General features: G+C 59.3%; 48 protein-coding genes and 1 pseudogene (1 of these 49 only partly in view). 40 read left to right on the top strand and 9 right to left on the bottom strand.

Features of this window, described 5'->3' with window-relative positions; all coding sequences use genetic code 11:
- From ACESWY_RS02415 to ACESWY_RS02365, 11 genes are all read left to right on the top strand, one after another.
- Nucleotide 1, top strand: a 1-nt sliver of a protein-coding gene (locus ACESWY_RS02415; protein WP_006235822.1) for a hypothetical protein. It extends 965 nt beyond the left edge of the window; just 1 of its 966 coding nucleotides falls inside the window; its start codon lies beyond the left edge, outside the window; only part of the stop codon is in view: it crosses the left edge, with 1 base visible at nt 1.
- A gap of 207 nt (nt 2–208) precedes the next feature.
- Complete coding sequence (gene carA / locus ACESWY_RS02410; protein WP_373092661.1) at nt 209–1,648, top strand: glutamine-hydrolyzing carbamoyl-phosphate synthase small subunit; 1,440 nt, start codon at nt 209–211, stop codon at nt 1,646–1,648.
- Nucleotide 1,649: 1 nt separating this feature from the next.
- Nucleotides 1,650–4,964: a carbamoyl-phosphate synthase large subunit gene (gene carB / locus ACESWY_RS02405; RefSeq protein ID WP_373092664.1), complete on the top strand. Its 3,315-nt coding sequence runs from the start codon at nt 1,650–1,652 to the stop codon at nt 4,962–4,964.
- Between the two features lie 125 nt (nt 4,965–5,089).
- Complete coding sequence (locus ACESWY_RS02400; RefSeq protein WP_373092666.1) at nt 5,090–5,344, top strand: LPXTG cell wall anchor domain-containing protein; 255 nt, start codon at nt 5,090–5,092, stop codon at nt 5,342–5,344.
- Between the two features lie 294 nt (nt 5,345–5,638).
- Nucleotides 5,639–6,823 (top strand): ATP-binding protein, encoded by a 1,185-nt coding sequence (locus ACESWY_RS02395; RefSeq protein ID WP_347494078.1) that lies wholly within the window; start codon nt 5,639–5,641, stop codon nt 6,821–6,823.
- Between the two features lie 234 nt (nt 6,824–7,057).
- Nucleotides 7,058–7,378 (top strand): type II toxin-antitoxin system prevent-host-death family antitoxin, encoded by a 321-nt coding sequence (locus ACESWY_RS02390; RefSeq protein ID WP_138374289.1) that lies wholly within the window; start codon nt 7,058–7,060, stop codon nt 7,376–7,378.
- A complete protein-coding gene (locus ACESWY_RS02385; protein WP_138374290.1) occupies nt 7,375–7,725 on the top strand; it encodes a type II toxin-antitoxin system RelE family toxin in 351 nt (116 codons plus the stop codon). The genes ACESWY_RS02390 and ACESWY_RS02385 overlap by 4 nt, the downstream gene beginning before the upstream one ends.
- Nucleotides 7,726–8,496: 771 nt before the next feature.
- Nucleotides 8,497–14,928 (top strand): discoidin domain-containing protein, encoded by a 6,432-nt coding sequence (locus ACESWY_RS02380; protein WP_373092669.1) that lies wholly within the window; start codon nt 8,497–8,499, stop codon nt 14,926–14,928.
- Nucleotides 14,929–15,217: 289 nt separating this feature from the next.
- Complete coding sequence (gene purE / locus ACESWY_RS02375) at nt 15,218–15,682, top strand: 5-(carboxyamino)imidazole ribonucleotide mutase (RefSeq protein ID WP_006235810.1); 465 nt, start codon at nt 15,218–15,220, stop codon at nt 15,680–15,682.
- Between the two features lie 36 nt (nt 15,683–15,718).
- Nucleotides 15,719–16,717 carry a class B sortase gene (locus ACESWY_RS02370; protein ID WP_373092672.1) on the top strand — a complete coding sequence of 333 codons (999 nt, stop codon included), beginning with the start codon at nt 15,719–15,721 and terminating at the stop codon, nt 16,715–16,717.
- 55 nt (nt 16,718–16,772) lie between these two features.
- On the top strand, nt 16,773–17,189 hold the full coding sequence (locus ACESWY_RS02365) for a molybdenum cofactor biosynthesis protein MoaE (protein WP_373202137.1): 417 nt from the start codon (nt 16,773–16,775) through the stop codon (nt 17,187–17,189).
- 106 nt (nt 17,190–17,295) lie between these two features.
- On the opposite strand, the gene ACESWY_RS02360 is transcribed toward ACESWY_RS02365, so the two are convergent.
- A complete protein-coding gene (locus ACESWY_RS02360) occupies nt 17,296–18,525 on the bottom strand; it encodes a putative ABC transporter permease (RefSeq protein WP_148331752.1) in 1,230 nt (409 codons plus the stop codon).
- Between the two features lie 296 nt (nt 18,526–18,821).
- Between ACESWY_RS02360 and ACESWY_RS02355 the strand changes: the two genes are divergently transcribed.
- The 6 genes and pseudogenes from ACESWY_RS02355 to ACESWY_RS02330 all read left to right on the top strand — a co-directional run bounded on the left by ACESWY_RS02355 (nt 18,822) and on the right by ACESWY_RS02330 (nt 25,731).
- Nucleotides 18,822–20,492, top strand: a complete 1,671-nt coding sequence (locus tag ACESWY_RS02355; protein ID WP_373092677.1) for an amidophosphoribosyltransferase — start codon at nt 18,822–18,824, stop codon at nt 20,490–20,492.
- Nucleotides 20,493–20,649: 157 nt separating this feature from the next.
- Nucleotides 20,650–21,753, top strand: coding sequence for a phosphoribosylformylglycinamidine cyclo-ligase (gene purM / locus ACESWY_RS02350; RefSeq protein ID WP_117655823.1), 1,104 nt, complete (start codon nt 20,650–20,652; stop codon nt 21,751–21,753).
- Nucleotides 21,743–22,441, top strand: coding sequence for a phosphoribosylglycinamide formyltransferase (purN, locus tag ACESWY_RS02345; RefSeq protein WP_373092680.1), 699 nt, complete (start codon nt 21,743–21,745; stop codon nt 22,439–22,441). The genes purM and purN overlap by 11 nt, the downstream gene beginning before the upstream one ends.
- 451 nt (nt 22,442–22,892) lie before the next feature.
- Nucleotides 22,893–22,958, top strand: a pseudogene (locus ACESWY_RS02340) (zinc-ribbon domain-containing protein); the annotation flags it as partial.
- Between the two features lie 204 nt (nt 22,959–23,162).
- Entirely contained in the window at nt 23,163–24,110 is a 948-nt protein-coding gene (locus tag ACESWY_RS02335; RefSeq protein WP_373092785.1) for a polysaccharide deacetylase family protein, read from the top strand.
- Between the two features lies 1 nt (nt 24,111).
- Complete coding sequence (locus ACESWY_RS02330) at nt 24,112–25,731, top strand: hypothetical protein (RefSeq protein ID WP_373092682.1); 1,620 nt, start codon at nt 24,112–24,114, stop codon at nt 25,729–25,731.
- 41 nt (nt 25,732–25,772) lie between these two features.
- Here ACESWY_RS02330 and ACESWY_RS02325 read toward each other — a convergent pair whose 3' ends face one another.
- Both ACESWY_RS02325 and ACESWY_RS02320 read right to left on the bottom strand, forming a co-directional pair.
- Nucleotides 25,773–27,155 carry an ATP-binding protein gene (locus ACESWY_RS02325; protein ID WP_373092684.1) on the bottom strand — a complete coding sequence of 461 codons (1,383 nt, stop codon included), beginning with the start codon at nt 27,153–27,155 and terminating at the stop codon, nt 25,773–25,775.
- 102 nt (nt 27,156–27,257) lie between these two features.
- Nucleotides 27,258–28,616, bottom strand: a complete 1,359-nt coding sequence (locus ACESWY_RS02320) for a hypothetical protein (RefSeq protein WP_373092686.1) — start codon at nt 28,614–28,616, stop codon at nt 27,258–27,260.
- Between the two features lie 139 nt (nt 28,617–28,755).
- On the opposite strand from ACESWY_RS02320, the gene ACESWY_RS02315 reads away from it, so the two are divergent.
- From ACESWY_RS02315 to ACESWY_RS02235, 17 genes are all read left to right on the top strand, one after another.
- On the top strand, nt 28,756–29,373 hold the full coding sequence (locus ACESWY_RS02315; RefSeq protein ID WP_373092687.1) for a zinc ribbon domain-containing protein: 618 nt from the start codon (nt 28,756–28,758) through the stop codon (nt 29,371–29,373).
- A gap of 149 nt (nt 29,374–29,522) precedes the next feature.
- On the top strand, nt 29,523–31,016 hold the full coding sequence (locus ACESWY_RS02310) for a zinc ribbon domain-containing protein (RefSeq protein ID WP_373092689.1): 1,494 nt from the start codon (nt 29,523–29,525) through the stop codon (nt 31,014–31,016).
- A gap of 383 nt (nt 31,017–31,399) precedes the next feature.
- A complete protein-coding gene (locus tag ACESWY_RS02305; RefSeq protein ID WP_373092691.1) occupies nt 31,400–32,776 on the top strand; it encodes an SPFH domain-containing protein in 1,377 nt (458 codons plus the stop codon).
- A gap of 12 nt (nt 32,777–32,788) precedes the next feature.
- Nucleotides 32,789–33,490 carry a hypothetical protein gene (locus tag ACESWY_RS02300; RefSeq protein WP_373092693.1) on the top strand — a complete coding sequence of 234 codons (702 nt, stop codon included), beginning with the start codon at nt 32,789–32,791 and terminating at the stop codon, nt 33,488–33,490.
- Between the two features lie 54 nt (nt 33,491–33,544).
- Nucleotides 33,545–34,351 carry a hypothetical protein gene (locus ACESWY_RS02295; RefSeq protein ID WP_373092695.1) on the top strand — a complete coding sequence of 269 codons (807 nt, stop codon included), beginning with the start codon at nt 33,545–33,547 and terminating at the stop codon, nt 34,349–34,351.
- A 72-nt stretch (nt 34,352–34,423) separates the two neighbouring features.
- Nucleotides 34,424–36,079: a hypothetical protein gene (locus ACESWY_RS02290; RefSeq protein ID WP_373092697.1), complete on the top strand. Its 1,656-nt coding sequence runs from the start codon at nt 34,424–34,426 to the stop codon at nt 36,077–36,079.
- 41 nt (nt 36,080–36,120) lie between these two features.
- Complete coding sequence (locus ACESWY_RS02285; RefSeq protein WP_373092699.1) at nt 36,121–36,312, top strand: hypothetical protein; 192 nt, start codon at nt 36,121–36,123, stop codon at nt 36,310–36,312.
- A gap of 285 nt (nt 36,313–36,597) precedes the next feature.
- Nucleotides 36,598–36,942, top strand: coding sequence for a type II toxin-antitoxin system RelB/DinJ family antitoxin (locus tag ACESWY_RS02280; RefSeq protein ID WP_373092701.1), 345 nt, complete (start codon nt 36,598–36,600; stop codon nt 36,940–36,942).
- Nucleotides 36,939–37,406: a PIN domain-containing protein gene (locus ACESWY_RS02275; protein ID WP_373092703.1), complete on the top strand. Its 468-nt coding sequence runs from the start codon at nt 36,939–36,941 to the stop codon at nt 37,404–37,406. Before ACESWY_RS02280 ends, ACESWY_RS02275 begins: the two co-directional genes overlap by 4 nt.
- Nucleotides 37,407–37,471: 65 nt before the next feature.
- Nucleotides 37,472–37,936: a PTS sugar transporter subunit IIA gene (locus ACESWY_RS02270; protein WP_373092705.1), complete on the top strand. Its 465-nt coding sequence runs from the start codon at nt 37,472–37,474 to the stop codon at nt 37,934–37,936.
- Nucleotides 37,937–38,068: 132 nt separating this feature from the next.
- Nucleotides 38,069–39,292 (top strand): peptidylprolyl isomerase, encoded by a 1,224-nt coding sequence (locus ACESWY_RS02265; RefSeq protein ID WP_271746726.1) that lies wholly within the window; start codon nt 38,069–38,071, stop codon nt 39,290–39,292.
- A gap of 54 nt (nt 39,293–39,346) precedes the next feature.
- Complete coding sequence (locus tag ACESWY_RS02260; protein WP_006235801.1) at nt 39,347–39,790, top strand: GatB/YqeY domain-containing protein; 444 nt, start codon at nt 39,347–39,349, stop codon at nt 39,788–39,790.
- A gap of 246 nt (nt 39,791–40,036) precedes the next feature.
- Complete coding sequence (locus tag ACESWY_RS02255; protein WP_022094215.1) at nt 40,037–40,768, top strand: amino acid ABC transporter ATP-binding protein; 732 nt, start codon at nt 40,037–40,039, stop codon at nt 40,766–40,768.
- 8 nt (nt 40,769–40,776) lie between these two features.
- The gene (locus tag ACESWY_RS02250) at nt 40,777–41,652 is read left to right on the top strand and encodes a transporter substrate-binding domain-containing protein (RefSeq protein ID WP_373092709.1); all 876 of its coding nucleotides are present in this window, start codon (nt 40,777–40,779) and stop codon (nt 41,650–41,652) included.
- A 25-nt stretch (nt 41,653–41,677) separates the two neighbouring features.
- Complete coding sequence (locus tag ACESWY_RS02245) at nt 41,678–42,424, top strand: amino acid ABC transporter permease (protein WP_035136546.1); 747 nt, start codon at nt 41,678–41,680, stop codon at nt 42,422–42,424.
- 3 nt (nt 42,425–42,427) lie between these two features.
- Nucleotides 42,428–43,066, top strand: coding sequence for an amino acid ABC transporter permease (locus ACESWY_RS02240; protein ID WP_373092711.1), 639 nt, complete (start codon nt 42,428–42,430; stop codon nt 43,064–43,066).
- A gap of 48 nt (nt 43,067–43,114) precedes the next feature.
- Nucleotides 43,115–43,738 carry a cytidylate kinase-like family protein gene (locus tag ACESWY_RS02235; RefSeq protein WP_148331746.1) on the top strand — a complete coding sequence of 208 codons (624 nt, stop codon included), beginning with the start codon at nt 43,115–43,117 and terminating at the stop codon, nt 43,736–43,738.
- 126 nt (nt 43,739–43,864) lie between these two features.
- Here ACESWY_RS02235 and gltA read toward each other — a convergent pair whose 3' ends face one another.
- The 5 genes from gltA to glmU all read right to left on the bottom strand — a co-directional run bounded on the left by gltA (nt 43,865) and on the right by glmU (nt 49,925).
- Nucleotides 43,865–45,274, bottom strand: coding sequence for an NADPH-dependent glutamate synthase (gene gltA, locus ACESWY_RS02230; RefSeq protein WP_006235794.1), 1,410 nt, complete (start codon nt 45,272–45,274; stop codon nt 43,865–43,867).
- Nucleotides 45,265–46,104, bottom strand: a complete 840-nt coding sequence (locus ACESWY_RS02225) for a sulfide/dihydroorotate dehydrogenase-like FAD/NAD-binding protein (protein ID WP_006235793.1) — start codon at nt 46,102–46,104, stop codon at nt 45,265–45,267. The genes gltA and ACESWY_RS02225 overlap by 10 nt, the downstream gene beginning before the upstream one ends.
- 374 nt (nt 46,105–46,478) lie before the next feature.
- Entirely contained in the window at nt 46,479–47,108 is a 630-nt protein-coding gene (pth, locus tag ACESWY_RS02220) for an aminoacyl-tRNA hydrolase (protein WP_373092715.1), read from the bottom strand.
- A 224-nt stretch (nt 47,109–47,332) separates the two neighbouring features.
- Entirely contained in the window at nt 47,333–48,319 is a 987-nt protein-coding gene (locus ACESWY_RS02215; RefSeq protein ID WP_022094252.1) for a ribose-phosphate diphosphokinase, read from the bottom strand.
- A 193-nt stretch (nt 48,320–48,512) separates the two neighbouring features.
- Nucleotides 48,513–49,925, bottom strand: coding sequence for a bifunctional UDP-N-acetylglucosamine diphosphorylase/glucosamine-1-phosphate N-acetyltransferase GlmU (glmU, locus tag ACESWY_RS02210; RefSeq protein ID WP_148331745.1), 1,413 nt, complete (start codon nt 49,923–49,925; stop codon nt 48,513–48,515).
- Between the two features lie 205 nt (nt 49,926–50,130).
- Here glmU and ACESWY_RS02205 point away from each other — a divergent pair, with 205 nt between their 5' ends.
- From ACESWY_RS02205 to ACESWY_RS02195, 3 genes are read left to right on the top strand one after another with little or no spacing between them, the layout of a single operon-like run.
- Nucleotides 50,131–51,009 carry an energy-coupling factor transporter transmembrane component T gene (locus tag ACESWY_RS02205; protein WP_373092782.1) on the top strand — a complete coding sequence of 293 codons (879 nt, stop codon included), beginning with the start codon at nt 50,131–50,133 and terminating at the stop codon, nt 51,007–51,009.
- Complete coding sequence (locus tag ACESWY_RS02200; protein WP_148331744.1) at nt 51,009–52,463, top strand: ABC transporter ATP-binding protein; 1,455 nt, start codon at nt 51,009–51,011, stop codon at nt 52,461–52,463. Before ACESWY_RS02205 ends, ACESWY_RS02200 begins: the two co-directional genes overlap by 1 nt.
- A gap of 4 nt (nt 52,464–52,467) precedes the next feature.
- On the top strand, nt 52,468–53,181 hold the full coding sequence (locus ACESWY_RS02195) for a DUF6580 family putative transport protein (RefSeq protein WP_373092718.1): 714 nt from the start codon (nt 52,468–52,470) through the stop codon (nt 53,179–53,181).
- 150 nt (nt 53,182–53,331) lie between these two features.
- Here ACESWY_RS02195 and ACESWY_RS02190 read toward each other — a convergent pair whose 3' ends face one another.
- On the bottom strand, nt 53,332–54,150 hold the full coding sequence (locus ACESWY_RS02190; protein ID WP_148331742.1) for an exodeoxyribonuclease III: 819 nt from the start codon (nt 54,148–54,150) through the stop codon (nt 53,332–53,334).
- Between the two features lie 113 nt (nt 54,151–54,263).
- On the opposite strand from ACESWY_RS02190, the gene ACESWY_RS02185 reads away from it, so the two are divergent.
- The 3 genes from ACESWY_RS02185 (at nt 54,264) to ACESWY_RS02175 (ending at nt 57,543) form a co-directional block, all read left to right on the top strand.
- A complete protein-coding gene (locus ACESWY_RS02185; protein ID WP_148331741.1) occupies nt 54,264–55,016 on the top strand; it encodes an NAD-dependent protein deacylase in 753 nt (250 codons plus the stop codon).
- Nucleotides 55,017–55,110: 94 nt separating this feature from the next.
- Nucleotides 55,111–56,841, top strand: coding sequence for a dihydropteroate synthase (gene folP / locus ACESWY_RS02180; RefSeq protein ID WP_148331740.1), 1,731 nt, complete (start codon nt 55,111–55,113; stop codon nt 56,839–56,841).
- Nucleotides 56,842–57,543: a hypothetical protein gene (locus ACESWY_RS02175; protein ID WP_148331739.1), complete on the top strand. Its 702-nt coding sequence runs from the start codon at nt 56,842–56,844 to the stop codon at nt 57,541–57,543.
- Nucleotides 57,544–57,671: the final 128 nt, after the last annotated feature.

Below are 57,671 nucleotides of genomic sequence, written 5' to 3'. Positions count from 1 at the left end.
AGAGGCCATCATCCCGCGTGAGCCACAAGCCCCGCGGGATGATTTTTTAATCCCCGTCCCAGAGAAATCATTATGCATAGAAAGTCATAATTATCATTTCGTAAACATTTCGATGAAATTAACGCCATGAGGCATGCTTGCGGTTACAATACCGCGAGGCCTAACTACACACCTTTAAGCCGGTCCTGTGAGACCGGGAAGGAGAATTATGGCGAACAACCATACCGCGGGCGCTGCCGCCCGCACCTTCGCGCCCAGCGAGCTTTGCCAGCGCATGCTGGCCAAAACCAGCAAGGGCACCTGCGGTCCCTGCATCCTGTATCTTGAGGATGGGACCATTTTTTATGGACGTGCATGCGGCGCCGAGGGCACCGCGACCGGCGAAGTCTGCTTCAACACCTCGCTCGAGGGCTACTTTGAGGTCATGACCGACCCGAGTTATGCCGGCCAAATCGTAACCATGACCTATCCGCAGATCGGCAACTACGGTATCGACGAGACCGACGTCCAGTCGGCCTTCCCCGGCGACGCCGTGCGCCCTGCGAGCGCTCCGGCCATGCGCGGCATGATCGTTCGCGACATGTGCGCCACGCCTTCTAACTGGCGCTCGGCCGTCAGCGTGCCGGAGTACCTGCGCGCACACGGCATCGTTGCTATCGAGGGCGTCGACACCCGCGCTCTGGTGCGCCATCTGCGCGACAATGGTTCCAAGATGGGCATTATCTCGACCGAGATCTTCGACGTCGACGAGCTTGCCGAGCGTCTGGCCGCAGCGCCTACGCTGGTAGGCGAGAACCTGGTCAAGACCGTAAGTTGCCCCGCGCCTCATGAGTTTGTGGCCGCCGACCTGCCTGCCACGCATGGCTTTGCGCTTTCGGCTGCCGCTCCTGCCCGTCACAAAGTGGTCGCCTACGACTGCGGTGTGAAGCGCGGCATTCTGGAAGGGCTGGTCCGCGCCGGCTGCGACCTTACCGTCGTGCCGTGGAACACGCCCGCGAGCGAGGTGCTCGACATGAATCCCGACGGCGTCTTTTTGTCCAATGGCCCCGGCGACCCCGACGCCGTGGTGGAGACCTACGAGCAGGTGCAGCAGCTGATCGGCAAGGTGCCGGTCTTTGGCATTTGCCTGGGCCATCAGATGATCAGCCTGGCCTGCGGCGCCCAGATGGAAAAGCTTAAGTTCGGTCACCGCGGTGGCAACCAGCCGGTCATGAACCTGGTAAGCCGTCGCGTGGAGATCACCGCACAAAACCATGGCTTTGGCCTGCTGTTCCCCAGCTTGGGCAAGCTTGTCCCCGAGCTTTCCGGCGGCGAGACCGAGCATGCGGCCGATGGAGATCTGCGCGTCTGGGTGCGCCGCGGAATCGCGCCGGTCGTGATGAACGAGCGCTTTGGCCGCATTCGCCTGACGCACGTGAACCTCAACGACGGCACCGCCGAGGGCATCCAGCTGCTCGACGCCCCGTGCTTCTCGGTCCAGTACCACCCCGAGGCCTCGCCTGGCCCCACCGATGCCCACTATCTCTTTACCGCCTTTACGCGACTCATGGACGGCGAGGAGAACTACCTGGACATCGACACCGCGAAGGACCGCCTTGCCGGCTGGAACTTTGCCGAGACCGCCGCGACTGAGACCGAGGAGAACTAACATGCCTAAACGTACTGACATCAAGCGCATCCTCGTCATTGGCTCGGGCCCCATCGTTATCGGCCAGGCCTGCGAGTTTGACTACTCCGGCGCCCAGGCCTGCAAGGTGCTCAAGGAGGATGGCTTTGAGGTCATCCTGGTCAACTCCAACCCGGCGACCATCATGACCGACCCGGGTCTTGCCGACCGCACCTATGTCGAGCCCATCACCGCCGAATTTATCGAGCGCGTAATCAAGAAAGAGCACCCGGACGCGCTGCTGCCCACGCTGGGCGGCCAGACCGGTCTGAACGCCGCCGTCGAGCTGGCAAAGGACGGTACGCTCGACAAGTACGGCGTCGAGATGATCGGCTGCGACCTGGCCGCCATCGAGCGCGGCGAGGACCGCAAGCTCTTTAACGAGGCCATGGCCGAGATCGGCCTGGAGGTCGCGCGCTCGGGCTATGCCTACAGCGTGGCAGACGCCGAGGCCATCGCCGAGCGCGTGGGATATCCCTGCGTGCTGCGTCCGAGCTTTACCCTCGGCGGCGCCGGTGGTGGCATCGCGCATACTCACGAGGAGCTCGTCTCCATCGTGAGCCAGGGCCTGGAGCTCTCACCTGCCCACGAGGTGCTGGTTGAGGAGTCCATCGAGGGCTGGAAAGAGTATGAGATGGAGGTCATGCGTGACCACGCCGGCAACGGCATCATCGTGTGCTCCATCGAGAACCTCGACCCCATGGGTGTGCATACCGGCGACTCCATCACCGTGGCGCCGGCGCAAACCCTCTCCGACCTGGAGTATCAGCGCATGCGCGTGGCCTCGCTCGCCATTCTGGAGAAGATCGGCGTCGAGACCGGTGGCTCCAACGTGCAGTTTGCCGTGAACCCCAGCACCGGTCGCTTGATCGTCATCGAGATGAACCCGCGCGTGAGCCGTTCGTCCGCGCTGGCCTCCAAGGCCACGGGTTTCCCCATCGCTAAGGCCGCCGCGCGCCTGGCTGTGGGCTACACGCTCGACGAGATCGTCAACGACATTACCAAGGCAACGCCTGCCTGCTTTGAGCCCACGATTGACTACTGCGTTGTCAAGGTGCCGCGCTTTGCCTTCGAGAAGTTCAAGGGTACCGACCCCACGCTCACCACGCGCATGAAGGCCGTGGGCGAGATCATGGCGATCGGCCGCACCTTTGAGGAGGCCTTTGGCAAGGCCATGCGCTCGCTGGAGGACGGCCACCAGGGCATTTGCGCCGGTGGCAAAGAGGGTGCCGATAAGATGAGCGACGACGAGCTTGCTCAGGCCGTGGCAACCCCGACCGAGCATCGCATCTTCTTTGTGGTCGAGGCCCTGCGCCGTGGCTGGGACATCGTTCGCATCCATGCCATCTGCGGTATCGATCCGTGGTACCTCAACCGTATCAACGATATGGTGCAGGTCCAGGAGAGCATCCGCGGCCTGCGTGTGGAGGATATCGACGCCGACGCGATGCGCCTGCTCAAGCAGTACGGTACGAGCGACGCCGAGATCGCCGCGCTGACCGGCTCGGACGAGCGCTTTGTGCGCGCCTATCGCAAGGGTCTGGGCGTGGTTCCCAGCATGAAGACGGTCGATACCTGCGCTGCGGAGTTCTCGAGTGCCACGGAGTACCATTACAAGACGTACGAGAACATCTACCGCACGAGCCCGGATGCCAAGAAGTGCGTGGCTCCCGACGAGACCACGCCGGCGGACAAGCCCAAGGCGATGATCCTAGGCGCCGGCCCCAACCGAATTGGCCAGGGTATCGAGTTCGATTACTGCTGCGTGCACGCGAGCTACGCGCTGGCGGCCCGCGGCTTCGAGACCATCATGGTCAACTGCAACCCCGAGACCGTTTCGACCGACTACGACACGTCCGACCGCCTTTACTTTGAGCCGCTCACCTACGAGGACGTCATGGACGTTATCGATGTTGAGCGCCCCGACGGCGTCGTGGTGACGCTCGGCGGCCAGACCCCGCTTAAGCTGGCGCGCATGCTCGAGGAAAGCGGCGTGAACATCATGGGCACCAAGCCCGATGCCATCGACTTTGCCGAGGACCGCGAGCGCTTTGCCGCCCTGCTCGACAAGCTGGGCATTATGTATCCGCCGGCGGGCCAGGCAACCTCGTTTGAGGAGGCCGAGGCCGTGGCCGCGCATATCGGCTACCCGCTGCTGGTGCGTCCGAGCTACGTGCTGGGCGGCCGCGGCATGATGATCGCCTACGATGCCGAGCATCTGCGCGATTACATGGCCGAGGCCGCGCGCATTAGCCCCGACTACCCGGTGTATCTGGACCGCTTCTTGGAGGGTGCGATTGAGTCCGATGTCGACGCCCTGTGCGATGGCGAAGAGGTCTACATCGGCGGCATTCTGGAGCATATCGAGGAGGCCGGTATTCACTCCGGCGACTCTGCGACCTGCATCCCGCCGTTCAGCTTTAGCGAGAGCCTGCAGGCAAAGCTTCGCGAGACCACGCGCCGCATCGCGATGGCGCTGGGCGTACGCGGCCTGGTCAATGTGCAGTATGCCATCAAGGGCGAGACCGTCTACGTGATCGAGGCAAACCCGCGCGCGAGCCGCACCGTGCCGTTTATCTCCAAGGCCACCGGCGTGCCGCTGGCCAAGTGCGCGGCGCGTATCATGGCAGGCGATTCCATCGCGAGCCTGGGCCTGCCGAGCGACGAGCGCCAGCTGGACTGGTTCTGCATGAAGGAAGCCGTTATGCCCTGGGGTCGTTTCCCGGGCGCTGACGTTATCCTGGGGCCCGAGATGAAGTCGACGGGCGAGGTCATGGGTATCGCTAAGAGCTATCCCGAGGCATACGCCAAGACGCAGCTGGCGATTGACTACAAGCTGCCCGACCCGAGCGCCGGCAAGGTGTTCATCAGCGTGTGCGACCGTGACAAGCGCCACATCCTTTCGGTCGCGCGTATCCTGCGCTACCTGGGCTTTGATATCTGCTCCACCGAGGGCACGGCGCGCGTGCTGCGCGGCGGCAACGTGACCTGCGAGGTCGTGGAGAAGATTAGCGGCCCGCACGACGGCGAGCGTCCCAACATCGGTGACCTGATCGCCGATGGCAAGATCGCGGTGATCGTCAATACGCCGTACGGTCCGGGCTCGCGTGGCGATGGCTACCTGCTACGTACCGAGGCCGTGCGTCGCGGCGTGACCTGCGTGACGGCGATGTCCGCGGCCAACACGTATGTGAGTGCCATCGAGGCCGTGCGCGAGGACCAGCAGGGTCACGGCAGTGCCAACGACATGGGCATGGACGTCATCGCCCTGCAGGACCTGCCGCAGCACACGGTGTAGTGTGACCTGTCCGGCCGGGGCGGGAGGGGCCGAGATTTCCCCCTTTCGCTCCGGCTGCAAGCAGAGTCGCTCAGGAGGAAACTCGGCCCCTCCCGCCCCGGCCTGCGGTGACTTAGCTGCACCGTGTGCTGCCGAAGGGGCTTTGTGCGTCCGGTGGCAATCAGGGTTCCGGCAACGGTGGGCAGACATCCGGCGGTTCGAACGATGGCGCCCAGGCGGGAAAGCCCGCTGGTGACAAGGCTCAGGGTGGCAAGTCCGCTAACTCACTTGCGAGCACCGGTGATCAAACGGTGGCGACCGTCGCCGCGATCGGCGGCCTGGGTGCCGCGATCGCCGCAATCGGAGTCTTCCTTGCTCGTTTCCGCCGCAAGGAAGACTAGCGCGAGCGATTGACAATCGCACACGTTTCCCAAGAGGGCCGCGGTAACCGTCGCGGCCCTCACTTTACCGGAGCGGTCTGAGGACTCGCGTCTTTCGCTTCGGACTGCTGCGCAGGGTCAATCAGGCGGAGATCTCACCCGTGTCGGGTTTGCGATAGCTTGGCGAATATAATTACGCGAAATCTAGGATTTCTCAAAAACGCGAAGTAGATGATATATTGTACTTCGCGTTTTTCAGTTAATCTTAATTTTGCGAAGTGGATTGCCATGAGACTTATTAATCGACCGTTCTATATGGATAAGCTCTCCAAGGTGGCGGGTTCGCCAGACATCAAGGTGATTACCGGAATCAGGCGATGCGGAAAATCGAAATTGCTTGAGGCGTTTGCCAGCCAACTTCGTTCAAACGACCCCTCGGCCAACGTCATACACGTCAACTTCAATCTACTTGAGTTCGAGCCGTTGGCGGAATACCATGCGCTGCATACATATGTGGAAAAGCATTATATCGAGGGTTGCCGGAATATCGTCATGATCGACGAGGTCCAGATGTGTGAAGGGTTCGAGCGGGCTATCAACAGTCTTCATGCGTCAGAGAAATATGACATTTACATCACGGGGTCGAATGCCTTTCTTCTCTCAAGCGACCTCTCGACGTTGTTCACGGGAAGAACGGTGGAGATCGAGGTCTTTCCGTTTTCACTTGCGGAGTTCTCGGCGTATCACGAGATCACTTCTCCAGCCGAGGCCCTTGCTCGCTATGTCCGCGAGGGAGGAATGCCGGGTTCCTATATCTACCAGGACGAAAGGATGCGTTTCTCATACATCTCGGATGTGCTTGAAACTCTTATCCTGCGCGACATCAGACAAAAATATCGTATACGTAATGCGGAGCAGCTTAAACGTTCCTGCGAGTTCCTGATGGATAACGTCGGAAACATCTCTTCTCTCAAGGGGATGGCGGCTGAGCTGTCACGAGCGAACCTTAAGATAAGCGACAAGACGCTGGCTGTGTATATCGACTACCTGTGTGATGCGTTTGCGTTCTACCGGTTTCGTCGCTTTGACGTCTCAGGAAAGAAATACCTGTCGACGGGAGATAAATACTACCTGGCCGACCACTCGTTTCGCTACGCCGCGCTTGGTACGAAAAAGCTCGATTTTGGCCATGTTTACGAGAATATGGTGGCAATCGAGCTTATGCGCCGCGGATGGGAAGTCTACGTGGGCGTTCTCTACCAAAAGGAAGTAGACTTTGTCGCCATCAGGCGTGACCGCCGTGTCTATATCCAGGTGAGTGACGACATTTCCCAAGAAGCGACGCTTGAGCGTGAGCTTGATCCGCTGCGACGGATTCGAGACGCCTATCCCAAGTGCGTCATCGCCCGAACAGGGCACGAAACGACTGATTGGGATGGCATCAAGGTCGTCGACCTGGCACGATGGCTTATGGGTGAATCAGGCGAGCTGGCCGTCTAGCACGCGATGACGCGGGCTGGAACGAACGAGCGAGGATTCCGTCCCGCGAGGAGGCCAATACGGCCCTCTTCGAGGGACGGAATCCTCGCTCGATCTCTTGGCGGGACATTTTGCTCGGTCGATGATCAACGGTTGGTGGAAAGCGATGCCTCGTCCGTGCCACTATTCCGTGATTGCTGGTATTTTCTGCATGCTAAAATGAATGCATAAAAGACTTTATATTTGGAGGTCTCGATGCCTGCTTTAAAGATGCTCGACAATCTTGTTCCCATCAGCGATTTCAGTCACGGTAAGGGTCCCGCTGCGTTTTCGAGAGTGAGCAACGACAACCCGGTTGTAGTTTTGAAACACAACAAGCCGGCGTTCGTTATCGTGACGCCCGATGAATACCGAGAGGCTAAGCAGGCGGAGGAGGACCTCGCCTTGTTGACGTTGGCCCTTAAGAGGACGGCTGCGACAAGCGATGATGAACTCGTTTCCCTATCTGATGTTATGGCAGAGTTGGGTGTGGGCCAGGACGAACTCGATCAGATGGATGAGGTCGAGTTTGAATGAGCGGGTACGAAGTCGCTTTCTACCCGGATACTCTCAAGGATCTCAAGCGTCTCGATGGTTCCCAGCGAAAACACGTGTTTAAGGCTATAGAAAGAATCAGAACGAACCCATTGCCGCAGAACGAAGGCGGATTCGGCAAGCCTCTTGGAAACAAGGCAGGCACGGATTTGACGGGCTTCATGAAAATCAAGCTCAGGGGAAGTGGCATTCGGATTGTGTACCGCCTCATTAAAATCAAAGGAAAAATGGCCATCGTAGTGGTAGGCGCTCGTGAAGACATGGAAGCGTACCGAACCGCCCAAAGGCGTGCGATTGATTTCGAGAAGTGGGCGGAAGAGGCTCTCTAACTTCATGGGCGAAAACAGGAATGCAGCGATGTGCTTCAGGTGTGCGAGTTTTGAAAGGCTCTGGTGATTCGGAGGTCCGCCAGAGCCTTTTTCTATCTGTGGACATTCCTCTTGGACAGTTAGTTCAGATACGTATTTTTCAGAGGACGTGTGGAGGCCAATTTGGGCACAATTGAGCTATTTTTGATAGTCTGGACCGACAAGGCCGCGCGGGCAATAGCGAGAAAGACCTATTATTAGATCTAAAGCGACTTAAAACCAGTTTGTTAGCGCCAATTAGCACCGCCAAAATATACGTATCTGAACTAACTGTCCACCCTCCAACAACCTCCTATTTCAAATCAAATCAGCCACCGTGCGTCATGGATATTCCCGGTGGGTCGCGGGGTGGCGGCTACGACTTTCCCTCAGGATAATTCGCGAAGCCCGTTTTCCGAGGAAAGGTATTGGTTATGTAATACCAGTTAAACAGTAAAACTATGCTTAAGTGGTATCTGGCTGGAGAACCAATTGGTATGGTTGATTAGACCCACTTCGCCATCTACGTTCATTTTTATACCGCTGGGAGAATTCCAAACTTAATTTGCGCAACTGCTCACGTATGCTGGTTCAACCTTATAGGTGGCTATCTGGTTACTACCAGTTGACCCCTTGGTAACGGGTGGGCCAATTGTACGGAATGTACCGAACACCCCCCCCGTTTGATGCGTTCGCCCATGCTGCGGGGCGCGCGTCCGCGACACTTCCGCATGTCGGAGGGAAGGAGTCCAGGTGCGTAGGAATTCCATTTTTACGAAACGATGGGTGAAGGGAAGCGCAGTCCTCGTTGCCACGGCAGCGACGCTCGTGTTCGCCAGTCCCCAGCAGGCGGTTGCCACGCCACTCAAGGGCGTCGAATCGGCGACCGTGTCTCAGTCTGCCTCGAACGTCGTTGACATCGATTTCGCCGGCGGCATCAAGGGCCGCATTACGTTCCTCGAGGACGGTATTTTCCGTTACAACGTTGATCCCAAGGGTGAGTTTTCCGAGTACGCAACGCCGCGCAGTAAGTCCCACACGGCTAAGATCCAGGCCCAGCCCGATGCCTCGGACACCTACAGCAAGCCGAGTGCGACGGTTGCCGACAAGGGCAACACTATCGAGATCAGCGGTGGAAAGGCGACCGTGATCCTGGACAAGGCGACTGGCAAGATGAGCATCAAGTCGGGCGACCGTGTCGTGGTCTCCGAGTCCGCGTCCCTCGACCTTGATAAGAAGGGCACCGTACAGACGCTCGCCAAGGAGAAGTCCGAGAACTTCTTTGGCGGCGGTACTCAGAACGGCCGCTTCCTGCACACCAACCAGACTATCGCCATCTCCAACACCAACAACTGGACCGATGGCGGCGTTGCTTCGCCCAACCCGTTCTACTGGACGAGTGACGGTTACGGCGTGCTCCGAAACACGTTTGCAGAGGGTTCCTACGACTTCGGTTCCACGGACGCATCAACAGTCACGACTTCGCACAGCGAGAATGAGTTCGACGCCTACTACTTCGTGGCGACCAATGAGGGCGCCTCGAACGTGGCGACCGAGATGCTGCAGGACTACTACAAGGTGACCGGTAATCCGGTACTGCTGCCCGAGTACGGTTTCTACCTGGGTCATCTGAATGCCTATAACCGTGATGGCTGGTCAACGACCTCGGGTCAGAAGAAGTGGGAGACCAAGGGCAGCAAGTCCTCGAGCAAGGAGGGCGACGTTAAGTACGAGTCTGGCATGGCGACGGGCTACAAGCTCGACGGCACGCTTGCGGCCGAGACGCTCAACGGTGAGGGCCCCACGGTCGATACCGAGAACATGAAGGCGACCGATTTCGACCGCCAATTCTCCGCCCAGCGGGTTATCGATGACTACGAGGACAACGACATGCCGCTCGGCTGGTTCCTGCCGAACGACGGATACGGTGCCGGCTATGGCCAGAACGGTTATTACAAGACCGGCGGCGTCAACTCCGACGGAACGAGTTCAGCCGAGCGCCTCAACGCCGTGCGTGCCAACGTCGACAACCTTAAGAAGTTTACCGAGTATGCTAACTCCAAGGGTGTGAGCACGGGTCTGTGGACCCAGTCTAACCTGGAGCCTGACAGCAACTCCGAGACCCCGTGGCATTTGCTTCGCGATTTCGACGCCGAGGTCAAGACGGGCGGCATTACCACCCTCAAGACCGACGTCGCTTGGGTGGGCTCTGGCTACTCCTTTGGCCTCAACGGCATCAAGACGGCCTACGATACGGTGACGACCGGCGCCAACAAGCGCCCCAACATCATCACGCTTGACGGTTGGGCCGGCACGCAGCGCTTTGGCGGCATCTGGACCGGCGATCAGTACGGCGGCAACTGGGAGTACATCCGCTTCCACATCCCCACGTATATCGGTCAGAGCCTCTCGGGCAACCCCAACATCGGCTCCGATATGGACGGCATCTTTGGTGGCAGCCCCATCATCTCCGCGCGCGACTACCAGTGGAAGACGTTCACGCCCTCTATGCTCGACATGGACGGCTGGGGCACCTACCGCAAGTCGCCCATGACGCACGGCGATCCCTACACGGGCATTTCGCGCTTTTACCTCAAGCTCAAGGCGCAACTCATGCCCTATATCTACACGAGCGCGGCCTCGGCGGCCAACATCGACACGGGCAACGGCGATACCGGCCTGCCCATGATCCGCGCCATGCTGCTCTCCGACAACTCCGAGTACGCCGCAAGCACCTCGACGCAGTATCAGTACATGTTCGGTGAGAACTTCCTGGTGGCACCGGTGTATCAGGATACCCAGGCAGATGAGAACGGCAACGACGTTCGCAATGGTATCTACCTTCCCAACTACGGCACCGACGAGAATCCCACCATCTGGATTGACTACTTCTCGGGTAAGCAGTACCGCGGCGGCCAGGTCCTCAACAACTACGATGCTCCGCTTTGGAAGTTGCCGCTCTTTGTAAAGGCCAACGCCATCGTGCCGATGTATGCCGAGAACAACAACCCCGAGGCCGTGACCGAGACTAACACCAAGGGCACCGATCGCAGCCAGCGTATCGTCGAGTTCTTCGCCACCGAGGGTGACGGCACCTTTACGCAGTACGAGGACGACGGCTCCTCCATCCAGAACAACACGACCGAGGACGATGCCTACGGCACGATCGACAACATCTCCTACGGCGAGCACGTGAGCACCGTCTACAGCTCCAAGGCCACGGGCGGCACCGCCACCTTTACCGCCGAGGCTTCGCAGGGTGGCTACAACGGCTACGACTCCAACCGCACCACGACCTTCGTGGCCAACGTGTCCGCCAAGCCTGCGAGCGTCATCGCCAAGAATGGCGGCACTGCGCTCAACGTGACCGAGGTCGACTCACAGGAGGCTTTCGACGCCGCGACCCCCGAGGCTGGCCAAGCGGTCTACTTCTACAACGAAAGCCCCAACCTCAACCACTACGGCAGCGATGCGGACGGCACCGAGGCCGAGAAGGGCGAGAGCTTCAACGACACTAAGATCACCACGAACCCCAAGGTCTACGTCAAGTTTGCGAAGACCGATGTCGCTGCAGCGGAGCAGACGCTCGAGCTGGGCGGTTTCGTGAACGCCGACGCCACGCTCGCGGCCGACCGCCTCAACGAGAACCTCTCCGCACCCGCGAACCTTGCTGCCCCCGAGGACGCCACGACCCCCACGAGCATTAAGCTCACCTGGGGAAAGGTCGATGGTGCTACCTCCTACGACCTTAAGGTCGATGGCACCGTGTTCGCCGTGGGCGATGCAGCGGAATTCACGCATACCGATCTTGCCTACAATAGCAAGCACACCTACCAGATCCGTTCGCGCAACGCCGAGGGCTACTCCCGTTGGAGCGATGTGCTCGCGGCGAACTCCGCACTCGACCCATGGCGGAACGTGCCCGAGGCCGAGAAGATCACCTGGGAGGGCTCGATCTACGGCAGCCATAAGGCCGATCTCGCCTTCGACCATGAGTTCCAGACGAGCGACGGCGGCTTCCACTCCGGCGGCAACGACCTGGGCAAGGCGCTCACCGTCGACTACGGCCGCGCCTACAAGCTCGACAAGCTCGAGTACTATCCGCGTACCGACGCCGGCAACGGCACTGTGACCAAGATGCGCATCGAGACGAGTCTCGACGGTGTCCATTGGACGAGCCAGGAGGTCGATTGGGAGCGCTCCGCCGCCTGCAAAACGGTGACGTTCGACGGCGCCGTGGCCGCACGCTACGTGCGTATGACGCCGCTCGCTTCGGTTGGTAACTTCTTCTCCGCGTCCGAGATCGCCATCTACAAGGCCGATGGTACGGATGGCTTTGCTGTGGGTTCCAACCTCAACAAGGCAACGATCTCCGATGGCGACTATTCCAACATGAAGAATTATCTGGGTCTCGAGAACCGCGAGCCCGATACCTCGACGTTCGACTCGCAGATTCGCGACCACTTTGCCGATCTCAACGGCAACGGGGTCTATGATGTCTACGACTACTCGTTTACCATGGCGGGGCTTGATGGCGGCACCAAGCAGAAAGGCAAGGTCGCCGGCAAGCTCGCGGTGATTCCGAGCAAGACCGAGGTCGATGCCGGCGATGAGATCACCGTCGATGTCTATGCGGCCGACGCCAAGAACGTCAACGCCCTGGGCGCGCTCGTCAACTTTAAGAGTGACCAGTTTGAGTTTGTGTCCGAGAGCATCTCGCAGGATGGTTCGACCGCCGGCATGGAGAACCTGTCGCGCGAGAAGGTCCAGTTCGCGGACGGCACACAGACCATCAATCTCGCCTTTGCCAACCGCGGTGACGGCAAGCTCTACAACGGCACTGGCGCGGTGGCGAGCTTCAAACTCAAGGCCAGGACGGCCGGCAAGGTTGAACTGCCCTCGACGTCTTGGCTCATCGGTCCGGCGTGCGATGCGCTCGAGTTTACGAGTGACGGTACCGTGACGATGCCGGACGTTCCGCAGCCCACGGTTGCCGAGTACGGTCAGGATGCCTTCAACATCACGATGACCAACGACGAGCTCACGACCGACGACGGTTCCAACGTCGAGAAGCTTATTCAGCAGAAGAGCTATAACGCGCTGTTCGATAACGATGAGGGCGACAACGGCTTTGAGTTCCTGTGGAACTGGAGCGGCAACTGGGACAGCGAGGGCAAGCTTCCGAGTTACGTGAAGCTTCCCGCCACGATGACATTTGCCTTTAAGACACCATCGAAGCTCGATGCCGTTGAGGTCATCAACCGCGACGGCGGTAACGGCACCGTGCAGAAGATCAAGGCCGTCGTGACGTTCGAGGATGGCTCGACCCAGGAGTTCGCGGGTGGGGAGTACGATTCCTTCCAGGCTCGCTACGCCTTTGGCCTCTCTGCCGAGAACAAGGGCAAGAAGGCGACTAAGGTCGAGATCACGCCGCTTGAGGCATCGGGTGACCAGATGCTCACACTGCGCGAGATCAACTTCAACTACACGCAGGGTGTCGAGGCCATCGAGGGTATCGAGCTGGGCAAGAACCAGACCGAGTTCTTTGAGGGCGACGTTACGCTCGTCGACGCTAAGGCCACGCCCGAGAGCGCCGGCTACCCCTATGTGACGGTCGAGAGCTCCGACTCCTCTGTGGTGAGCGTCTCCGCTGTTCAGGCCGGCGATAGCGTGAACTACTACTTGCGTGCCAACAAGGCCGGCAAGGCAACGATCACGGTGGCGTCAGTGCTCGACCCCTCCAAGACCGCATCCTATGAGGTCGAGGTCAAGGCTGGTGTCGACACCTCTGCGCTCATGGCGGCGCTTTCCAAGGCCGCGGGCTACAGCGAGTCCGTCTACACCAAGGATTCTTATGCAGCTCTCACCGCTGCGGTCGAGGCGGCTCAGAAGCTTCTCGACGGCGGCCAGGGCAGCTATAGCAAGAAGGATGTCGCAGACGCTACGACCAAGATCGAAAAGGCAATCGACGGCCTCAAGATGCGCCCCGTTGATGAGAAGAAGCTCATCAACACGCCCGAGAACCGCGAGAACGTCAAGGTGACCGGCTTCTCGAGCGAGGCCGACTATGAGGGCAGCAACGCCGTCAACGCTCTTGACGGCGATGAGCAGACGCTCTGGCACAGCGACTATGCTTATAAGGCCGGTATGCCCCAGCACCTGACCGTCGACCTGGGCCGCGACTACGATCTCACCGACGTCACGTTCCTGCCGCGCCAGGACGGCGGCACGAACGGCGATATCTTTGAGGCCGAGGTGCTGGTCTCCGACACCGCCGACGGTTATGAGATGGGCACCGCCGCGTCGATGGGTACGTTTACCTTCGACAACGACGGCCGCGTGCTCACCGACCGTGGCGACTGGAAGCAGATGAGCTTTGGTGCCGCGCGCGGTCGCTACGTGACCGTCAAGGTGCTCCACGCCGGCGGTGGCAGCGTTGACGCCTACTGCAGCATGGCGGAACTCAAGTTCTACGGTGCGGCCGTTCCCGATCCGGTGGCGAAGGACGACCTCACTGCCGCGATTGAAAAGGTTGATGCCGAGGTTGCAGCCGGCGACCTTAAGGCCAGTGACTACACCGAGGCTTCCTGGACCGCGTTCCAGAACGCCTTGGCGAGCGCCCGCGCCATCCTGAGCGACGAGAACGCCACGCAGGACGAGGTCGACCAGGCACTCAAGGCGCTCGAGGATGCCCGTGACGCGCTCGAGAAGACCCCGGTGACCCCGGTCGAGAACCCGACCAAGAAGCAACTCAAGGCCCTGGTCAAGCAGGCGAAGGAGACTGACACCAAGGGAAAGACGGCCGAGTCTGTCAAGGCCCTGACGGATGCCATTACCTACGCCGAGGATGTCTTGGGTGATGAGAATGCTTCCGACGCCCAGCTCCAGGCGGCCTATGACCAGCTCAAACTGGCCATTGAGGGCCTTAAGGATGCCGACTCCGGCAACCAGGGCGGCTCGGGCAACACCGGCGGCTCGGGCAACCAGGGTTCCGGCAACGGCTCGAACGGCGGCGGCCAGGCGGGCAAGCCCGCAGGCGACAAGGCCCAGGGCGGCAAGAAGAACGGTTCGGCGATCCCCGTTACTGGCGATCAAACGGCGGCAACTGTCGCGACTGTCGGTGGCCTTGGAGCCATCATCGCTGCGATCGGTGCCTTCTTCCACCGTCGCAATAAGGCTGAGTAGTCCCAGCGACAACTAAGCAAACGTGCCCGCCGTCCCACCCAAGGACGGTGGGCACGCTTTTTTATTTCAGCTAACGTACGTCATGGCAATCCCCGGTAGGTCGAGGGGTGCTTTGCGGGCGGGCCAGGCTTTATCTGAACGACTTTGCGAAGCAACCGGAGTGAAGATAAAGCCTGCCCCGTCCGCAAAGCACCACGCAGACCGCAGGGACGGGAGCGGCTATACTACTCTCAGTAGTTAAGGGTCGCGGATCCGCCGCGTCACCGCTCTCAACAGGAGGTCTTTGTTTATGGCAGATCAGAAGCCGGTTGTCGGGATCATCATGGGCTCCAAGTCCGATCTGGGCGTTATGGAAGGTTGCACCGCCGAGCTCGAGGCGCTGGGCGTGCCCTATGAGCTCGTCATTGCAAGCGCGCACCGCACGCCGGCGAAGGTCCATGAGTGGGCCTCGACTGCTGCCGACCGCGGTATCAAGGTGATTATCGCTGCCGCTGGCAAGGCTGCTCACCTGGGCGGTGTCGTGGCTGCGTTTACGCCGCTGCCGGTTATCGGCGTGCCTATGAAGACGAGCGATCTGGGTGGTATGGACTCACTGCTGTCGATGGTTCAGATGCCTTCGGGCGTGCCCGTTGCCTGTGTGGCCATCAACGGTGCCAAGAACGCTGCCATTTACGCCACGCAGATTCTGGGCGCATGCGACCCCGAGTACCGCAAGGTTATCGAGAAGATGAAGCAGGAGATGGCTGACGCCTAAGCGCTCTGCCAGTCCATTTGCAGCATAAGGAGAGCCATGTCCGACTATCAGGGAAAGCGTTTTTCGGCTTCTCGGATTCCCGATCCAGCCAAGTCGGGAGCAGCCCGCGCGCCGCAGCAGGGTCGGACATCCTCTCCTCAGCAGTCACGTGCGCCGCGCCCCGTGACGCCGGCGAAGCATCGCCGTCAGGATACACCTGCTGCATATCGCCCTTCGTCATACAGTACGGCCAAGAAGTCACCTCGCTCTTCGGCGCATGCCGCGCCATCGAGCTATACCGAGCCGCCGCGCAAAAATCGCCGCTCCGTCATTCCCATTCTGCTCATCATCATCGGTATTGGCCTGATCGTTGCTGCGGCCGCTATCTTTATCAACGCGCAGATTGGCTACAAGCAGGCGAGCGAGTCGTATCAAAAGATCGAAAAACAATATGTGAGCGACAAGGACGCCAGCGGCGTGCCGATTATCGACTTTGATGCACTTGCCCAGACGAATCCCGAGGTTGTGGGTTGGATTTATGCGCCCGGCACCAACATCAACTATCCCGTCGTGCAGACCAACAACAACTCCAAATACCTCAACACGCTGTTTGACGGTACGGCCAATGCATCTGGGGCCATTTTCCTGGATAGCGACGACACCGCGCCGGGCATGGTGGATCAGCAGACCACGATCTACGGCCACCATATGAACGATGGGTCGATGTTCAACGTGATTTCGGACACCACCGACCAAGCGACGTTCGATAGCATCGAGTACGTGTATTACATCACACGCGATGCGACGTATAAGCTGCGTCCGCTGGCGACCAAGGTGGTCGAGGACACGTATGCCAAGGCGCGCACGCCCAACTTTGAGGGCGATGACGGACTGAAGAATTACTTGTCCGAGATGCTCGACGGTGCCTCTGCCGTGGCGAGCGATGCCACTGATCGCGCCGCTTCGGCAACCAAGGTCGTAACGCTTGTGACCTGCCGTTCGCTGTCATTTAGCAATACGCGCGCAGTCATGGTGCTCACGCCGGTCGAGGAATAAAGTGTCCGGGAGCCCTGTCCCAAAAAGACTACCCTGGAAATCAAAAGGAGAAATGATGCTTGAAAGCGGCAAATCGATGCCTTCGGTTGATGCTTGGCTGCGCGAAGCCAAGGCCGATGTTTCGGCGGCTGATTGCGGGATGTACCTGACACACAACGGCGTGGTGCGTGCGACGCCTAAGTCCGAGGTGCGTGGGGTCGAGACAGATGGTGTGGCGCCTGGACATAAGGTAGGCGGCATGGTGTTTGGCTTCGATGCCGATAAGGTGCAGGCCGCTATCGAGGCGACGCGCACGATGCCGGGTATCGGCTATGTGCGCGTGTGGCTGGCGAGCGGCGAGCTTACCGTGGGCGACGACATCATGCTCGTGCTCATTGGCGGAGACATTCGCCCGCATGTGGTCGATGCGCTGCAGTCGCTCGTCGGCACCATCAAGAACGAGTGCGTGAGCGAGGTCGAGCGCGAGGCGTAAGGCCTCGTCGGCAATCCGAGTCTGTCTATAGCGAAAGCCCGCCGGCAGTTCATGTAGATCTGCCAGCGGGCTTTGATGTGTTGGAGCTATTTTGCTCTGGCGTTTGCTACACGCGTGTGGCGTCCTTGGGGCTCATGGTCATACTCTGAAAACGGTTCTCCATATATTCGTTATCGAAATGCTTGTCATAGAACTGTGCGACGGGAATATTTCGAACGGTTCCGTTGACGCGCTGATACCAATAGTCGAGCGATTGCAACGTCATGACGCCGTCGATCAACATGACGGCGGTCAGGATGACGGTAGCAGAGTAGCGGCGTTTCCATGGAATCATATTGATGAGCTTAAGCAGGCGCGGCAGCAAGACCTTGATCCAGATGAGGCCACCCAGGCCCCACATGCAGGCAAACGGCGTGCATGTGCGTCCCCCGGTCAATACCGCGATGGGATCGGGCATGCCGAATAGCCTAATGTGTGAATAGCTCCACGACACCACGCCAAATGAGGTCTGCATAAACCAGCCTACAAACACCTCGAAAGCGCCGCCGATCAGGGCACTTACCAGGAAAATGATCAGAGGATTCTTTTTATAGAAGCGGTTGAGCGCCATGGTCATGAGCACCGCGCCAAATCCGTAGATGGGGCTAAAGGGGCCAAATAGCATCCCGGCACGGTCCTGATAGACGCCGGGATCGACGACGACCATATGCCAGACTTCCTCGAGAATGAGACCTAACACGCTGCAGACGAAGAATACCCAGAACAGGTTGAAGTAGTTGAGCTTGATGTAGCCCTCGCCGGTTTCGTCGCGGCCGAGCATCCCCTCGGCGGCGGCATCGCGGTCGAGCATCTCTTGCAGACGGCGCTGCAGTTCGCGCTCCTGGCGTAGCGTGGGGTCGACGGTGGCCGACAGCGCAATGAGGATGACAAGCTGGACGGCGGGGCGCAGCAGGAAGGGTCCGATGCCCTGGAGCATCACGTCAACTAAAAGCTCCACGACGGTAAATGCGATGAGGACGTAAGACAGGCGGGCGGCATTGCGCCGCTGGTCCTTGATGAGGTCCAGGCCAAAGACGATCAAGATGATCGCGCTTGCCGCCGAGAGCATAATGCCGGCGACGATAAGGCCAACCGCGACTAGGGTGTTATCACCGAGCTTAGCGGCGACGTTGCCGTTAATGAGTGCGGTGATGACCTGCCACATAAAGACGGCGACTGACGGGAGCGTGCCCACGCCAGATAGGGTGCACAGGACTGCGTAGACCTTGATGATAAGGGGGATCTTCTTGGCCTCCGTGGTGCTGGGGACACTGGGGTCGAGTTGATTTCGATCCATACGCTACCTTTCTCGTCTTGTAGTAGCCTACAAGGATACGCCGACGACCAGCTAAAAGACAGGACGAACGTCCCAATTGCAACAATGTAGCCCCTAGCGCGGGCGAGACACGGCGCACGGGAAGTCTTCGAGGCCGTTGCCCCTGAGAGTGGACTACCCAATAAAATGTTTGGTCGCAAAACGGATAATAAGCTCGGTGGGCTTTTAAAAAGCGCTGCTCATGCGCGGGGGAGCGCGTCGCGCCGTGCGTATAATAAGGCGGGTAACGCCAAAATACGAGGCTCTGAGGGGATGCCATGTCTCAAGAAACCATCCGCGCGGCCGAGCGTGCCGCGGGACAGGTGAACGCCATGTCGACGTATGATCCGGACTCTGACCAGCTGCATGAGGAATGCGGCGTTTTTGGTGTCTGGGCGCCCGATCGCGACGTGGCTCGACTGACGTACTTTGGCCTGCGTGCACTGCAGCATCGCGGCCAAGAATCGGCGGGAATCGCCGTTGGTGACGGCGGTACGGTTATGGTCCGCAAGGATCTGGGCCTGCTCGACCGCGTGTTCTCCAATGCCGACTTGTCGACGCTCTCCGGTCAGCTGGCCGTGGGTCATGTGCGCTACGGCACCGCCGGCGCCAAGAGCTGGGAAGCCTCTCAGCCGCACCTCTCTACCATCAATAGCGTCATTATCGCGCTCGCGCACAACGGCACCCTCGTCAACACCGACGAGCTGCGTCGCCAGCTGATCGAGCTGGGCGTACCGTTCCTCTCCAACTCGGATTCCGAGGTCGCGACCAAACTCATCGGCTACTTTACTCAGCGTACTGGCCATCTGCGCGAGGGCATTCGCAAGACCATGGAGCTCGTGCGCGGCGGCTACGCCATGACGCTCATCAACGAGCAGGCGCTCTACGCATTCCGCGATCCGCACGGCATTCGCCCGCTCGTGCTGGGCAAGCTGGTGGATGAGGGCCTGGACCAGGCCGATGCCGCAGCCGTTTCGCAGCTGCCGTCGCAGGACGGCGCCGCGACGGTCGACGCCACCACCCATGTCACGCGCGCCGGCGGCTGGGTCGTTGCCTCCGAGACCTGCGCGCTCGATATCGTGGGCGCCGAGTACGTCCGCGACGTCCGTCCCGGTGAGATTTTGCGCATCAGCGCCGAGGGCCTTGTGTCCGAGCAGGGCGTGCCTGCCGCCGAAGAGCCTGCTAACTGCATTTTTGAGCAGGTCTACTTTGCTCGCCCCGATTCCATCATGAACGGCAAGAGCGTCTACGCCTGCCGTTATGACATGGGTCGTCAGCTGGCACATGAGGAGCCCGTCGAGGCCGACCTGGTCATCGGCGTGCCCGACTCCGGCCTGCCGCCCGCGGAGGGCTATTCGCACGAGAGTGGCATTCCCTTTGGCGAGGGCCTCATCAAGAACCGCTATGTGGGCCGTACGTTTATCGAGCCTACGCAGGAGCTGCGTGCCATGGGCGTGCGTATGAAGCTCAACCCGCTGCGTGACAACATCGAGGGCAAGCGCCTGGTCGTCATCGACGACTCCATCGTGCGCGGCACCACCATGGTGCAGCTCGTCAAGATGCTGCGCAACGCCGGCGCCAAGGAGATTCATATCCGCATCAACTCGCCCGAGGTCATCTGGCCGTGCTTCTACGGCATCGATACCGACGTGCAGTCGCAGCTTATCAGCGCCAACAAGACGGTCGACGAGATTTGCGAGTATATCGGCGCCGATTCGCTGGCCTTCCTTTCGGTCGAGGGCCTGCTTAAGGTCATGCCCAAGGGCGGTTACTGCGATGCGTGCTTTACCGGCCGCTACCCCGTGGCGATTCCCGAGAGCTTTGGCCGCGACAAGTTCATGGAGGGCTTTAAGCCCCGCAACCTGGACAAGCCGCTGCACTTTGATGACGACGCCGTGGTCGAGAAATACGACGATCGCAGCTGGGAAGAGGAACACGGCGAGGCCTAAAACCTGCCAAAAAGGGACAGGTTTATTTTGGTAGGTTTTACCTGCTGTTTTGTTGATATGACGGCGCGCGTTGTTATGGCGCGCGCCGAAATGAACGCAACTATGAGCACCGTTTGGCGCCCGGGCGGCGCCACGGTAGTGGGAGAGGAAGGCTCAGATGAGCGACAGCAAGCATGTGACGTATGAGGATGCCGGCGTCGATACCGCCGAGGGCGGCCGCGCCGTTGACGCTATTAAGCAGATGGTTAAGGACACCAACCGTCCCGAGGTCATCGGCGGCATCGGTGGCTTTGGTGGCCTGTTCTCGGCTGCCGCGCTTAAGGATATGGAAGACCCGATTCTGATTAGCGGTACCGACGGCGTGGGCACCAAGCTCGTGCTCGCCCAGATCATGGACCGTCACGAGACGGTGGGCCAGGACCTGGTTGCTATGTGCGTCAACGACATTCTGGCTTCGGGTGCCGAGCCGCTGTTCTTCCTGGACTACGTTGCCATCGGCCACATCGAGGCCGAGCACATGGCAAAGATCATCAAGGGTGTGGCCGACGGCTGCAAGCTCGCGGGCTGCGCGCTCGTGGGCGGCGAGATGGCCGAGCACCCCGGCGTCATGGCTCCTGCCGACTACGACCTTGCCGGATTTACCGTGGGCGTCGTCGACCGTCCCAAGATGCTCGACCCCGCGAATGTCCGTCCCGGCGACGTGATCCTGGGCCTGCCTTCCACCGGCGTGCACTCCAACGGCTACTCGCTCGTGCGTAAGGTCATTGGCGTCGACGGTATTAAGCCGGGCACGCCCGAGGCCGCCGCTAAGGCCGAGGAGCTGAGCCGTCCGCTCGAGGAACTCGGCGGCGCATCGCTGGCAGACGCCCTGTTGGCCCCCACGCGCATCTATGTCAAGCCGATTCTGGAGCTGCTGCGCGGTGGCGCTCCGGTGCACGCCATCGCCCATATCACTGGCGGCGGTATTACCGAGAACCTCAACCGCGCGCTCGCCGACGACGTCGACGCCGTGGTCACCCGCAACGGCGCCGAGATGGGTTGGGACGTTCCGCCCGTCATCACCTACGTGTCGCGCCAGGCCGAGCTCGCGCCCAACGAGGCATGCAAGACCTTCAACATGGGCGTTGGCCTGTGCCTGATCGTCGCCCCCGAGGACGAGGCTGCCGTGACCGAGGCCCTGGTCGCGCTGGGAGAGAAGCCGTTCCGCGTGGGCGAGTGCGTCGAGGGCTCCGGTAAGGTCGTGTACTCCGATGAGCGCTAACGAGCAGATGGCTGCTGCCGCGAGCCTGGGCTTTGTGCCCTACACCCGTCCGACCGGCACCGATACGGCCGAGCCGCTCAAGATCGGTGTGCTCATCAGCGGTTCGGGTACCAACCTGCAGGCGCTGATCGACCTGATCGCCGCCGGCAAGCTCAACGCTTCGATTGAGCTTGTGGTGTCGAGCCGTCCTTCGGCTAAGGGTTTGCAGCGCGCTGAGCGCGCGGGCATCCAGACGCTCACGCTGTCCAAGGATGTCTATGCCGACCCCATCGCCGCCGACGAGATCATCGCGCACGAGCTGCTCGAGCGCGGCTGCGAATATGTGGTCATGGCCGGTTACATGCGCATGGTGCACACGCCGCTGCTGGCGGCGTTTCCCAACCGCGTGGTCAACTTGCATCCGGCACTGCTGCCGAGCTTTACCGGCGCGCATGCGATCGACGATGCCTTTGCGCGCGGCGTCAAGGTAACCGGTGTGACCGTGCACTTTGCCAACGAGATCTACGACAACGGCCCCATCATCGCCCAGCGCGCGCTGGCTGTCGAGGAAGGTTGGGATGTCGACACGCTCGAGGAGCACATCCACGCGATTGAGCACGTGCTGTATCCCGAGGTCGTGCAAATGCTCGCCGACGGCCGCGTCCACGTGCTGGAGAGCGGCAAGGTCGCAATTGATGCGGCGCGTTAGTTCGTGTAAAAGGGTCGCCTAGGTTTCGTTGAGGCGTAAACAATCAGAATAGCCGATTGGGGCATATGGAATCACGTGTGACCCAATCGGCTTTTACTATCTCTTTGATTTCGGGCTCCTGATAACGTGACGGGTGGTCTCGAAAAATGAGGGCGGTTGGCTGCGCGCATGATATGGATATCAGCGGCGATATCTCCATCTCGATAAATAAAGATGGCTTCAAGTTGAGCATCGGTTCGGACTTCGAGGTGCGGCCCTGTTCAGCGAAAATTCTTACACTAACACTCATGCCGTGAGCTAGGATAACTAGCCGGTATAGGGTCACTTGAGCGGGTATGCGTCTGTTCAAGCGGCCTATTGGCTTGCTTAAGAAATAGTTAAACTACGTAGCGTACAGCGCGTGAGTGACTTACGACTCAGCGAAACTAAAGGGAATCGGAGAAGAAGGCCCATGTTTTGCCCCAAATGCGGTAGCAAAATAAGCGACGATGCGCGATTCTGTACCGAATGCGGCCTGCCCTTGGGCGGGCTCTCGGGCAAGACTGCGGCCGAGGAGGGGCCCAAGGCCGAGCCGTCGGAGCGAGAATCATCGTCCGCTGAAGTCATATTGGAACCCACAGATACCGAAACGGACTCTGCGATAGGATCCGCGAATGCCGGGTCCACAGCAGAACCGAGTCTCGAACCGGTCTCGAAGACTGCGAGTAGCGGTCACTCCCAGATGTACAACTTCTTTATGCAACGCTGTCAGGTCGGTAACCGCCTAGTGCCGCAGTTCGCTATCATGATCGCCGCATTTATCGCCGCGGCAGGCATCGCTTACGCTGCTTTCATGCTCTACAAGAACGTCATCGAGCCCAATCTCCAGCAGCAATCCGTGCAGCAGGAGCAAACGACCGAAAGGCCCAAGAAGGACGAGAGAGCGGCCGAAGAAGTTGTCTATACGTTGGAGGCAAAATCATTGACGGTGTCTGCTCCGGTCGACCCTATGTTAAATCGGGGCGAGCGGACTGACATGGAATGGTCCTATCCGCAACTTAAGAGCTCCGCCAAAGACGACATCACAGACAAAATTAACAAGGCGATTCTCGAGCCACTTCAAATTGATGCGGAGCGAACGAATCGAGCATCAGATAATGAGCAATCAAATGCTGGGTTGTACCCCGACGGCGAATTTCCCTGCATATCGAGAAACGTGACGGTTACGTACATGGATGAGAACTATTTTTGTATCCGTGACGAGCGCTATTCGACGGGATGGGGCCCGCATGGCGACACGGTTGTGACTGGTGTTATTTTTGATTTGCATACGGGTGATACTGTTAGTCCTCAGGACATGTTTGGCATTGATACCGAGGATCTTGCCAGTTCTATGAGTTCGGCAGTTTGGCCGTATCTTACGGAAATAGGCAGAGAGTATCCGTCTGACTACAACTCTATGCTCATGCGGAGCAATTCTTCAGACTATTCAATCAAGGGTTCAACATGCTTGTATGTGACATCCAAGGGGCTGGTGTATCGCACCGAAGACTATGAGCTCGGTACTTTTGCGGACGGCAATTGCGAGATTTTGGTTGCGTCCTGGGATGATGAGTCTCAAGTTGGGTCCGAAGTAACCCCTGATGAGGTCAAGGACGGTACAACGGTGAAAGTCGATAAGGAGGACTAACATGTTCTGTCCCAACTGTGGATTTGAGCTTGATGGCGATTTACGATACTGCACCGAGTGTGGCTATGCACTCGAAGATGCAAAGGCGGTGCTGAACTCTGCCAGCAACGAAGTGGCAGAAGAGCCTTCCGTTATCAATGAGGCTGCGGAAGAGATTTTCGCTAGTGACGAAACGGAGAAGGAGCCTTCCGCCGGTGCCGAGGCGGGGGAGGAAAAGTCGCCCGTGGAGAGCGAGCCCGTAGCGGACGAAGAAGACGACCAGCCCAAAGACGACGTGTCGTCCGGTGCAACGCCTTCGATTCCTGCCGTGCGCGCCGACCGGCCAAAACCGAGCAATCCGGTCGCCAAGCCCGTCGCGGCGCCAGCCCCTGTTCCTGCGGTGAATGCATCCGCACGGAAAAAGGAGCCCAAGGCGCTCTATATCGTTGGTATCGTCGTTGGTCTGGCGGTCGTTGCCATCTTTAGCTACCTGCTGTTCTTTGGCAAGTCCGGCGGCGACGTTGCCCATTACGGCCAGGACAAGGCCATCGTGGTGGTCCAAGAATCCAAGATCACCCCGACCGACGCAAAGGGCGAGAAGCTCAAGAAGTACTCGGTGACCCTGAACGGCGATAACGGCTACAGCACCAACGCTGAGGTTAAGGGTGACGAGGGCTTCACGGTAAGCCAGTTTCCCAATGTCAAACCGGGAAAATACACCCTTACCGTTAAGGACTCCAAGTCAAAAGTCGAGTGGAGCATTCCTGTCAAAGTCGTCGATAACTCTAAATCCGCTGATGCCGAAAAAGAGGTTTCCCTCGAGGTGCCTAAGGCCAACGAGGCCGATACAAAGACAGACGAAGGCGACAAGAAGGATGGAGGCACCGCTGCGGACAATACCGCTGCGTATGCCGCTTACAAGCAAAAGTGCCAGGAATACCTCGCGTGCTATGGAGAGCCACAAATTGTTGAGGTGACTGATTCTGTCTATGCGATGCGAGGGCTTTGTCTTGTCGACCTCGTTGATTTTGATCAGGATGGCCAGCCTGAGTTCTTGACCGTTTTGAACGGTATGAGCGATGACGAATTAAAGAGTGCTTGGAATGGAGATACAGAGGGACTTCAGAAGTCCTACACCGTAGAGGTTTGGTCGGCAGTTGATGGTGGCGTCAAGAGACTTTACAGTCAAAATTGGCTTGATAACAGCAACGGAGGAACGATGTTTCTTCCACTGATTAAAGCGGATGGCGGCAGCATCCTCGTAAGTCAAAGAACATATGAGATGAGCAATGCGATTACGGCATTGCTTGCTGGCAGGCAGGCTTTGGCCGGGGACAATACTTCGGTATATGGCAAGAAAGGCGATGTTTTTTCGCTTGTAGGCAACTACGAGTCCTGGGGAGTTGCGCCGAGCGAGGGCAATGGCTACGAAGGCTATTATGCGTCGGAGGGCAAGGAAATTTCCGAGACGGACTATAATGCCCTATATCAGCAATTTGGCTATGGGCACAATTACCGGACATACTACTTCCTTGATTTCTCGACCTCAGGTTTCGACTCTATTTCGGGGGAATCCCACGTCGATCCCAATCAAGTTGCGGAAGTCACCAAAGATACGCTCAAAAAGGTGGGAATCGAATAAAAACTGAAAGGGGCTTGGAAAACTGTTTCCAAGCCCCTTTCTTATAGTAGTCGCTCGAGCCCAACAAGCCTCACGCTGCCTGTTTGAGCCGCTCTATTTTGACACGCTTTGGTAAATCCACTCTTGCTAAACAAGTAGTACTGTTTGATCGACCGGCCCAGTAGCGCCCCGCGCCGCTCGAGTGTTTCAAGAACGTCAGTATCTACAGGCTCGTTTCTCCATTTGCACTCGCCAACGATGAGCTCCCCATCGGCGTCCTCAAGCACAACGTCAATCTCTTCTTGCCGGCGCGTGTTCGGGTTCGTGCCCCACCAAGAGCCGATTGCCTTGGGCAGCACATCCAGCTCGCTCTCAACAACCTGCCGCATCAACCACTGGCGGCACACTTCTTCAAATGAGGGACCCACAAAGGTGGACAAATCATGCTTGGCGATACGCGCGGCCACAGCGGCTCCGAGCCCCTCCTCAATTGTTCCCGCGTACTGTGGAACAAACCGATACCAAAACCTAAACAAGTTGTCGCAGATCCGATAGATTACTTGACGTTTTGTTGCATTTACAACAGGCGTGACGCGCTCAACGATTCGCAGCTCGATCAATGCGTCGAGCAGTCGCGCGACCTGTGGCGTTGCGAGGTGGGTAACATCGGCAATCTCTTTGGAGCGTACATAGCCGTTGGCAATGGCGGTTATGACGGCATTGTAGATAGCTGGGCTGCGGACCTCTTGCAGCAGATAGTTCTGGGGTTCGGCATACAAAAACGCATCTTGACGCAATAGCGCATGTTCAAGGTTCCATTGAGTGGAACGCGTGCCATCGAGCTGCGATAGATAGAGCGGCATCCCGCCAACAACGGAATACAGCTCGATGACCCGTTCGATGGGTGCATCGGGAAGCATGCGCGCCACGTCAAAGATGGTGAAGGGGTCAATGCGCAGCTGCATGGTGCGGCGCCCATAAAGAGGGCTTTGGTGTCCTAGTACCTGGTGTTCCATAAAGCTCATGGACGATCCGCAGAGTACGAGGAACAGCTTGCTCGTGTCTTTATGTCGATCGATAAGTGTTTGCAGGCACGACGAGACGCCCGGGTCGCTCTCGGCGAGGTAGGGATACTCGTCAATAATCAGAACGATTCGCTCTGTCTTGGCGTGTTCGAAGACGGATTCGAGTGCAACCTGGATAGAGGGGAACGCTGCTCTTGCGGCGCTATTGCCAAGTATCTCGCGGCTGAGCAGCGCGAGGTTTTCGCTTGCAACGGTTTGCTGCCCGGTAAAGAAGATCACATGGGGTTTGCCCTGTGTAAAGACGCGAAGCAGGCTGGTTTTACCCACGCGACGCCTTCCATAGACTACGGCAAACTGAAAGGAACCCTTTTGATAGGCGGTTTCCAGGGATTCAAGCTCTTCCCGACGTCCAACAAACATGATGTGCCTCGCTCATATACGTATTACTAACATATATATTACTAACACTTATATGAGCAACTTTTCACCCGTCAATCGGATGGCAAAGAAATGACAGCGTTTCTACTTAACGTGGCGCTTGAGTCTGGCATAGTCCTGAACCTGCTTTTTGCGCTTGGCGTTGAGGAGGTTGTTGAGGTCGAGCTTCTCGGCGGTGCAGCGTTTGAGTAGCTCGGAGCTGTCAAAGCCGTTTGACTCAATGTCTTCATCCAGATCGTGCTTGAGCTTGGTCCATTTGTTGAGCTGCGAGCGCACGTAGGCCGCGGGACGTTCTATTTCGTTGGCGATGTCGCGTACGCCGGCGCCCGTTCCAAACAACTCGCGTATCTTTGCCGTCTCCTTGCGCGTGCGCTCGTTTTTGGCATCGGTCTTGCATCGATCGCTGCAATAGTGCCGTTTGACGCCACGATGCCCGGCAAGTGAGTAGGCGCGTCCGCACTGCTCGCAATAGCCAATTTTGACGGTGCTCAGCTTACGCGAAAAATCAAACCAGAGCCATGAGAGATAGCTGTCAAAGGAGAGGAACCCTGTGGACTCGTTGCCCTGGAACACATCCACGTGCGCGCCCGAGAGATGCGAGATCACGAGCGCCTGTACCAAAGCGGTGAGTGCATCGCGGTCATCGTTGTCAAGTTCTTCGCGGCGCTCCTGGATATCTGCTTGAGGGTCGATTACATAGAAGCTCTCCTCGCTATTGTTAACCTTGAGTCGCGCTGAAATCTCCAAGCTGGAGTCTTCGTCCATGTAGAACATCGCCTGCAAAACACTGAAGTCATTGGCGGTGAGCTCGTGTTCAAAAGAGAGCACGTTGAGTGCAACGAGGGATTCTTCCTCGTCGATCATAAACATAAAGGCGTAGAAATATCCCGCATCGGATTCGATTTTGCGCACGATAGGCAGGCTTTTGAATGAGTCGGTATAATCTCCGCCCGCCCTCAGGATAGTGGTGTAGATCTTGAAGGATGACCCGTTTGCCGCGCAGGTCACCACTGATTTCTCGATTCTTTCCAATGCAGAGACCTTTGCGATGGTGCAGCTCCCGTTGAGGTATTCCTGGATGCGCATGGCAATAAGTGCTGCCATCGCGGCATTGGCCCAATCGCGTACGGATTCTATTGCGTGTTTGCCAAAAAGCGGCCCGGTCTGTTCGGCGTAATCAAGTACGCTAAAGAGGCTTGCGCGGAAGGGCTGCTCTTTAACGGCGGTGGGTTCGATGCATGATGCCAGCCTGATCAGATCGGCATGGCGCTCGCTGTGTGCGGGTCCTTCGTTGCTTTTGCTGCCGGCCAGCTCGGTGGGCATGTAGAGTTCAAAGACAAGCTGGGCCTCGCCAACGGGCCTATTGGGTTCGTTCTCTATGAGGTTGACTTTCTTAAACGGAATCGAACCTTCAACGGTGCGTATTTGGGAGAACTCAAACATTGTTACCCCTGTCTTTAGCTGCAGATTTAATAGCGTAGCACGTTTAGGAAAATTACCCGGTCAAAATCTCTATATCGGATAAACGACAAACCGTATCTTGTGATCGTCAAGAAAAGGGGTAACGAGAAAGGACCCGATTATGCATTGCAAACAGTGTGGAGCAGAGATTAACGACGGCGCCAAGTTCTGCGGCGTGTGCGGAACGCCTACGGTCGCGGCTGCGGCCAGCACAGCGGGAGATGCGATTTACGTCGAGGCCCGGCCAATTGAGAGCCAGTCTGTCGAGGCTCAGTTTCAAGCGGCGGAGGATGCAGAGGACGCTTCTTGCCTGCAAGATTCACTTCGCGAGTCCATCGGGTCCCTTGCGCGAGCGTCGGTGATTTCGTTGCTCTATGTGCTCTTTTTCAATTACGTGCTGGGAGGTGGCTCGCTGGGGCTCGACTATATGATTCCGCTGGCGCTGCTTCTGATTGGTCCCTGGAAGGTGATTATCTCGCTGTACCGCAGCGGTGTAAGGCTTCCCTTTGTCTATGGTGGCGGCATTATCGGTATCACGATTATGCTAATCGAGCTTGTGGTTCTCGTGGGTCTTCCTGTCGTGGTTCTGATGCTTTTTTACTGGTTGGGCAGCGTGATTCACGGAGCGGTTCCGGTTGTTCCCGAATTAGCACCGATGACGATGGTGGCACTTTGGCCTATCGTCTCGGTTGCCAACATCATCTTCAAGGCAATCAAGCTGCACATGGCTCGCGCCTAGCAAGTAGCCCGTCGCATGCCTTCCGCGTGGGGTCAGGCGAATTTGAAAGGTGAAGGAAAAGGTTTACAATCGAGCAAATTGTTCCTGGGCCTTTTCTGTTTGCAGGCTGCGGGCTATCGTTTCGATATGCTGAAGTTCTAGGGGGATTTATGTACTGCGCAAGCTGCGGGGCAAAGATCAAAGACGGGGCGCGATTCTGTTCCGCATGCGGAAAACCGTTGGATGTGGATGATGCGCCGGCGAATGCTCAGCAGCCGCTTCCTTCAGGTACACCAAAGGCGTCTGCTGATAGAAAAGCGACAAGCGATCCTGCTGCATCTCGCATAGAGAGCGCTTCTCCGGCGCCCTCTGATCATATGTCCTTTGCGGCCTTTATGATGCAGCGTCGGCAGATCGGCCGTTTTGCTGTGCCTACGTTTGTCACCATTCTTGCAGCAATCATCTTTACCGCTGGTGTCGCTTACGCCCTGGTCAAAGCTTACGAAGCCTTTGTGCTGCCTCAAACGCAGCAGCAGGAGCAGCCGGCTGCAGTCGAGAAGAAGTCGTCTAAAAAGAAGGTCGCGGCAACAAACAAGAAAGCACGCAGGGCTTACGAGGGCGTGGTTGCGCGTTACGAGGACTTTGCGAGCTATTGCGAGCGGAAGGGGGCTGGTGCTGCCAGCTACGACGACTGGGCCCAGGGACGCGGTGATGATTCTGGACTGGGGCAGATATTCGTTTATAACAACCAGACTGCCCCCGGCTTTTTAAGCTACTACTATGCTTTCGATGATTTGAATGGCGACGGAATTGACGAGCTGCTTGTTGGGTCTGTCGATGCGCAGAACGATATTTCGGCGATTGTGGGTGCCTACTGCTTTGTTGATGGAGCGGCCGTTTCGGTTATGCCTTCGTCAGAGATGGTTGAAGGCTCCAGCAATATGACAAATCAGTATGACGGTTTTATTGCTCAGGGTGAGAGCCAAGTCATTACTGTCTGTAAGGACGGCATCGTTAAATTTACTTGTAGTCAGGATTGTAGCCAGGCAGATTTCTATATTTCGCTTACTGCAAAGGGTCCTGAGGTCGTAGACGCGGCGCAAATTCAAAATAAGGAATTCGATAGGCAGAATGGCGTCTACTTGGTGAGGACCGTTGAGGATGCTGGCAAACCGCAGGAGTCGATGGTCCAGGGGCGTGAGGAAGCGTGCAAAATTCTTGACGAGCTCGCCGGGAAGTATCCGGAGGCCGACATTGAAATGCCATCCGCAAGCAGCGATATGTGGAAGGCATTCAAAGGGGCGGAGCCTTCGGAGAGCTCTTTGAAGGACGGTTCTGGCACTGCGGACGATCGATCTGGCGCATCTCAAGCACCATCTGAAGCGGCATCCGATAGCAGCGACGATGGGGAGGCCGCTGCGCGCGGCGATGGCGTGATCGCCGACATGGATGCGTTCATTGCAAACGCCAAGCGCGAGTTGATTGTGCCAGATGACGCCTCTATTACGTTCAAGGTCGCTGATAAGCCAAACTATTGGGAGGGGGCGGCAACGTACGTTTGGTACGTCGAGTTTTATAAAGACGGAAAGGTCGTAGCGTCTGCGGAATGCGGCTCTGAAGGGTACCCATGTCGGTCGATTATGGCCTATCACGAGAGCCGGTAACTTTAACCGAGCCGTTTTGGCATTACAGCGCGCGCAGCTCTTATACCTTTCCCCTTGTTCCATCCGACGAGTTTAGTTACGGCTAAAACGGCCGTTACGAAGAGCTGACCGAGAGGCCGAAGGCACTCGCCCGCTAAGCGGGTATGCCCCAAAAGGGTATCTGGGGTTCGAACCCTCCCGGTTCTTCGTCAGTTGACCAAAGGTGCGACATTATTACCGCTCATCGGGGGTGGCTAAATGAGATGACTTGAGGGCTATAATTAGCCAAGCTAAGTTGGGGACAGATTGAGGCGCACAGGCTTTCGATGCGCCTGTCGACTCGGCAGTTCGCAATTTATTAAACACGCGGAACGCGTGGTTTGGGATTAACGAAAGGAATCAGCATGTCACTGTTCCATAGCGATAACGAAAAGGAAGAAAAGCACAGCGGAATTCTCGGTGCCTTTTCTGTCGACAATATCAAATGGGAGCCTGGCAACGACGAAGATGCCTCGCTTGTCTCATTCCGCTATCCCTACGAGGATTTTCCCAACGGGTCCTATCTTCAGGTTGCGCAATCGCAGATTGCCGTTTTTACCAACAATATGGGGGCGGGCAGTTCTACTGACGCTACGGGTGCCGGCGATTCTCAGGTAAGCGTGTTTGTCGGTCCGTGCAAGATCAAGCTCGACACGGGAGACAGCCGATTCGCCCCGTTTCGCAATGCCGCCCATTCGCTTACCGGCGGTAGCTCGGCGTTCCATTCCGTTGTGTACTTTATCAATACTAACTACATGAACGAGCTGCGCTGGGGCACGACCGAGCCCATCATCGTCCAAGACCCTGAGGAAGACGTCAACGTTCATGTTCGCGCCTTCGGTTTGTTTGGCGCACATATCGAGCAGAATGACTCGAGCCTGGTTCCCATTCAGGTGAGGAAGTTCCTCGTTAAGGTCGTGGGCACGCGAGATCGCTATACGCGAGAAGAACTTACTTCCTTTATGCGGGCAAAAATCCTTGAGTATGTTCCTGACCTGCTTGCCAAGGCGATTGTTGACCAGGAGGTTTCCGTTCTTAAAATTGCGACGCATCTGAGCGACTTCTCGTCTCAGATGCAGGGCAAGCTCGTTAACTATTTCGATGAGTTTGGTCTCACACTCGATAACTTCTCGTTCAACAGCATCAAGCCCTTCGAAGAGGACCTTGCCGCCATCAACGAGATGAAGATCCAGCGTAAGCGGAGCATTCTCGAGGCACAGGGTAACGCTGCCCAGATGGACATCGAGTCCGAGGCACTTGCCAGGAAGCGTGCGCGCGAAGGCTACAACTATCAGCAGGAGCGCGGCATGGACGTAATGGAGAGTGCTGCGGGCAATGAGGGGAGTGCCGCATCGGGCCTCATGGGAGCCGGTATGGGACTCGGCATGGGCGTTGGCATGGGCGGTGCATTTGGAGCCGGCTTCTCCAACTTGGCCAACCAGACCATGGGCGCTGTTGCTCCCATGGTTGGAACGGCTTCCGCGTCCGCAGGTATGCAAAACGGTCCCGTATGTCCCAGTTGCGGAAACGTTAATCCGATGGGTGCTAAGTTCTGCCTGGAATGCGGACAAAAGTTCGAGCAGGGTGTTGCGTGTTTGGCGTGTGGGCATCTTAACCCGGTCGGTGCCAAGTTCTGCCTTGAGTGCGGGAACCGGTTGACCTCGCCAAGGTGCCCGAGCTGCGGAGCCGAGTTGCCCGAAGGGACCAAATTCTGCCCCAATTGTGGAACTAAGATCCAATAAGGAGAAACAAAGATGAACGGTTCTGTTAAACGTGTCATTTTAGGCGAGGCAATCGTCTTGGTGGCGTGGCTTGTAATTATGTTTGTCTGCCATAACGCGCTGATGAACCCTATCGTCTTTGCTATGTCGCTTGGCTTTGGGGTTTTGGCTTTTGCGGTGGCTTCGATTTCGGCTACCATGTCCGATAAGCAGTCCACGGTCAAAAGCACGACCGAAATCCATTATTTGCCGATTGCATTCAGCTGCGCCTATTTTGTTGTTGCCCTTCTTGCCAATACGTACTTTGCGTTTGTGGCGTATGGGTGGGGCGGCAGCATGATCCCGGTTGTCGCAAACGTTGCTCTTCTCGTTGTGCTTGTCCTTGTGCAGATGGGTCTTGGCTCCTATGCCCGCCGGGCAGACCAAAAGGTTGCCGCCGTCGCCGCAAAGACGGTTCAAACGGCGCAGTTCGGATTGTGTGTGGGGCAGCTTCTTGCCGTAGCGGAGGACGCTCAGGTTAAAGCCGAACTCAAAGCGCTCAAGGATGACATCTCCTTTAGTTCCAACATGTCGCAGCCCCATGTTCAAGAGATCGAGCGACAGTTCTCCGCCGCGCTTGAGGCGGTCTCGAATTCCATGAGTGCCGATGAGCCGGCAGATGTTACGGTTGGCCTTGTCCATGATGCGCGCAATATCTGGAAAAAGCGCAATGCGGCGCTGACCGCTGTCAAATAAGGGCTCGTGCTGCTTTTTGCCAGGGCACTTTGATGGTTGAAGTGGGGGAAGCTATTGGAAATCAACGGAATAACTTGCGAGGGCTGCGGCAGCACCGATGTCGAATTTGACCCCGCAACTCGAAAGGTTCATTGCAACCAGTGCGGTCGCGAGATGTACTATTCGCGGGCGCGTCTGGGGGCCACAGGCAAAATCGCGTTTGCCAAGGACAATGCCATCAAGTTTTTTAAGGGCGGCAACTTCCCGGAGGCCCGCAAATTTGCCGCAGACGTGCTCAATATGATGCAAGACAACGCGGCGGCACAGTTTATGGTTGCGTACTGCGATGAGTTTTGCGAAGGTCTTTCGGGTTCGATGACGGTTTTCTTTAAAAGGGCCGAAGATATCCCTCTCGAATATGACGAAGTGCGTGACTTGATCGACTTGTTTGAGTCGACGCTCTACAACATGCGTGACTTTGAGATTCAGATGGTATCGCTCGTGGTCGCCAATATGCAGAGCATGGAGGATCGGTCTCGACTTGAGAACTTTATCGATGCTGTGTGCCCGTTCTGCATAGCACGGTATGCTTCGGAAGACTTTATGACTGCAGAGCGGGAGAGTTTCTATCAAGATATTGCCGCCAACTGCAATATACCCAAAACGTGTCTCGCACTACTCAAGGGCATTAGAGAGAACCCCGGGTCCCCCTATAAAACTGGTTCGTTTGCGTTACGAAGAAGGACTTCGTACTTTTTCGAACACTATGTGGAGCCAGTCGGGCGCATCGTCAATTCGATGAAGGCAAGCCAATACAAGCAGAAGTTTCTTGTGGCCTATCAGCAGGTGTCCGAGCAATACCGAAGCATGGCCTCTCAATAAAGCAGATGGCGGGCGCTTGCTCGCTTAAAGCTATTGGATGATCTAAACGGTACAAACTGAAAGGTGGTACAGATGAGTGATTCGGGATTAGATACTGCCCTTATCGAGCGCAGGATCGCCGCTATTGGAACTAAAGTTGACCAGATGACCACGAAGGTCGATAAGGTCGAATCCCAAATGGAGGAAGTGCGGAAGGACCTTAAAAAGCTCCGAAAGGACTTTCTCGAGATGATGCTCGAGCAGCGTCGTACCGCCGCACTTGAGCAGGCGACTACGGAGCTCGTGAGCGTCCGGCAGGAGATGGACAAGAAGTTCGGCAACTACTCGGTGGTTCGAAACACCATGGTCGGTATTCTCCAGGCAACCGATGCAGCGCTCGTGCGCAAGGCGACGATTTCGACGGTCTCCGAGGAGTTAATGATCTCTACCCCGGACTACTGGCTGGCACCTGTCCTGGTTGCCCTTGCGGCATGGATCAACAACAACCGAGATCTTGCAGAGCGCGCAATACGCGAGGCTGTCAAACGTGACAACGAGCACACGTCGCTTGCGATGGCTCTGATCTGCAGACGTAATAACCGCACGGCTACGTGCTACGAATGGCTAGCGCGCTACTTCTCGACGCAAAACGCCGCCCGCATCGATGCCGATGCGATGGTCTACATCGATGCCTATATCAACGGCATCTTCGGAACCGACGAAAAGCACCTGTGCGACGACTATATGGCGGGTTGGATCGAGCAGATCAGAAATCAGAGCCCTGAGTTCGAGAATGAGCAGTCAGAGTCATGGGCGGAGTACTTTACCGGCTACGAGGAGGATATGAGCTCGAGGTATCCGGCGCTCAAGGTGGTGGTCAAGGAGTTTGACTACATCAATAAGTATCTCGGTAAAGTCGAGGCAATCGAGAGCATCTCCAATGACTTCGCCGACCTCAGAGCTTCTGATGTTGACGAGAGGACGCTTGCCGAGCAGGTTGACAGGCATTTGATGGAGCTCGTTAACTCCGATGACTCCAAGGAGCGAAATTTGCGCCGCCAGGAGGAGTATCTTCTTGCGGTCAAGGCATTTGGCGGAGACGTGGAGCGCGCCCGAGAGCTCGTCAATCGTCGCCGCGATGAGAAGCGTCAGCAGACGATGAACATCATCGACCAGATGACACGCTCGATGCGCGACCAGAGTGCGTCTGTGGATGTGCATAAGAAGAAGACTGCAATTCAGTTTTTGGGTTCCTATATCAACGGTGGTTTCAACCGGTATCGCAAGAGCGATATCCCCGAATTTCCGCAGGCGATCACCCTTGACTTCGACGGATGGACAAGCAGGGCGGTTACCGGCGATGAGGGCAATGCGCTGCGCGGCGATTATGTTCGCTATGTCGGTGAAGAGAAGAAAAAGGAGCTCGCTGAGCTTGATGTCAGGGTTGCGAAGGGCAACAAGAGCTACAAGATAGCGGCCGTTGTCCTCGCTGTTTTGGGAGTAGCTTTCTTTGCGTTTGTAAACCAGGTTATTGGCATTCTGCTACTTGCGGGGGCTGGCTATTGTCTAGTAAAGACGAGCCTCTCGGGCAAGCAGCGCACTGCGGAGGCAGAAGAGATTGAGGCCAAATACTCCAAACGCATCCAGGAAGGCTGTTCCGAGATCGATCTGGCGCTTAATCAGTGGAAGAGCGCGAAGGAAGCGGCGGCCGAGCGCAGCGACCTGCTTAAGCTCGATAAGGTTGCCTAGCCGATAGGATTGACTCGATAACCATGAATGGAGTGAAATAGATGACTGATGATGTGACTGATTTCGACCATAACGATGCTGCGATGCAGGACTTCGATGCATTGAGCGAGCTCGATAGTCTGTTTGAAGAGGACGAGCGACTGAAGCAAGCTGAGAACAATGTTTTGACTCAAAATCTCTCAGGCTTTGCAAACTGCTTTCCCGATTGGGATTTGCATCCGCCGGTAGCGTAGAAAAGCGCTTGAAACACAAGCTGCGATCATTTGGAAACATCGATGTTTCTGCGGGCTAGAAGCCATGGGGCTTTTGGCCCGCTGTCTTTCATATGCTGGTCGGCGGCATAGGGCATCAACCGTATTCTAGGTTCTTGGAAGCCAAGCCGACTTGCTTCGGATCGGGCGCTACACCAACATTTCTCGACACTACCAATCTGACAGGGCCTCGTCCGTGCTCGGGCGGGGCCCTTTTGTGTGGCCTAAAAGGTTTGCTATACTGCTAGCACGTAGGAAGGAGCCGCTATGGGTACGGCAATGGTGCAGCTCAACACACGAATCGATCCTATGCTCAAGGCTGGTGGCGATGCGGTCCTGACTCGCAATGGATTGGGGCCGAGTGATGCCATTCGCGCGCTTTGGGCCTATCTTGTCGAGCATCAAGCGTTGCCGGGATTTATGCTGGCGGATAAGCGTGAGCTGCCCCGCGCGAAGAGCCTTGCCGAGCAGGGGTGTGGGCTAGCTTTTTCCTCGTTGGGGCTAAGCGCTTCGGATTTTGCGCCAGCTGAATCGTCTGCGGAAGACTGGGATGCCGTATGCGATGATATGTATGACGCGATGATTGCCGACATGGAGGCGAATTGCCGATGATCGAGGCAAAGCGCCTGCTTGTGGATACGAATGTGTGGCTTGATTATTACCTGCAAGAGGGGGCATTCGACGAAGCGAAGCACCTGGTGGAGCTTGCCGAGGCGGGAAAGATTGACCTTCTGTACGCGCCAACGACGGCAAAGGATGTGTTCTACATTTTGCCTCGGCGTCTAGCTCGGCGGAACGCGAACGGAGTCAACGTGTCGTTTGCTCCGGCATCATGGGCCTGTATCGAGCATATGATGCAGGTGGCAACGGCTTCTCCGCTTTCGTTGGCGGAGTGCGAGATGGCACGAATGCTTGGCAAGCGTATGCCGGATCTTGAAGACAACCTCATCATCGCCTCGGGCGAGACGGCGGATGTTGACTATATGGTCACGAGTGACCGACGCATGCTGGAGGCAATGCCTGAGGTGTGCCTGACGCCTGCCCGTGCTCTCGAGCTGATTGGAATTCTCAACTGATCTTGCCCGTTTCGTTTCGCTATCATATTGAGCATTATGGCTCTCATGCAATTTTGGAGGACGGAATGGCGGATAACGAAGCGCTGTTTACGCCTGAGCTGGTGTTTTTTGATTGGGAGTGCGCGGCGCCGGATGAGGTGTTTGCGCAGCTCGAGGACGAGCTCGCCCCGCGCGGCTACATTGCGCCCGGTTGGCTCGACGCCGTCCGCACACGCGAGGGCGCTTATCCCACGGGGCTTGCCATGCCGGCGGCTAACATCGCTATCCCGCATACCGACCCGGGGTTTGTGGCTAAGCCCTATATTGCCGTGGTAAAGCCTGCCGCGCCTGTGACGTTTAACGCGATGGCGGGCATGGGCGCTCCGGTGCCGGCGCAGATCATCGTCAACCTGGGTATTTCCGAGCCGGGCGGTCAGGTCGAGGCCCTGCAGGCGCTCATGAATATCTTTATGGACGCCGACGCCGCAGCCGATGTTCTCGGCCAGACCACGCCCCAGGGCATGGTCGACGCCATCCGCCGCCACTTCTAAGGTGGCAGTTAGACCTGTCCCCTTTGCACCAAAATGGTGCAGATTAACCTGTCCCCCATGCACCAGGTGTGTCGCGGGGGCTGCGTTGTGACACAATGGCGTTTGTTCGATTCGTGATGCGAAAGGCCAAACATGGCAAACAAGAAAAAGAACCCCGAGGTCGCGCCGACGTCCGAGCAACGGTCCCGCGCCGCCTCCAGCTCTCGCAAGAAGCAGCGCAAGACCTATGTGTCCAAGACCGTCAAGATTGTCCTGGTGGTTATCGGCGTGCTGGCGATGCTGCTCTCCGTCTCGGCCATGGCGTGCTCCGGCCTGATGTCGCAGACCGAAAGTGCCAGCTCGGGCTATAAGCTTACTGGTGGCGTGGCTGCCACTATCAACGGCACCAACCTCACCGAGGACACCGTGACCAAGCAGATTATGAGCATGCGCACGTCCTACGGCTACACCAAGGACAAGGACTGGGCACAGTACCTGGTTGACAATGACCTCACGCCCAAGAAGTACCGCAAGCAGCTCATTGACTCCTACGCGCAGCAGATTCTGCTTCAGCAGGCGCAGAAGGAAAACGGCGTGACGGTGTCGGACAAGGAGGTCGAGAAGGCTTGGAAGGACGCGTGCAAGAGCGCGGGCGGCGCCAAGACCTTTAAGAAGACGCTTAAGACCTACGGCTACACCGAGGACACCTACAAGGATTCGCTCAAGGAGAGCCTGGCGCAGCAGAAGCTCAAGGATGCCGTGGCACCCACCAGCAAGCCCAAGGACAGCGAGATTGTCGATTACATCAATGAGAACCTGTCCAACTACAACGATGCCCGTCGTTCGTCGAATATCCTGATCAAGGTCGATTCTGACGCTTCCGACGAGGACAAAGCTGCCGCCAAGGCCAAGGCGCAGGAGTGCCTGGACAAGATCAACTCCGGCGAGCTGAGCTTTGAGGACGCCGTGGAGCAGTACTCCGACGATACCGGCTCCAAGGACAAGAAGGGCGATGTGGGCTGGGACAAGCTCACCACCTTCGTCGACAGCTACCAGGCGGCGCTCGAGGGGCTCAACAAGGGCGATGTGAGCGACGTCGTCGAGTCGACCTATGGTTACCACATCATCAAGTGCACCGACTACTTCCATGTCGATAATCAGGTCGATGACATTAAGCAGGTGCCCAAGGACATCAAGAAGTACGTCTCCAACGTGGTGAAGACGCAGGCGGCAAGCACCGCGTACAGCGAGTGGCTGGAGCAGTACAAGAAGGACGCCGACATCACCGTTAACCCCATGCCCAAGGACGTGCCGTACAACGTCAGCCTGAAGGGCGTCACCAAGAGTTCGACCGACAATTCGTCGACGACTGAGTAATCATGGGGCGGCGCTCGTGTGAGTGCCGCCCGCACTATTGAGGAGGATTTGCAGATGACCAACGAAGAGCTGCAGAAGGAAATGATCGCGGCCATGAAGGCCAAGGACAAGGTTCGCCTGTCTATCATTCGCCAGGTTAAGGCCGAGGTGAAGAACATCGAGGTCAACGAGCGTCGCGATGTGACCGAGGAAGACGTCAACAGCATGATCAAGCGTCTGATTAAGCAGACGAGCGAGACGCTGGAGATGTCCATCAAGGCCGGCACCGACCAGGAGCGTACCGACAACCTGACCGAGCAGGTCAAGATTCTGGAGAGCCTGCTGCCCGCGCAGGTTTCGGGTGAGGAGCTCGAGGCCCTGATCGAGCAGGTTATCGCCGAGCTGGGTGCCACGTCCAAGAAGCAGATGGGCCAGGTTATGGGTGCCCTGGGCAAGGCCACCGGCGGCAACTTCGATAAGCCGGCCGCAGCAAAGATCGTCGGAGCAAAGCTTGCGTAAGGGCCGAGCGGTACACAGTTGAGGCTGAGGGGGCGTGACCATTGCGGTCGCGCCCCTTTTTTGCTGGGCGGTGCTCATTGGGGACAGGCTTAAATGAGTGCCCAATGAGCGGGTACTCATTTAAACCTGTCCCCAATGAGTGGGTGGAAGGTTGCGGGTTCTTTACGGGAATGTAGTGTGGGCTGCGGAAACGTGGTTCTTTCCGTACAATAGTGCAATTCGTGTAAGCGCAGGAAGGGGACATTCATGGCAGACATGATCGAGATCAAGCATCTCAACAAGTACTTTGGCGACCTGCATGTGCTCAAAGATATCAATCTCACCGTCAAGCGCGGCGAGAAGCTCGTAATGATCGGGCCTTCCGGTTCGGGTAAGTCGACGCTCATCCGTTGTGTCGATTATCTGGAGGAGCCCACTTCGGGCGAGGTCGTCATCGACGGTACGCCGCTCACAAAAAAGAATCACCTGGAGATGGCTCGCAAGTATAGTTCCATGGTGTTTCAGCAGTTCAACCTGTATCCCAACATGACGGTGCTGGGCAACCTGACGCTCGCGCCCATCAAGCTGCAAAAGAAGAGCAAGGAGGAGGCGACCGAGATCGCCATTGCCGCGCTCAAGCGCGTCGGCATGGCGCATAAGGCCGGCGAGTATCCGCAGAATCTCTCGGGCGGTCAGCAGCAGCGCATCGCCATCGCCCGTGCCCTGTGCACCAAGCAGCCCATCATCCTGTTTGACGAGCCGACCTCGGCGCTCGACCCCGAGATGGTCCAGGAAGTCTTGGACGTTATGATTGAGCTCGCGCAGGAGGACATCACCATGATCTGCGTGACGCACGAGATGGGCTTTGCGCGCCAGGTGGCCGACCGCGTCATCTTTATGGAGGACGGCCGCATCCTGGAGGAGGGCACGCCCGAGCACTTCTTCGATAACCCCGAGAACCCGCGCTGCCGCGAGTTCCTGTCCAAGATTCTGCACTAGGTGCGGTGATGGACATGACGGATATGACGAGGGCGGCCGTGTCGCGCCGCCGCTTTTTGCAGCTGGCGGGCGCCGGCATGCTTGCGCTGACGGGGACCGCGCTTACCGGTTGCGGCAACTCCACCAGCGGCGAGGGCTCTGACAAGGGGTCCAAGCTTGCGGCCATTAAGTCGCGTGGCCATCTGAATGCCGGCGTTAAGAAGGACGTTCCCGGCTACGGCTATTACGACACTGCCAAGGGCCGCTTTGAGGGCATGGAAGTCGATTTGTGCTACCAGATCGCCGCTGCCGTCTTTGGCGTGAGCTACAAGGAGGCCCGCGCCCAGGAGCTTGTCGAGTTTACCGACGTAACGCCCAAGACGCGCGGCCCGCTGATCGATAACGGCCAACTCGACGTGGTCGCGGCGACCTACACCATCACCGACGAGCGCAAGAAGAGCTGGGATTTCTCGACGCCGTACCGCACCGACTACGTGGGACTCATGGTCAAGAAGCGTTCGGGCTTCACCTCGATTGAGGATCTGGACGGCAAGGTCATCGGCGTGAGCCAGGGTGCTACCACGCAGGGCCTGATTGAGCAGATGATCAAGGACAACGGCTTTAGCTGCAAGCCCGAGTTTAGGGCCTTTAGCGGCTACCCCATCATCAAGAGTTCACTCGACGCCGGCAATATCGACGTCTTTGCCATGGACCGCTCCACGCTGGCCGGCTACATGAACGAGACCGTTGAGCTGCTGCAGCCCGAGGTCAAGTTTGGCGAGCAGGGCTACGGCGTGGCGACCAAGAAGGGCTGCGACCTTTCGGCCGTGGTCGATCAGGTGATTTGCGATCGCCTGGCCGATGGCTGGCTCGATCAAGAGGTCAAGACCTGGGGTCTTGTATAGGCGCATCGTCCAAGGAAGGAATCAAATGCTCGAAGGATTGTTTGACGCCGACCGCTGGTCGACGACATTTCAAAACATGGGGCCCTTCTGGGAGGGCTTTGGCGTGACGCTGCAGGTGGTCGTTGCCGGCCTGTTGCTGTCCCTGGTACTGGGCACGCTGCTGGGTGTGTTCTCTACCACCCGTTCGCGTGTGCTGCGTGCCATAAGCCGCGTGTACGTGGAGTTTTACCAGAACACCCCGTTGCCCGTGCAGGTGCTCTTTATGTACATGGCCGGACCGCAGTTTTTGCAGGCCATAACCGGTGCCGACCAGCCGGTGCGCATCGCGCCGTTCGTGCTGGGCTTCTTGGGCGTGGGCCTGTATCATGCGGCCTACATTTCGGAGGTCATCCGCACTGGTATCGAGGCGGTTCCGCGCGGTCAGATGGAGGCGGCCCAGAGCCAGGGCTTCACCCGTGCGCAGGCGTACTGGTACATCGTGCTGCCCCAGACGTTCAAGATCATTTTGCCGCCGCTGTGTAACCAGGCGCTCAACCTGGTCAAGAACACGTCGGTGCTGGCGCTCGTGGCCGGCGGCGACCTTATGTACCGTTCCGACAACTTTGTGAGTCTGTACGGCTACCTGCAGGGATATATCGTCTGCTGCCTTATGTACTTCATCATCTGCTTTCCGCTCGCCATGCTGGTGCAGTGGCTCGAGCGCCGCTCAAAGGAGCGTCCGCGCGGTGTGAGCCTGGCCGAGCTGGGGCTCGACAACGTAGAGGAGGCCTAGCGCATGGAAATCTTCAACGCGACCAACCTGCTCTACATTTGGGGCGGCTTTGTTAAGACGATCGAGATCTCGGCGCTGTCGATCTTTTTCTCGCTCATCTTCGGCACGGTGCTGGCGCTCGTTAAAAGCTATGCGCCCCGCCCGGTCCGTATTTTGGTGAGCGCCTATATCGAGCTGTTCCGTTGCACGCCAAACCTGCTGTGGATCCTTTTTATCTACTTTACGGTGCAGGGTTTGGACATTGTGATTTCGACCATCGCCTTTACGCTGTTTACCAGCGCCGTTATGGCCGAGATTGTGCGCGGCGGCCTCAACTCGATTCCGCGCGGCCAGTTTGAGGCAGCGCAGAGCCAGGGCTTTGGCTTCTTTGCCACCATGCGCTACATCATTCTGCCGCAGACGTTTAAGACGATCATTCCGGCGCTGTTTAGCCAGTGCACGACTGTCATCAAGGACAGCTCGTATCTTTCGGGCATTAACGTGGCCGAGCTCATGTACACGGCCAACGTCGTGATGGCCCACGCGATCGATCTGTCGCAGGTGCTTATGCTCTACGGCCTGGTGTTTGCGATGTACTTTGTACTCAACTTTGGTATCTCGCTGCTGGTCCGCGCATATCAGAGGCGAATGGTGGCAGCGTAGAATGTGGCAAAGGGACAGTCCCTTTGTCACATAGAGAAAGGAATCGCGATGAGCGATCTGGAGAATAAGAAGAGTCCTGTGGTCATTACCATCGCGCGCGACTTTGGCGCCGAGGGCCACGAGATTGGTCGTATCCTCGCCGATGAGCTGGGGATTCCGCTGTACGATAACGAGCTGCTGGTGCGTGCTTCGCTGCGCGCGGGCGAGTCGCTCGACAAGATGGCCGCCTACGACGAGCGTCTGGCCGTGGAGAACATGGCGTTTCTGCCCGACCGCTACGATGCGCGTTCGTACTCGGACAAGTTGTTCCAAAAGATGAGCCAGGTGATTTTGGATCTGGGCGAGACCGAGAGCTGCATTATCGAAGGTCGTCTGTCCGATTACCTGTTGCGTAACAACCCCAACCACATTGCCGTGTTGGTGACCGCTCCCTTTGAGGACCGCGTCGAGATCGTGCGCAAGAAGCGTGGCCTTAACAAGAAGAAGGGCGCTAAGCTGGTTAAACAGCAGCAGAAGGCGCGTGAGGCGTTCTATAAGCGCTACAGTGCCGGTAAGTGGAAGATGACGAGCGGCAAGGACATCGTCGTCAACCGCGCCAAGCTGGGCCGCGAAGGCTGCAAGGACGTCATCGCCGCAGCCTACCGCTACAAGGTGGCCCAACTCGAAGGCTAGTCGACCAAAACCACCACAAAGGGGACAGGCACCTTTGTGGTGGTAGGGCGATCGGCATAGAAAAAGTCCCCGCCGGGCGTGTGCTCGACGGGGACTTTGCCGTTTGATGGCTAACGCTGTAGGTGATTACTCGCCCAGCAGGCTCTTGGTGATGGAGGCAGCGGCCTTCTTGCCGGCGCCCATCGCCAGAATGACCGTAGCGGCACCGGTGACGATGTCGCCGCCGGCCCAGATGCGGGGATCGGTGGTCTGGCCGGTCTCCTCGTCGGCGACGATGTAGCCCCACTTGTTGAGCTCCATCTTGCCACCGATCTTCTTTGCGAAGGGGTTGGCGTTGGTGCCGATAGCCGAGATCGCGACATCGCAGGGAATCTCCTCGATGGCGCCCTCGATGGGCACCGGGCGACGACGGCCGGACTCGTCGGGCTCGCCGAGCTCCATCTTCTGGACCTTGACGGCGCATACGGAGCCGTCCTCGCCAGCGACAAACTCGAGCGGGGAGACGAGCGGCAGAACCTCGACGCCCTCGGCCTTAGCGTGGTGCAGCTCGGCGCGACGGCAGGGCATCTCGTCCTCGGTACGACGGTAGGCGATGATGGCGTGCTCGGCGCCCAGACGCTTGGCGGTACGGACGGCGTCCATAGCCACGTTGCCGCCACCAAAGACGACGACGTTCTTGCCGTGCTTGGTGGGGGTGTCGTACTCGGGGAACTTGTTGGCCTTCATCAGGTTCACGCGGGTGAGGTACTCGTTGGCGAAGAAGACGTTGGGCAGGTTCTCGCCGGGGACGTTGAGGAACTTGGGCAGGCCAGCGCCGGTCGCCACGTAGATGGCGTCGAAGCCCTGCTCGAACAGCTCCTCGGCCGTGGCCATGTTGCCCACGACGGAGTTGTACTCAAACTTGACGCCCATGTCCTCCAGGCCGTCGATCTCGCGCTTGACGACTGCCTTGGGCAGACGGAACTCGGGGATGCCGTAGACCAGCACGCCGCCGCCGGTGAAGAAGGCCTCAAAGACGGTGACGTCAAAGCCGTTGCGGGCGAGCTCGCCGGCGCAGGTGATGCCGGACGGGCCAGAGCCGACGACGGCGACCTTCTTGCCGTTCTTGGGGGCCATCTTGGGCGTGGAGGCGAGCTCGGGGCGGTCACCCAGGAAGCGCTCGAGCTGGCCGATGGCCACGGGCTCGGATTTCTTACCACGGATGCACTTGCCCTCGCACTGGTTCTCCTGCGGGCAGACACGGCCGCAGATGGCGGGAAGCATGGAGTCCTCGCGGATGGTATCGAGAGCGCCGCCGAAGTCCTTCTCGCGGATCTGCTCGATAAAGCGGGGGATGTTGATGTTGACGGGGCAGCCCTCAACACAGAACGGCTTCTTGCAGTTGAGGCAGCGCTCGGCCTCGGCCAGCGCCATCTCCTCGGTGAAGCCCTTGTCGACGGGGCGGAAGTCGCAGGCGCGCTCGGCAGCCGGCTCCTCGTTATCGGGGGTACGGGGCGACTTCATATCGGCAACGAAACGACCGTTAACTAGTGGCATGCGCAGCTCTTTTCCTCATAGGCCTTGAGGGACTCGCCCTCTTCGGAACGGTAAGCGGCCTGGCGGGCACGAAGGTCATCCCAGTCGACCAGGGTGGCATCGAAGTCGGGGCCGTCGACGCAAGCGAACTTGGTCACGCCGCCCACCTCGACGCGGCAGCAGCCGCACATACCGGTGCCGTCAACCATGATGGGGTTGAGCGACGCGGTGATGGGGGTGTCGTACTTCTGGGCGGTGAGGGTCGAGAACTTCATCATCGGAACGGGGCCGACGCAGAAGACCTGGCTCACGGCCTTGTCCTGCAGCAGGCGCTCCAGCGGAGCGGTTACAACGCCCTGCTCGCCGTAGGAACCGTCGTCGGTAGTGATGTGGATGTGGTCCTCGTCGAGGAGCTCGCGGAACTGGTCCTCCATGAGCAGGAGGTCCTTGGTGCGGGCGCCCATGATGGCGTGCACCTCGTGGCCGGTCTCGACCAGGTGCTTGGCGACCGGGAAGGCAATTGCCAGGCCAACGCCGCCGCCAATGACGGCGCAGGGGCCCTCGGCCATCTCGGTGGGAACGCCCAGCGGGCCCACGACGTCGCGCAGCGACTCGCCGGCCTCGTAGGTGGAAAGCATTTCGGTGGTCTTGCCGATCACCATGAAGATGAACTCGACCCAGCCCTCGTCACCGTTCCAGCCGGCCAGGGTAAACGGGACACGCTCGCCCGTCTCGTTGGCGCGAACCATGAGGAACTGTCCAGCGTGCGCATGCTTGGCGATTGCAGGCGCCTCGATGCGGAACTTGAACACCTTCTCCGAGAACTGCGTCTTCTCCAGGATCTTATACATAGAACCCCTCTCTTGTTAGGGCCGCCGAACCGTGCCTCCACGGAAATGGACGGTAGCCCGAATAAAACCGTACGCGCACAGGCGTTGTGCAGACATACGGTGCAAATTATACCCTCATGGACATGTCACTTACGTGTGTCTTCGGCGGTTGGGAGCAGGGTTTATCCACTTTGGCCTTCCAAAGGGGGAGAGGTTTATTTTGGTCGGTTTTATCAGGTAAAACGGCAAATGGGGCCGACCTCGCACATCGGTGAGACCGGCCCCCATTGGAGCGCTGCATATGTAAGGCGGCACAGGGTTTATTGCGGTGCGGCCGCTGCGGTGTTTCCGTATACAGAACCTGCCAAAATAAACCTGTCTCTAAATAGTAGGTTCTAGTGCTTGCCGTTGGCGGAAGCGGCGCCGTTTACGTGATCGCGGGCGTAGATTACGCCGTGGACGATGGCCAGACCGGCGGCATCTGCGGCGCGGGCGCAGGTGTCCTGGAAATCCTCGGCCTCGCGGGCGCGCAGCTGCTTAAGAACGTAGTCGGCGACGGCCATCTTGCCGGGAGGGTTGCCGATGCCGGTGCGGATGCGGCTGAAGTCGCGGCTGCCCATCTTGTCGATGATGGAGCGCAGGCCGTTGTGACCGGCATGGCCTCCGCCCACCTTGACGCGTACGTCACCGGCGGGAATGTCGAGCTCGTCGTGGATGACGAGCAGCTCCTCGGTCTTGATCTTGTACTCGCGGCAGAGCTTGGAGATGGGCCCGCCCGAGGTGTTCATGTACGACTGCGGCTTGACCAGCACAATCTGGCGCTTACCGCCCTCTTCCTCGGGATCGTTGATGTTGATGAGCGCGACCTCGGCGCCGGCTTGGTTTTTCCAGTACGTGACGCCGGCCTGACGGGCCAGCTCGTCGATCGCCTTAAAGCCGGCGTTGTGGCGGGTCTCGGCATATTCCTCGCCCGGGTTGCCAAGCCCGGCAACCATGCGAATCTTAAGCGGCTGTGCAGCTGCCATATTTGTCCTTCCGTTACACAAATAGTTCAATCAACGACAAAGGCTACCACGCCCGCCGAAGGCGAGGCTTTGCTTCAGCGAAATCCCACCAGACAAAAGCGCGTCCGCGGCAGAGCGAGCCGTCGGAACAGAAGAAACCCCCGCGCGACCTTTGCGAAGCAAGGGGGAGCGCGGGGGTTTCTTCTGTTCCGACGGCGATGCGCCGGGTTACAAGGACGATGCGACTACAGCGCGAAGTCGCCGCCGACGAGCGTGGAGACGGGCTCCTCGTGGTAAACGGCGGAGATGGCCTGAGCGAACTCCTCGGCGACCGAGATGGTCTTGATCTTGCCGCCGACCTCGACAGGAATGGCGTCGGTGACGAGGCACTCGACGATCGGGGCGTCGTTCAGACGCTCGATGGCCGGACCGGAGAAGATGCCGTGGGTGGCGCAGACGTAGATGTCGCCAGCGCCCATAGCCTTGAGCTCCTTGACGTTGGCGCACAGGGTGCCAGCGGTGTCGATCATGTCGTCGTTGATGATGCAGGTCTTGCCCTTGATGTCACCGATGATGCCCATGACCTCGGCGGCGTTGTGGCGCGGACGGCCCTTGTGGGCGATGGCCAGGTCGCAGCCGAGCATGTCGGACAGCTTCTTGGCGGCCTTGGCGCGACCCACGTCGGGGGAGACGACAACCAGGTTGTCGGTGTCGAAGTGCATGTCGTTGTAGTACTGGCCAAACAGCGGCAGCGCGGACAGGTGGTTAACCGGGATATCAAAGAAGCCCTGGATCTGGCCCTGGTGCAGGTCGAGGGTGATGATGCGATTGACGCCGGCGCGCTCGAGCAGGTTGGCGACGAGGCGGGCGGTGATGGGCTCGCGCGGGCCGGCCTTGCGGTCCTGGCGGGCATAGCCGTAGTGGGTGATAACGGCGGTGATGGAGCGGGCGGATGCGCGCTTGGCAGCGTCGGTGGCGATGAGCAGCTCCATGAGCATGTCGTTGACGTTGCCGCCGGCCACGGACTGAATCAGGAAGACGTCGGCGCCGCGGACGGTCTCGTCGTAGCGGGCGTAAATCTCACCATTGGCGAACTGCTTTAGCGTAAGGCCCGAAAGCTCGACCCCAAGGTACTCAGCAATCTTCTGAGCGAGGGGACGGTTGGAGGAACCGGAATACACGCGGATGGACTTGCGCATATTCTCCGACTTCTCGGGATCATTAATCGGCATTACCCTTCTCCTTTATATATCGAATGCCATATAGATGCCTTTTTGCATTGTAACCGCGCGACGGGGTTTATCGAGTCTTGATAACGTCTTTACCGTCAACGGACACGAACCGACCACTCATCCGGCCGCGCAGGTCAGCATAGAAAAAGGAGCCGTCCCCACGGAAGCGGCTCCTTAGATGCTTGGTAAAACGTTATACCTCGTCGTCCTCGTGCAGGCGGCGGCGATAATCGGCGGCCCAGCCCTCAATATTTACCTGACGGGCGCGGCCCAGACCGAGTGCGTCTGCCGGGACCGGCTCAGTGATGACGGAGCCGGCGGCCACGAGCGCGCCGTCGCCAATCTGGGCGGGCGCGACCATCATGGTATCGGAACCGATGAAGGCATCCTTGCCGATGACGGTTTTGTGCTTGTGTACGCCGTCGTAGTTGCAGGTGATGGAGCCGGCGCCCACGTTGACGCCGGAGCCCATGGTCGTGTCGCCGATGTAGGACAGGTGCGGCACCTTGGAGCCCTCGCCGATCGTGGACTTCTTGATCTCCACGTGCGTGCCGGCCTTGGAGCCGTCGAGCATGTGGGTACCCGGGCGCAGGTAGGCGCGCGGGCCGCAGTCGACGCCGTTCTCGATGACGGCCTCGATGGCGATGGTCTCATCGATGGTGCAGCCGCTGCCGACGGTGGTGTCGGTGAGACGGCTGTTGGGGCCGAGCTGGCACTCCTCGCCCACGGTGACGTGGCCGATCAGGTGCGTCTGAGGCCACACGACGGTGTCGCGGCCGATAACGGCATCGGGGCCGATCCAGGCCTGCGTGGGGTCGATGAAGGTAACGCCCTCGGCCATCCAGTGCTCGTTGATGCGGTCGCGCGCGATGGCGGTGAGCTGCGCGAGCTGGATGCGGCTGTTGACGCCCAGACCGTCGCGGTAGTCATCGCAGTGGAAGATGGAGACCGCCTGGCCGTGACCCTTGAGGATCTCGAGCATGTCGGGCAGGTAGTACTCGGACTGCGCGTTGTCGTTGCCGATCTCGTCAATGTGTGCGGCGAGCTGCGCGCCGTCGAAGGCGTAGCAGCCGGCATTGCACTCGAGCAGCGTGGCGGCCTGCTCGGGCGTGCAGTCCTTCTGCTCGATGATGCGCTCAATCTGGCCGTCGGCGCCCAGCTTGATGCGGCCGTAACCGAAGGGGTCGGGCGGGGTCATGGTCATGACGGTGCAGGCGAGCTCGCCGGTAGCGACGGTCTGCGCGAACTTGGCGACGGTGTCGGCGGTGATGAGCGGCAGGTCGCCGTTGAGCACGACGACGGGGCCTTGCGTGATGCCGCAGGCCTCGAGTGCGACCTTTACGGCGTGGCCGGTGCCCAGGCGCTCGGTCTGCTCGACGCACTCGACCTTGGTGGCACTGTTGGCGTAGACGCCGTCGATAAGGGCGCGCATCTCGTCGGCGTGGCTGCCGATGACGACCACGACGCGGCTGCAGCCGGCCTTGATGGTGGCGTCGACGATCCACTGGACCATGGGCTTACCCAGGATCTTGTGCGAAACCTTGCAGTGGTTCGACTTCATGCGGGTGCCCTCGCCGGCGGCGAGGATAATTGCGGTTGCGTCCATGTGATCTCCTGTTACGTTATAGAGACGTGCGTTTGGAAACGATACACGGCACAATATGATACCGCAGGCATATGATGAGCGCGTAACGATTGATGCGTGGCGGCCGATGTCGCTGCCGCCGGCGTGGTGTTTGCGCTGGTTGTGCATGGCGGCGCCGCTGCGGCGTTGGCGTTTGAGCGAGGGAATGGGGGTGCCCGTGGATATCATGCGAGAGGAATCGGGCAACGAGCCCGTTGCGGCATTTTCGATGTCGCATCCGGCGGTGCCGGCCCTCTACATGGTGCTGACATTGGGGCTCACCATGTTCTCGATGCAGCCGGTGCTGATTGCGCTGTCGCTTGCGGGCGGGTTGGCGTACGGGCTTGCGACGCGCGGCGCCGCGCGCACGTTGGGGGCGCTTCGCTGGCAGCTGCCGGTGATTTTGATCATTGCGGTGCTCAATCCGCTGTTTAGCGCCTCGGGCTCGACGGAGCTGTTCCGTATCGGCATGCGCGCGGTGTATCTGGAGAGCATGGTATACGGCCTGTGCATGGGTGGGCTGTTTGTGGCGAGCGTGCTGTGGTTTGAGGCCGCGGCGTCGATGCTTGGCTACGACAAGGTGCTTGCGCTTTTGGGTAACGCCGCGCCGGTGATCGCGCTCATGATTTCGATGTGTATGCGGCTTATCCCGCAGTTTTTGCGCCGCGGTCGTACGGTACTGGCGGTGCAGGATGCGATTGATGTGCCGGGGCGCGCGCCGGCCGGCCCCGTGCGCTCGCGTCTGCGGGCATCGAGCGTGTTGATGGGCTGGGGCATGGAAGATTCGCTGGAGCGCGCGGACGCCATGCGCTCCCGTGGGTGGGGCGCCGTGACGCGTCGCACGACGTACGCGCGGTATCGGCTGGGGCGCGGCGATGTTGCCGCGCTGGTTGGGCTTGCGCTGTTTGGCGTGGCCACGGCAGCAGTGGCGTGGACCGCGACGACGCAGTATTCGTTTTACCCTCAGCTTTCGGTGCCGGCGCCGTGGCCTGGCTATATTGTGTACGCGGCTTGGATGGTGTTGCCCTGCGTGCTGCACGCGATTGACGAGAAGAGGTTTGGCTGATGACCCGGTTGGACGGAAGCATGATGGCGGGCATGGCGTGCGGCTCGGATACGCCGGCGATTGAAGTGCGGGGTCTGCGCTTTGCCTATCCCGGGGCTGAGGCGCCGGTGCTCGACGGGCTCGACTGGTCTGTTCCCCAAGGGGCATTTGCGTTGCTTGTTGGTGGCACTGGGTCGGGTAAGTCGACGCTGCTGTCGCTGCTCAAGCCCGAGATCGCGCCGACGGGTGAATACGCTGGCGAGCTGCGCGTGCTGGGCGAGAGCGTTGCCGACATGGAGGTTCGGGCGTCCGCGGAGCGCGTGGGCTATGTGTTTCAGGACCCCGAGAACCAGATCGTGTGCGAAACCGTGTGGCACGAGATGGCGTTTGGCCTGGAAAACTTGGGGCTAGCGCGTGATGAGATGCGCCGTCGCGTAGCTGAGACCAGCTATTTCTTTGGGTTGGAGGATTGGCTCCACCGCGATACCGATACGCTTTCGGGCGGGCGCAAGCAGCTGCTGTCGCTGGCGGCTGTGCTGGCACTGCGTCCACGCGTGCTACTCCTCGACGAGCCCACGTCCCAACTGGACCCCGTTGCCGAGAAGAGTTTTCTGCACGCGCTGTTTCGTGTGAATCGCGAGTTGGGGTGCACGGTTGTCGTGGCAACGCACCAGCCGCGCCCGATGCTCGAATACGCGACGTGCGCGTATCGGATTGAGGGCGGACGCGTGTGCGAGGTGGCTGACCTAGCGAGTTTGGGTAGTCGCGAGGGACTTTTGGCTTTGGACTCTTGCCGGCCCGCGCAGGTGGCGGCGACGAGTGCGGCGGCAGCTATTCGCGAGGGCTGGTTTCGCTACGATCGCGCGGGCGGTTGGGTGCTGCGCGGACTCGATGCGTCGTTTTCGGCAGGCGCGGTGCATGCGGTTGTGGGCGGTAACGGCTGTGGTAAGTCGACAATGCTTTCGGTGCTGGCCAAGACGGTCAAGTTGCAGCGTGGGCATATGGAGCGCGGGACTGCCTCGGCGGCACTGCTGCCTCAGAATCCCAAGGCGTTGCTGGTTGCCGAGACGGTGCGCGACGAGCTGATGGAATGGGCTTCGACCTGCGGATATGACGAGGCTGTGGCGCGGGAGCGCGCGGCGAGCCTGGGGCTGTCGGGTTTGGATGGGCGCCACCCGTACGATCTTTCGGGCGGACAGCGTCAACTGCTTGCGTTGGCAAAGCTGCTGCTGATTGGCCCCGAGCTGCTATTGCTCGATGAGCCCACCAAGGGTCTAGACCTGGCCAGCCGCCGCATTATCGCCCACGCCTTGCGTGACCATGCGAAGGCTGGCGGCACCGTCATCATGGCTACGCACGATCTGGATTTTGCCGAGCAGGTTGCCGATGACATTGCCATGATGTTCGACGGTGAGATTGCCTGCATGGAGCCGCCGGCCGACTTCTTTGCCGACAACGTGTTTTATAGGGCGTGATGGGATGACGGATTATCGCGTCGCGCGCCTACTCGCAAAACTGGAGATACCGCTGCTGCTGGCGGTTCCCGCAGTGATGGCTGCGGCGTTGCTGGCAGGCGCTGAGCAGGCGGCGCTTGCCATGCTTGTCGTGGTGGCGCTGGTGCTCGCGCTGTTTTTTGCGGGCTACGAGGCGTCGCGACCGGGCCTGCGCCAGATTATGCCAACGCTGGTTCTGGCGGCGTTGGCCGCGGCGGGGCGCATCTTGTTTGGCCCCATTCCCGACTTTAAACCCGTGAGCGCCATCGCCATTATCGCCGGGGCGACACTCGGTCGTCGTAACGGCTTCATGGTCGGTGCGCTGGCGGCGCTGACCAGCAACTTCTTTTTTGGACAGGGCATGTGGACGCCATGGCAGATGTATGCCTGGGGTCTGGTTGGCTATGTTGGCGGCGCGCTGGCGCATGCGGGCGCGTTCGACCGTGCGGATGGAACCGTGCGCATGCCGGCGCTGATGGCGTACGGCTTTGCATCGGGCCTGCTCTACGGCGTGGTAATCAACGCCTACGACATCATCGGTTTTGTGCAGCCGCTCACGTGGGCGGGCGCTGTGGCGCGTCTTGCCACGGCGGTGCCGTTCGATATCACACACGGCCTTGCGACCTGCGTGTTCTTGGCTGCTCTCTACAAACCTTGGTGTCGACGGATCAACCGCGTCGTCGTGAAGTACGGGCTATAGGACCGGTTGCGTTCCCTTACGAACTTGCGGTGGAATAGTTCTCGTTTTTGGCTATTTGCTGCCCAAACAGGAACTATTTCACCGCAACTTATAGGGAGAGAGAGGGGTCGCATGATCTGTTTTCCTCCGTCCCCGAGGGGTCGGTTGGGGCTAGAGCTCTAGCGTGAGGGTGACGGGGCAGTGGTCGCTGCCGAAGATGTCGCCGCGGATGCCGGTGTCGCGTACGTTGCCGGCGATTGCGTCGCTTACCAGGAAGTAATCGATGCGCCAGCCTGCGTTGTTCTTGCGGGCATTAAAGCGGTAGCTCCACCAGCTGTAGACACCCTCAACGTCGGGGTTTGCCGCGCGCCAGGTGTCGGTAAAACCGGCGTCGAGCAGCTCGGTAAACTTGCCGCGCTCCTCGTCCGAAAAGCCGGCGTTGCCGCGGTTGGACTTGGGGTTCTTAAGGTCGATCTCCTCGTGAGCCACGTTAAAGTCGCCGCAGGTTACGACGGGCTTGCCGGTTTCGCGCTCAAGTGCGCCCAAAAAGCCACGGTAGGCATCGTCCCAGGCCATGCGTACATCAATGCGCGCGAGCTCATTTTGGGCGTTAGGCGTATAGACGTCGACAAACCAAAACTTGTCGAACTCGAGCGCGCAGACGCGGCCCTCGGTTGTGGCTTGGGCGACGAGCTCGGCCGCCTCGCCCTCGCCGGCGTAGGGTAGCAGCGCGTCGGCGTGCAGCACGCGCAGCGGTTCCTGGCGGCTAAAGACCGCGGTGCCCGAATAGCCTTTACGCTCGGCGTAGCTCCAGGTTTGATGATAGCCGGCCAGGTCAATATCGACCTGGCCCTCTTGCAGTTTGGTCTCCTGCAGCGCCAGGATATCGACGTCGAGTTCTTGCGCGATCTGGATAAAGCTCGGGTCCTTTTTGAGAACGGCGCGCAGGCCGTTGACGTTCCACGAGGCGAAAGTGTAAGTCTGAGGCATGGTGTCCTTTCGACGGGGTTGGCAGGCTTAAGATTAGCGCAACAGGGGCGGGGCGTAGTCCGCGAGTGATAGCGCGAACGCCGCCGTCCCGGAGACACGGACGGAGAACTCATATGACGCAGGCAATATCGGATCCCAAGCAGGCCTCCGCCGCGCTGGCGGAGCTGTTCGACACCCACAAGCGCGTGGTCTTCTTTGGCGGCGCGGGTGTTTCCACGGCGAGCGGCATCCCCGATTTCCGCAGCGTGGACGGCCTATATCACCAGCAGTTTGCCTATCCGCCCGAGACCATGCTCTCGCATAGCTTTTACGAGGCGCATCCGGCCGAGTTCTTCGACTTCTACCGCACCAAGATGATCGCGCTTGGCGCCAAGCCCAATCGCTGCCACACCAAGCTGGCCGAGCTGGAGTGCGCCGGCAAGCTAAATGCCGTGGTGACGCAAAATATCGACGGCCTGCATCAGATGGCAGGCTCGCAGCGCGTGTTCGAACTGCACGGATCGGTCCATCGCAACATTTGCCAGTCGTGCGGCGCGGTCTATAGCGCCGAGTGGATTTGCTCGCGCGAGCACGAGGACGCCGCGGGTGTGCCCGTGTGTCCTGCGTGCGGCGGGCGCATTAAGCCCGATGTGGTGCTCTACGAGGAGCCGCTCGACGAGCACGTGCTGACCGGCGCCGTCGCCGCCATCGCCGCGGCCGATGCGCTCATTGTGGGCGGGACCTCGCTCGTGGTGTATCCGGCGGCGGGTCTTACGCGTTGCTTTACCGGCGATACGCTGGCCATTTGCAATCTTGCTCCTACCGATCAGGACGCAAATGCCGACCTGCTGATTTCTTGCGACATCGCGGCCGCGTTTGCGTTCTAGCCCGCGAGCGCGGATACAATAGAAAGACTGATTGCAAAGCGACCCCGCCGCCTGCGCCCGAGCGCGGCGGCGCGGGCATTTTAGGAGGATGTTCATGGCGAACGATAGCAAGACATGGCGGTGCGGAAAGTACGAGCTCAGCTTTGACCGCCCGCGCATCATGGGCGTCCTCAACGTGACGCCCGATTCGTTTAGCGACGGCGGTGAGCACTTCGACCCGGACGCCGCTATCGAGTACGGCCTGGCGATGCTCGACGCCGGTGCCGACATCATCGACGTGGGCGGCGAGTCCACGCGTCCCGGCTTTACCCCGGTCAATCCCGACGAGGAAGCTCGCCGCGTGCTGCCCGTGGTGCGCGCGCTGGCCAAGGAGGGCGCCATCGTCTCGATCGACACGCGTCATGTGGCGGTTGCCAAGGCGGCCGTGCGCTGCGGCGCCTCGATCGTCAACGACGTGACCGGCTTCACCGATCCCAAGATGGTCGAGTTTGTTAAGACGAGCACCTGCGGCATCATCGTGATGCATGCCGGCGAGGTCGCCGCGCCCACCCGCACGCACGCAACGGTGCAGCTCGATACCTCGGCAGCGGCGTTTGTTGCCGAGAAGGCGCGCGAGGCGGCTGCCGAGGCCGCGCGTGAGGCCGAGAAGCCGGCTCGCCGCCGTCGCGGCAAGTTGCTGGGTGAGCCTAAGTCGGAGGCCAAGCTTCCGGGCGGCGTGGTGCAGCCCTCGTTGCCGTTTGGCGAACCGGAGCCCACGTCCGAGCCTGCAAGCGAGCAGGAGACGCCCGCCGCCGAGCAGACTGCTGCCGCCGAGACCGTCGCGCCCGCGCCCGCAGCCACCGAGGCCGCATCGGAGTCCAATGACCGTCTGGCCGCCATGATGCGCCGCAGCGCCCGCCGCGAGGAAGCCTATGTGCCCACCTCGCAGCTCCGCCGCTTCACCCTGCCCGATTCGGCGCCCATCATGCGCCGCGTCATGGGCTTTCTGTCTGACCAGGCCCGCACACTCATCCATGCCGGCGTGTCGCGCGACCGCATCTGCATCGATCCTGGCCCGGGCTTTGGCAAGACGGCCAACGAGGACATCGTCATCCAGCGCGAGACCGCCAAAATGGCGTCGCTGGGCTATCCGCTCATGTGCGCCGTGTCGCGCAAGCGCTTCGTGGGCGCCGTCTCGGGCGTGACCGAGGCCGCCGAGCGCGATGTCGCCACGTTTGGCGTGTGCCTGGGCGCTATCCAGGCCGGTGCCAACATCGTGCGCGTGCACGACGTCGCGGGCTTTGCGCAGTTCCTGAACGGTTACTGGGCTGTTGCTAAGCCGCAGCCGCGCCGCGCGTTTGTGGCCGTGGGCTCCAACCTGGGGCATCGTTGCGACAACATCCGCGCCGCACGCGACATGATCGCCGAGATTCCGCTCACCTGCGTGTCCAACTGCTCGCGCATCTACGAGAGCGAGCCGGCTTACGAGACGCGCCAGGACGCGTTTGCCAACGCCGTCATCGAGATCAAGACCGAGCTGGCGCCGCTGGTGCTGCTCGACGAGCTTATGAAGATCGAGGCTGAGCTGGGGCGCGACCGCTCCAAGAAGGCCAAGGTCAACGGTCCGCGCACCATCGACCTGGACCTGTTGTGGATGGACGGCGAGATCCACGGCGGCAAGAAGCTGCGCCTGCCGCATCCGCTCATTGGCGAGCGCGACTTTGTGCTGGTGCCGCTCGAGGACCTGATGCACGACCCAGCGCGGTTCTTCCGCTACAACGGCGTAGAGGTCAAAGAGCCCGAGGACCGCGTGGGGCATATCGTGGGCGAATTGGGGCGTATGTAGATGATTGAGATGAATGCCGTAGCCGCCGGTACCGAACTTGACGCCGCGCGCGATGCGGGCCGCGAGGGCATGTCCGCGGGCTGGTGCGCTTGGAGCGCGGGCGAGGCGTCGTTGACGTTTTCGTTGGTCGTGCGCCCGGACGTGAACATGCATGCCTTCCACGGCCTGCCGTTTGTGGCGGCGATGGGCATGATGGACGCGCTCGTGGGCACGGCGTCGACACCGGGCCTGGGCCTTGCCGGCAAGGTGGGCATCCAGTGGCCGAGCGACATTGTGTGCGGCGCGCCTACGTTTGAGACGTCGTTCGCGCGCGTTGCCGTGAACGGCGGTGCCGGTGCTGCGGGCATGTTCGGTGCCGTGACGGTGGATATTGAGCGTTCGGCGCTGAGCGAGCTTGGTGTGGACGTGGCTGACGAAGCGCTGGTCGAGACGCTGGCCGCCGCCGTGCTGGCCCGCGTGGACGCCTGGGCGGTTGTTGCCAACACGCCGCAGGGCGCTGCCGGTCCGCTGGCCCCCGTGCTGGGCGAGTACTTCGACATGGTGCCGCTGCTGGGCCGCCAAGTTGCGGCGGTGTCTCCCAACGGCTTGCCGCTTGCGGTCGGTGTGTTTGCGGGCCTGGACATCTGGGGCCGCGCGACCATCAAGACCGATGCCGGCGAGCAGGAGTTTCCGCCCGAGGCTGTACGAATTCGCGGGCTGTAGCGCGGGGCGCCAGCGCTCAAAGATAACGATGGCAACAAGACCCTTCTCGGCCTGTGCCGGGGAGGGTTTCGCCTATCTGAGGAATAGGCTTGGCGAGCCTTTGCGGGGGCTGTGGCATCGGGTGTGCT

Origin of the sequence: Collinsella aerofaciens ATCC 25986 (assembly GCF_964237925.1) — a bacterium.
Taxonomy (GTDB): Bacteria; Actinomycetota; Coriobacteriia; order Coriobacteriales; family Coriobacteriaceae; genus Collinsella; species Collinsella aerofaciens_BJ.
The sequence above is the reverse complement of the archived record's forward strand: the minus strand, read 5'-3'. Positions and strand labels throughout refer to the sequence as shown.

What these genes read in the sequence shown, in the direction of transcription:
- carA (WP_373092661.1), top strand. Translation starts at nt 209, where the DNA reads ATGGCGAACAACCATACCGCGGGCGCTGCCGCCCGCACCTTCGCGCCC.
- carB (WP_373092664.1), top strand. Translation starts at nt 1,650, where the DNA reads ATGCCTAAACGTACTGACATCAAGCGCATCCTCGTCATTGGCTCGGGC.
- ACESWY_RS02395 (WP_347494078.1), top strand. Translation starts at nt 5,639, where the DNA reads ATGGATAAGCTCTCCAAGGTGGCGGGTTCGCCAGACATCAAGGTGATT.
- ACESWY_RS02390 (WP_138374289.1), top strand. Translation starts at nt 7,058, where the DNA reads ATGCCTGCTTTAAAGATGCTCGACAATCTTGTTCCCATCAGCGATTTC.
- ACESWY_RS02385 (WP_138374290.1), top strand. Translation starts at nt 7,375, where the DNA reads ATGAGCGGGTACGAAGTCGCTTTCTACCCGGATACTCTCAAGGATCTC.
- purE (WP_006235810.1), top strand. Translation starts at nt 15,218, where the DNA reads ATGGCAGATCAGAAGCCGGTTGTCGGGATCATCATGGGCTCCAAGTCC.
- ACESWY_RS02370 (WP_373092672.1), top strand. Translation starts at nt 15,719, where the DNA reads ATGTCCGACTATCAGGGAAAGCGTTTTTCGGCTTCTCGGATTCCCGAT.
- ACESWY_RS02365 (WP_373202137.1), top strand. Translation starts at nt 16,773, where the DNA reads ATGCTTGAAAGCGGCAAATCGATGCCTTCGGTTGATGCTTGGCTGCGC.
- ACESWY_RS02360 (WP_148331752.1), bottom strand. Translation starts at nt 18,525, where the DNA reads ATGGATCGAAATCAACTCGACCCCAGTGTCCCCAGCACCACGGAGGCC.
- ACESWY_RS02355 (WP_373092677.1), top strand. Translation starts at nt 18,822, where the DNA reads ATGTCTCAAGAAACCATCCGCGCGGCCGAGCGTGCCGCGGGACAGGTG.
- purM (WP_117655823.1), top strand. Translation starts at nt 20,650, where the DNA reads ATGAGCGACAGCAAGCATGTGACGTATGAGGATGCCGGCGTCGATACC.
- purN (WP_373092680.1), top strand. Translation starts at nt 21,743, where the DNA reads ATGAGCGCTAACGAGCAGATGGCTGCTGCCGCGAGCCTGGGCTTTGTG.
- ACESWY_RS02335 (WP_373092785.1), top strand. Translation starts at nt 23,163, where the DNA reads ATGTACAACTTCTTTATGCAACGCTGTCAGGTCGGTAACCGCCTAGTG.
- ACESWY_RS02330 (WP_373092682.1), top strand. Translation starts at nt 24,112, where the DNA reads ATGTTCTGTCCCAACTGTGGATTTGAGCTTGATGGCGATTTACGATAC.
- ACESWY_RS02325 (WP_373092684.1), bottom strand. Translation starts at nt 27,155, where the DNA reads ATGTTTGTTGGACGTCGGGAAGAGCTTGAATCCCTGGAAACCGCCTAT.
- ACESWY_RS02320 (WP_373092686.1), bottom strand. Translation starts at nt 28,616, where the DNA reads ATGTTTGAGTTCTCCCAAATACGCACCGTTGAAGGTTCGATTCCGTTT.
- ACESWY_RS02315 (WP_373092687.1), top strand. Translation starts at nt 28,756, where the DNA reads ATGCATTGCAAACAGTGTGGAGCAGAGATTAACGACGGCGCCAAGTTC.
- ACESWY_RS02310 (WP_373092689.1), top strand. Translation starts at nt 29,523, where the DNA reads ATGTACTGCGCAAGCTGCGGGGCAAAGATCAAAGACGGGGCGCGATTC.
- ACESWY_RS02305 (WP_373092691.1), top strand. Translation starts at nt 31,400, where the DNA reads ATGTCACTGTTCCATAGCGATAACGAAAAGGAAGAAAAGCACAGCGGA.
- ACESWY_RS02300 (WP_373092693.1), top strand. Translation starts at nt 32,789, where the DNA reads ATGAACGGTTCTGTTAAACGTGTCATTTTAGGCGAGGCAATCGTCTTG.
- ACESWY_RS02290 (WP_373092697.1), top strand. Translation starts at nt 34,424, where the DNA reads ATGAGTGATTCGGGATTAGATACTGCCCTTATCGAGCGCAGGATCGCC.
- ACESWY_RS02285 (WP_373092699.1), top strand. Translation starts at nt 36,121, where the DNA reads ATGACTGATGATGTGACTGATTTCGACCATAACGATGCTGCGATGCAG.
- ACESWY_RS02280 (WP_373092701.1), top strand. Translation starts at nt 36,598, where the DNA reads ATGGGTACGGCAATGGTGCAGCTCAACACACGAATCGATCCTATGCTC.
- ACESWY_RS02275 (WP_373092703.1), top strand. Translation starts at nt 36,939, where the DNA reads ATGATCGAGGCAAAGCGCCTGCTTGTGGATACGAATGTGTGGCTTGAT.
- ACESWY_RS02270 (WP_373092705.1), top strand. Translation starts at nt 37,472, where the DNA reads ATGGCGGATAACGAAGCGCTGTTTACGCCTGAGCTGGTGTTTTTTGAT.
- ACESWY_RS02265 (WP_271746726.1), top strand. Translation starts at nt 38,069, where the DNA reads ATGGCAAACAAGAAAAAGAACCCCGAGGTCGCGCCGACGTCCGAGCAA.
- ACESWY_RS02260 (WP_006235801.1), top strand. Translation starts at nt 39,347, where the DNA reads ATGACCAACGAAGAGCTGCAGAAGGAAATGATCGCGGCCATGAAGGCC.
- ACESWY_RS02255 (WP_022094215.1), top strand. Translation starts at nt 40,037, where the DNA reads ATGGCAGACATGATCGAGATCAAGCATCTCAACAAGTACTTTGGCGAC.
- ACESWY_RS02250 (WP_373092709.1), top strand. Translation starts at nt 40,777, where the DNA reads ATGGACATGACGGATATGACGAGGGCGGCCGTGTCGCGCCGCCGCTTT.
- ACESWY_RS02245 (WP_035136546.1), top strand. Translation starts at nt 41,678, where the DNA reads ATGCTCGAAGGATTGTTTGACGCCGACCGCTGGTCGACGACATTTCAA.
- ACESWY_RS02240 (WP_373092711.1), top strand. Translation starts at nt 42,428, where the DNA reads ATGGAAATCTTCAACGCGACCAACCTGCTCTACATTTGGGGCGGCTTT.
- ACESWY_RS02235 (WP_148331746.1), top strand. Translation starts at nt 43,115, where the DNA reads ATGAGCGATCTGGAGAATAAGAAGAGTCCTGTGGTCATTACCATCGCG.
- gltA (WP_006235794.1), bottom strand. Translation starts at nt 45,274, where the DNA reads ATGCCACTAGTTAACGGTCGTTTCGTTGCCGATATGAAGTCGCCCCGT.
- ACESWY_RS02225 (WP_006235793.1), bottom strand. Translation starts at nt 46,104, where the DNA reads ATGTATAAGATCCTGGAGAAGACGCAGTTCTCGGAGAAGGTGTTCAAG.
- pth (WP_373092715.1), bottom strand. Translation starts at nt 47,108, where the DNA reads ATGGCAGCTGCACAGCCGCTTAAGATTCGCATGGTTGCCGGGCTTGGC.
- ACESWY_RS02215 (WP_022094252.1), bottom strand. Translation starts at nt 48,319, where the DNA reads ATGCCGATTAATGATCCCGAGAAGTCGGAGAATATGCGCAAGTCCATC.
- glmU (WP_148331745.1), bottom strand. Translation starts at nt 49,925, where the DNA reads ATGGACGCAACCGCAATTATCCTCGCCGCCGGCGAGGGCACCCGCATG.
- ACESWY_RS02205 (WP_373092782.1), top strand. Translation starts at nt 50,131, where the DNA reads ATGCGAGAGGAATCGGGCAACGAGCCCGTTGCGGCATTTTCGATGTCG.
- ACESWY_RS02200 (WP_148331744.1), top strand. Translation starts at nt 51,009, where the DNA reads ATGACCCGGTTGGACGGAAGCATGATGGCGGGCATGGCGTGCGGCTCG.
- ACESWY_RS02195 (WP_373092718.1), top strand. Translation starts at nt 52,468, where the DNA reads ATGACGGATTATCGCGTCGCGCGCCTACTCGCAAAACTGGAGATACCG.
- ACESWY_RS02190 (WP_148331742.1), bottom strand. Translation starts at nt 54,150, where the DNA reads ATGCCTCAGACTTACACTTTCGCCTCGTGGAACGTCAACGGCCTGCGC.
- ACESWY_RS02185 (WP_148331741.1), top strand. Translation starts at nt 54,264, where the DNA reads ATGACGCAGGCAATATCGGATCCCAAGCAGGCCTCCGCCGCGCTGGCG.
- folP (WP_148331740.1), top strand. Translation starts at nt 55,111, where the DNA reads ATGGCGAACGATAGCAAGACATGGCGGTGCGGAAAGTACGAGCTCAGC.
- ACESWY_RS02175 (WP_148331739.1), top strand. Translation starts at nt 56,842, where the DNA reads ATGATTGAGATGAATGCCGTAGCCGCCGGTACCGAACTTGACGCCGCG.